We start from the raw sequence: 41,076 nt of genomic DNA, 5'->3' as shown, positions 1-41,076 counted from the left end.
CGCTGACGCTACCCTCCCGCGGAGCGAAGGACGGCACGGTTCACCACCTGGAGCTCCGGCACGCAGAAAATTCGCACGGGTCATGACGGTCACGGTGACAACTCTCATGTCGCCAAGCGGGCGCGGTGGCCAGCAGGCCGGCGGGTCTGGCTGGTGGCGGCTACCGGGGCGGTGCCGCGGGTCGGCGGGCGAACAGGATGGCGCCCGGCTTGGTCTGGTCGGGATTGAGCAGGTGCTGTGCTTCGATGGTGAAGCCCGCCTCGCGGAGCCAGTCGGCCACGCGGGATGGCTGGCGGTGGTACACGTACACCTGCGTCGACTGGTCGCCGTCACCGGTCGTCTCGAGTATCGACTCGTCACCTACGTGGAATCCCACGGCCAGGACCCCGCCCGGGCCGCAGCACCCGGTGGAACTGCCTGAGCACGCCCGGTACCGCCTCGTCGGGAATGTAGATCAGCGACCACCACGCGAGCACACCGGCAACAGAGTCGTCGGCGAGCTCCAAGTCGGTCATCGACCCGACCTCGAACCGCGCGCCGGGGTGTTCGCGGCGGGCGATCTCGATCATCGCGGGCGACAGATCGATGCCGAACGCGTCCACGCCCAGCTCCCGCAGCAGGGCGGTGGTGTGCCCCGGCCCGCAGCCCACGTCGGCGACGGACCCGCCGCCGATCGCGCGGACCAGGTCGGCGAACAGCACCACCCCCGCGCGAACGTGAAGCAACCTGTCGAGCAGGTCACGGGTCTCCTCGGCGTAGCCGGCCGCGATGGCGTCGTAGGCGTTCCGGGCATCGGTCAACCACGTCATCCAAGGACCGTAGCCCTTCGACGATCTGAGTCGTAGGTGCTGCCGCTGAGTGAACCCGCACCCTGTCCGCTCCTGTCGTGGGCTTCATGAATGGCCGGGGCCTGTCGGGTCCGTATAGCGGATCATTGATCCGGTATCGTTGAGGTATGGGTCGACGCAAGGTCCGCACCGAGGGGTTGCGCCGCGAGTTGCTGACGGTCGCGACAGGTCTGCTGGACGCGGGTGGCAGCACCGCGGTGACGACCCGCGCGGTCGCAGCGGGAGCCGGCTCGTCTTTGGCGGCGGTCAACGAACTGTTCGGCGGCAAAGCCGGGCTGGTACGCGCGATCTTCGCTGAGGGGTTCGCCCGGCTGGCGCAGGAGCTGGCCGCCCTGGAGACCGGTGACGATCCCGAGGCCGACGTCCTGGCGCTGGCGCTGACCGTCCGTTCGTTCGCCCACCGCCATTCACACCTGTACGAGGTGATGTTCTCGCGCCCCTTCGCCGAGTTCCGGCCGGACGCACACGACACCCGGGCAGCGGAGGCGATCTACCAGGTCACCCTCGCGCGGGTGACCGCCGTGGTGGGCCCCGGGCCGGCGCGTGACGCAGCGATCGGGCTGTTCGCCACCGTCCAAGGGCTGATCGGCCTGGAATCGTCCGGTCTGCTGGGCAGCACCCCCCGATCGGCCGATCAGCGCTTCCGCTCCACGGTGACCGCGACACTGCACGGATTCGCCGGGAGGCGACATGAGTAATGAGGACTTCATTCCCTGGCGCCGGCCCAGCCCCGTGCTGACCGCACTCGGCGGATTCCAACGCCACCCCACCGACCCGCTGCGGGCCGGCTTCACCGTCGAAGGCCCCAAAATGAACGCGCGAGGCCTCCTGCACGGGGGCGTGATCGCCGCGATCGGCGACGTGGTGATCGGGCACGCCCTCGCCGTTCAATCCGATCCGCCGACGCCGCTGGTCACCGTCAACCTCTCCTGCGACATCCTCGGCACCGCCCGCGAGGGCGAATGGGTCGAGGTCGCCATCTCCCCGACCCGTCTCGGCCGCAGGCTCGCGGCCGGAACGGCGACGTTCTCCACAACCCGCGTCGTCGCCGCCGTCACAGCGCTCTTCATGCCGGCCAGCGAACCGACACCAGCGAAGTAGCCGGCAGCCACACCCGACCAACGAACCCGAAAGCACAACGGGTCGTCTCCTGGTCGCTCAGGCTTCACACCGGCATCCTCATGCCGCCGACCTGGCGTTCTGGATCATCGCGGGCAATGTGGACGTAAGGTGGCATGGCCTCAGGGCGTTTGACGGTCGCCACTGGCGCGTCCAGGCCGCTGGGCTCAGTGATTTCGATGCCTCGGACAGCCGTAGGCCTTTCAGTGACCGAACGGTCGAGCTGCCTCACTTCTCGTGCGGGTCAGTCCACCAGGCCTCGTTGGACGGCAACTACTCCGAGTTGGAATCGAGTCTTCAATCCCAGGTCCTCCCTGAGGTTCTTGATGTGCCGACGCACAGTGCTGAGTGTGTCAACTGACTAGCCGAAGTTCCGTCTGCAGCCGTCGCCGCCGACAGGTCGCACATTCTTTGGTATCCGCACAGGAGCCGTTGATAGTCGGCCAGTGCCTGTTGCGCGAGGCCGACGAGGGTGTGTTGCAGTACCACGTCCATCGGTACGGGTGTCAGGCAGGAAGGTCGACCGTCTCCCGATTCACCGGTTTGAACCATACCGGCCCGGAGTAGGCCATCTAGTTCTTCGTGAGGGATTTCTTCTTCGCTCGGATGATTGCTTGTGGCGAGGAGTCGTATGTATGAGCGAAGAGTTTCTGTTTCCACGATCCCGCCGAGCAGTCGCACGGCCTTCTCTTCAAGAGTATGCATACGGGACCCCTGGTTCCATCATTTACAGCAATGATGATCTTTTCATAGTTCTCTAGAGCCGATTTGATGACTCCCCACGACAGCCCCTTCAGCGTCGAACTGTGTGAGGGGTATTCTTCTTTCGCTTAGTCGGATGGTGGCTAGGGTGAGAAGTGTCGCGATCACTGCTGTCACTCCTGTCCAGAACGCGAGTGCCTCGGAGCCGAACAGGGCGGCCAAGGGTCCTGATGCCAGCATGATGAAGGGCATGAGGGCGTAACAAGTGACCATGTTCCAACTGTTGACGCGAACGAGTACCGCCGATTCCAATCGGTTCTGTAGTGCGGTGGTCCATAGGACGTAGTACACGGCTTGGAGCACGCCGGGGATCAGCGCTGCAACGGCGATCGGCTGCCAAGGTGCTCCGGCGCCCATCAGCAGCATTGGTGCGGCCACCGACATGGGCAGCAACGCGGCTACCGAGATGCTTCGCGCTGGCCGCCAGCGAGCGCCCAGCAACGCGCCCATCATTGCCCCGAGGGGTTCGCAGGCATTGATGACTCCCCACGCCCAGGCGTCCCCGTGCCCGTTGGCGGTGTAGAGCGGACCTGCGATCTTGGTGTAGCAGACCACCGCGGTGGTGATCGCCGTGCTCTGCAGGGTCATGATCCACAGCCAGTGGCGCGCTGCGAACTCATGCCATCCGTCCAGCAGCTCGCGCAGTGGTCGCGTGCCCCTGCCGGCGCCGGTGGGACGTGAGGTGATCAGCCGGCTGAGCAGCACGGTGCTCAGCCCGCACAGGCCGCCTCGTACGGAAGCAGCCCAGGCCGGACCAAGTGCTGTGACCATGGCTCCGGACGAGACCAGGCCGACGAGCAGGCCGACCGACTGAGTCTGAGTGACCAGTGCGTTCCCAGCCGGCCGATGCGCCGGATCGAGGAGATCGGCGATGATGTCGCGGAGGGTGGGCAAAAACATCGCGGTGGCGACGCCGCCGACGGCACCCAAGACGCACAGGAGCGCCAGTGGCGCCTTTCCGGTGAACAGGGCGGCACCGATGGCGAGCCAGGAGATGCACGCCAGCGTCTCGGCTCCCATGAGCACATGGTGTCGGCGGAAGCAATCCCCGGCGACACCGCCGCAGATCATCAGCAACGCGGGAAAGGCGTTGCAGGCCATGACCAGCGACAGCCCCTGGGCGCCATAACCCAAGTCCAGGACGCCCCAGGCCAGGGCGAGTTGCCCGAACCCGACGCTTGCACTGGAGACGACGCGGGAGAGGAACAAGGGGGCCGCGGCCGGGTTCCGGAGCAAGAGCAGCGGCGACAGGTAGCCGGGCATGGGGTTCCTACTCCCCCGTCAGGTGCGCGAGAAGGAACTGCGCGATGTCTCCGTAGGCTTTGATCTCGTTGGCGCGGTTGGTGAAGCCGTGGCCTTCGTCGGAGTAAATGTCGTAGCGCACGTCGATGCCGCGGGTGCGGAGCTTGGCGACGATCTGGTCGGATTCGTCCTTGGGGACACGCGGGTCATGGGCGCCCTGGATGACCAGCAGTGGCGTGGTGATGGTGTCGGCGTAGGTGATCGGAGAGCGCCGGGTGAGGTGCTCGGCGTCGGCGTCGGGGTTGCCCAGGACGGCGTCGACGGTGGGTCGCCAGGTGGGCGGGCATGCCTGGGCGAGGGTGACCAGGTTGGACGGGCCGCAGAACGACACCCCCGCTGCCCATCGGTAGGGCAGTCGGGACAGGCAGGACAGGGCGGCGAACCCTCCGTAGGAGCCGCCCATGACGGCGAGGCGGTTGACGTCGATGCCCGGGAGCGTGTGCAGGTGGCGGATCGCGTGGTCGAGGTCGTCGAGGTCGATCCCGCCCCAGTCGCGGTAGATCAGCTTTTGGTGGGTGAGTCCGTAGCCGGTGGAGCCGGCGATGTTGGGCGCCAGCACGGCGATGCCTCGATGCAGGAGGTACTGGTAGAGGCCGGCGTAGGCGTATTCGGGGCGTTCTTGTGCTTCTGGGCCGCCGTGGACCGACAGCACCACCGGGTGGGGGCCTGGAGCGTGCGGCCGGTAGAGCAGCGCGTGGACGCGGCGACCATTGGAGGCCGGGTAGGTGATCAGGTCGGGTTCGACGGGGTCGATCACCTGAAGGGCCGGTGGGCGGACGTCGGTGAGGTACCGGAAGCCGGTTGCCAGGTCGAGGACGCCGATCTCGCTGGGCCGGGTCGCGGTGTCGATCTCCAGCACGATGCGGTGGCCGTCCGGGCTGAGCGCGATCGCATCGATCACTCCCTGCGGGACGTCTGGGAGTTCGACGTCGGTGCCCTTTCGCCTCGCGCGCAGCACCGAATGCCCGCCGTGGTTGACCGACCAGACGAACAAGTCACCGGCGGCTTCGATGTGCTCGACGTCCCAGTCGTCTTGGGTGATCCGCGTCATGCAGGCCGGGTTCACGGTGTAGCGGCCGATCGAGGTGAACTCGCCCCAAGCGTCGGTGCACAGATGAAAGGCGGCGGAGTCTTGCGTCCATGGCCCGGGCACGAAGTAGCCGCTGCCATATTCGCTGGTGACGCAGGTGGCCTTGAGGTCGGCGTCGGTGAGGTCGATGAGGTAGAGGGCGATGTCGGTGTTGGACCGGAAGCCGGCGGCCAGCAGCCACCGTCCGTCGGGTGAGGTGCGGGCGGGAGTGTAGTTGATTTCGTCGGGCGGGATGACCCGGCGTTCGGTCCCGTCGGTGAGGTGCCGGATGAGGATGTCTTGCACCGTGCGGTCGCGGTCGTTGGCCGCGTAGAGCAGGTGATGGCCTCCAGGGGAGAACGGATCGTCCGCCAGGATCCGCTGGCAGTCCGGGCCGGTGCTGAGCTCGGTGAGGTTGTGGCCGTCGGCGTCGATGCGGTAGATGCGGTACTGCTCGTCGCCGTTGCGGTCGGCGGTGAAGACCAGGCTTTCCCCGTCCGGCCACCATGCGATCTGACGTACCGCTTGGCCTTGCAGGCAGGTCAGCCGACGCGGTGGCCCGCCGACGACCGGGATCGTCCACAGGTCGAAGGTCCCGGCGGCGTTACTGCTGTAGGCGACGGTCTCGGCGTCCGGCGACAGAGCGATCTGCGCTCGCAACCGCTCGGTGGGCACCAGGTCCAGATAGTCGGGCATCACTGCTGCTCTCTTTAGAGAAAGTCGGAATCAGTCGAGCCAGCCGCGGCGGGCGGCCGCGGCGCCCATCGCGATGCGGCTGGTGGTGCCGAGGTGTCTGCTGATCTGGCCGATGTGCCGTCCCACGCTGCCGGGCTTGCGGCCGATCCGCCGAGAGATCCCCTCGTCGGTCATTCCCTGCGCCAGCAAGCGCAGGATCTGCATCTGCACCGGTTTGAGCGGCATCTCGGCCTCGCCGCCGCCGAGCGGGACCGCGCGCTGCCACAGCAGCTCGAAGTACTCCCGCAACCCGGCGACGATCACCGGAGATTTGATCAGGAGCGCACCGGACAACCCGGTCGGAGTCAGCGGCAGCAGCGCCACCGCCTCATCGGCCAGCTTCATCTTCATGCCGATCCTGGGCAGGACCCGGGCCTGCTCACCGGCGCCGGTGTGCATCTCGATGATCTTGATGCCGACGGGATGTTCGGTGCAGGACGCCTGATAGATGGTCCGGCTGGCGACATCGCCCTCGAACGTGGGCAGAGGCGGCATCCCCGCCAGTTCCTCCAGCGGGCGCTCCATGGCGAAGTTCTCCAGCGTCAGCCAGTGGCGCCGGGCCGTTCCCAGCAGCGAGCGCGAGGTGTCGGTGATCTCGGTGCGGTCGGTGAGGATCCGCACCATCTGGTCGGCCTGGCCTTCCATGACTCCGGGAAAGGGATGCATCTCGACCATGCGGCGCTGACCGTCCAGCAGCCGTTGCTGGTCGGCGACCAGCTTGCGGGACAGGGCCGCGAGCGCCCCCTGCAGGGCCAGGTCTGGAGCGGTGGCGACCAGGCGCGGGGCGACCGCCACTCCCAGCGGCATGACGTAGGCCAGCCCGGTCTCCTTCAACGCCTCGACGATTCCTGGCCCGCCGAGGACGTCGGCCGCCTCGGACGCCGGACAGCCGGCCGATGCCAGCAACTGGATGTAGGGAACGAGCAACTCGTCGGCGACGATCCCTTGCAGCAGTCTGGTCGCTGCTTGTTCGACTTCCGCACTCACCGCCACCTCCCGTGACAGAGAGTACCGATGCGAGTGGTGACGGTGACGAGAGTCGGATGAGTGTTTGGCCTCAACGAACAAAGTCGCCACCGGCAGCCGCCGACCTCCCGCGCTCCGGTCTCCGAGACGGCTGACACGGGCACCGTCAGAGGTTGCGGCGTCGCGGAGCACGAGATCGGCCTGATCACTTACCGCCATCAGGCGTTTCGATCATGATCTTGACCCGGCACGACCCGATTTGATCGGGGCATCCCCACCACCGATCGACCGGGAGCGGACATGACTCGACTCTTCAAGACCACGCCCGCATCTGTGGCCCGCCGGTTCACCAACCTCGCCGTCCACCGACGCCTAACGCACCCATGCAATGAGCCAGATCTCAAGCCGCTTCTGGCTCGCTCCTATGGCCATGCGCAGGGAACTGGTGTCATCGGCCCTGGTGCCCAGCGGCTGCTTCGCACGATGCTGGTCAACGCCCTTACTCCCAGTACGGAGCGATGCGATGTCGTCGTCACGCGCTTCTATCTGGAACGCCTTCTCGGCGCCGAATCCGCACGGCTCTCACCGCGCTTCGCTCCCACCCTCGGAGTCACCGAGACCTTCGAGGACGCGATCGAGCACCTTGAGCGCAGGCCTTCATACGGCACTACGAACGGAAGATTCAATCAGAGGCCGGTCCTTTGGCTGGCGACGCCGGGAGCCGATGCCGACGTCGTCACGCAGGCGCTGGAGAACCGATCCGCGATCGACCTCATCGCGCTCTTCAACGGGCCATGGCCCTACGGCCCCACCCAGTTCATCGATCACGACGGCCCTCGACGCCTGCCCGAACACACCATGCGCCTGCTCACGCGCGACCAAGCGGTCGCCAAACTGCATTGCTTGAGCCCATCACTGAGGCGCGCTCCCTCGGAACGGATGCGCTGACGTCGACCGCTGGTCTCGGGGCTCGGATCAAGTGATCGGCCCACGCCTATGCGGTAACGGATGGATCAGTCATTCGTGAGTGAAGGCCCAATATCACGCCCTCCGCGTCCAGGGCGCGACCCTACAGTGTGGTTCGACCTGCCTCTTTCCAGACGCCTTCGCGCAGGGTTAGCATCTTGTGCTCACGACGCGGACCGTGATGGTTGGGACACAGGTTGCCATGATGGGCTATTCCTCGGACTGGGCTCTGGTAGACGTCGAGACCTCTGGATTCCGGCCCTCCGAACACCGGGTCCTTTCCATCGCCCTTCTGGCGATCAACGCGGACGGCCAGGTGGCCGGGCAGTTCTCATCCCTGCTGAATCCCGGATGCGACCCCGGCCCCGTCCACATCCACGGACTCAGCAGGGAACGCCTGACCGGCTCGCCTAGATTCGACCAGGTGGCCCCTCAGCTCGCCGCCCTGCTGCGCGGACGCGTGATGATCGCCCACAACGCACGGTTCGACTACGACTTTTTTTGGCGCACGAGTTCACCCTCGCCGGACTGCACCTGCCGGTCGACCAGCGGCTCTGCACCCTGACCCTCAACCGTCGGCTGTCTCCTCCCACACCGAACATGCGGCTGGGAACCTTGGCCACCCATTACGGCGTCGTCCAACGCAATGCCCACGACGCGGCCGACGATGTCCGAGTCCTTGCCGGAGTGCTGCACGGCTCGCTGACGGCGGCCGCCCGGCTCGGCCTCAGCCTGCCGCTGGTGCCCTGTCCTCCCCGCCAGAGCCCGCCGCGAACCAGGTATCCGGCACGCGTCCCCAAGATCGCCTGCGGCTACCGCAATCCAGGACGCCTCACAGCCGGTGGACCGCTCGTGCAGGGCATGAAGGTCGCGATCACCGGCGACACCCGCACAGCCCGCGCCGAGCTGGCGGCCAAGGCGGCCGCGGCCGGACTCAACATGATGTCCAGCGTCAGCCGCCACACCAGCGCACTGGTGACCAACACTCCCCACTCCGCCAGCACCAAGCTCGAACGCGCCGTCGCCAATGGCGTGCCCATCATCGACGAGCGCACGTTCCTGCGCCTCCTCCACGACGTGCGCCCCGGCACCGCGCACGAGGCGGCAACGCCTCTGACACCCCCAAGTGCTCCCGCCCCCGCAGCCGCAAACCAAGCCACATCGTCGACACGCCAGTCATCGCCCGCATCACAGCCCGCCAAGGCTTTGACCGGACGGCGCGTCCTCGTCGTGGGCGGCTCGCACGACCACGCCGCGAAAACACGGACGCGCGTCACCGAACTCGGCGGCGCCGCCGCTGTCAACCTCTCCGGCAGCGTCACCGACGTCATCGCACTCCCGGGCGGCGATCGTGACCGCCGCATGGCCCGTATCCGATCCCTCGGACTGCCCGTACACGACGACAAGTGGCTCCACGCGCTGGACCAGTCGCCGACCGCCCAGGGCCGCACGACGGAACCGGAGCGGCCCACGGCCCTCGTCCTGTCACGCGGCGGCGCCATCGACCTGCCCATCACCCCGCACACCACCATCTGGACCGTGGCCGCGACCTGGGCCCAGCAAACGACCTGCGAGATCGACGTCGTCGCGTTCGCCGTGGACGTCGACGAGCAGGTGTCCTGCGACGAGGACTTCGTCTTCTACGGAGCCACCGAAACGCCCGACGGGGCCATCACGCTTTCCGCCGACGGTCCCACCGAACAATCGGTCACCATTGACACCGCACACCTGGCACCGGCCGTGCACAAGATCGTCATCGCCGCCGCCATCGACGGCACCGCCACGTTCGGCACCATCGGCGCCATCGAGATCACCGCCGCGCCCGGCAGCGGCGAGGCCCCACTGGCACAGGCGACCCTCGACGCCGCCACCACCGAACGCACCATGCTCCTGGCCGAGGTCTACCGGCGCGGACCGTCCTGGCGCCTGCGCGCCATCGGCCAGGGCTATGACCACGGCCTCGACGAACTCGCCCGCGGTTACGGCGTCGACATCGACGACTGAACAGGCCACCGTAGTCCCGGCGCGACTGGCGGGTGCAGCTCGTGTTCCGGGCTACAAGACCCCGCCCTCCTCAGTTCGAGCCCAACGGTATTCCGTGGGTTCTCGCCGCTTTCAGCCAGGCGGGGAACTCGGAGAGGATGCGCTCGTAGAGTTGTGCGTCGGTGATGCGGGCGATGTCGTCCACGGCAAAGAAACCGGCATTGTCGATGAGCCGCCCGTCGAGCGTGTCGAGCTTTTCGAGAATGCCGTACCGTCCTTGCCCCAAGCCGATGAACTGCCAGAAGACCGGACGGTTCGACGCCTCGCGCAGGAGGCGGGAGATCTGCGCATCCTTGGCCACTCCACCGTCGGAGAAGAACAGCACGAAGACCGGGTCGCCCGGCCTGGCCTCGTAGTACGCGAGGATGTCCTGGATCACCTGGGGTTCGTTGTTGCGGCCACCGAGACTGACCCGGCTCCCGTCGGCGGCGACGGCCTCATGCATGCGGACGTTGTCGCGCGTCCACGCCTCGATCTCGTCGACCCGCAGCGGCGGCAGCCGCGCGAACTCCGTGGCGAAGATCCACGCATCCAGCGCGCCGTCGTCGTCCACCTGGAGCGCGATCGCCGCCATCCGCTCCACTATCTCGGCGACCACGCCCTCCTTGTACAGCCTGCGCATCGAACCGGAGGCGTCCAGCGCGACGGCCACCCGCGCCCGCACACCGCCGATGCCCTTCTTCTCCAGCGAGACGCGGACGGCCTCCTTACGCAGTGAGATCCGCTTCCGCAGGTCAACCGCAGGCAGGTCGGTCTCGACGGGCCGCTCCTCGGTCACGTCCACACCGAAGTCGGTGGCCAAGCCAGCCAGCCCGCTCGCCCATCCCTGCCCCACCGCCCGGATCTTCCACGCCCCCGCGCGCCGGTACACCTCGACGACGACCACCACCGTCTCCCCCGCCGCCATCGCCGGGACCTCGAACCCGGGCCCGCCGCGCACATCGGCGCGCACATGGACACCGTCGAACGTCCCCGGCCCGTCCACACTGGCGACGACCGCGATGGTCGCGACCTCAGCAGACACGGTTTCCAGGTCGATGACGATCTGGTCGCCCTCCAGCGCCACCCCGTCCTGCGCGGGGTGATTGAAGAAGACGAGGTCATCGTCTGACCGCACCCGCCGGTCATCGCCAAGCAGCACTGCCGACACATCGATCGCCCGCCCGACAGCGGTCACAGCAACCGTGACACGCCCACCCTCCAGCGTGGCGTTCTCTCCCTTGCGCAGCATCGACCGCCTCCATCCCGGATGTCAGGCTCCGAACCCTACGACCTCTCCCCCACAACGCCACGGCCCTGCAGCCGGTTGGGGCAGCGCAATTGTCGATTCTCGGAGTCCGCTGCACTGATTCCCGAAGTCGTCATCACTGGCCCCGACGCTCGACGAGTACGTCGCTGGTCCCAACCCGGTGCCGTCGCATCGCGCTACGTAGGTTCCCGGGCGGATGAGAAGGCGCGCAGTTCGCCGGCGGCCTGTTGTGCCGTTGAGCAGCTCGATCGGCCGAGGAGGAAATTCTTGGGCGCCGGCCGCCGCTACGAGATGCGTAGGGCCATGAGCTTAGGCACCCCAGACCAAGGCGGTCGCCTGCGGGCTGCGCCGGTGCCGGAGGACCTGATGGACGGCGTCCGCTTGCTGGAAGGCCAGCCAGCCTGGACTCGCTCACCCCCTATCCTGGCGCGAAAGCGCTCGCCGACCGGGACACGCTGGCGCAGGCCCTCATCGGCGTACCGGCTGAGGGGTGGAGAAGGCGGACGCCGGACCGGCTGTGCGTGCCGGGGCACCTGCACTTCGCGGCCACCGCTTCCATGAGGAACCCTGCCGGCGCTGCCCATGGCGGCGCACCTTGCGGTGCCTTTCCGCCCAGGTCTTTTGCTCCTCCGCAGCCACCTCCTACGACCAGGCCGTCCGACGCTTCGGCTGTCACGCCAGCGACCGCACCGTCCCGACCGCCTGCCCCGGGTTCCCGCTCAACGGAGCGGGCGACGACCTGCAGCCCCGAGAGATAGGGACCACCCTCCGAGCCGCGCGCCCGTCGCCGAGTGGACTGTGAGGAATCCGGCCGTTACCCCACCAAATCCCGAGTCGGGCAGCTCCTTCTGATTGATCGTGACGCCGACGAGATACTCGGACGGGCTGAGGCGACACCCTCCACACGCCTGGCGTCGGTGATGACGGGACTGGTGCTGGCGGCGGCGGCAGGGGCCGCAACGGGGGCCGCAGGGCGGCGAGATCGGTACCGGAGAGCGGCATGGCCTCGGTCATGATCACCCCACTCGCTCGCCGACCTCGACGCCCTGGCCACCGAATGACAATGGTGGCCGCCAGTAACCGGGAGGTCCTCACCCGTGTCTACACCGGCTCCGTTCACGGGAGTGGGCGGGCACCCACGCGGCTGCCGCACCGGAGGCCGCAGCTGGAACCGCCGGGTGCCCGGCATGAACCCGACGCTCGTGTTCGACGATGCCGACCTCGACCTCGCCGTCCCGACACTGGGCAGCCGTGTCTCCTTCGATGTCGATTCGACTGGGCCGTAATCGTCAGGTGGGTGGCCGTGAGGTGATCGTAAGGTTCGGCGTGGCGGAACTGGTAGATGGGACCGATCACGCGTAGAAGGCTGAAGCGGTGGCAGTCGTCCACGAACGACATCAGTCGATGCGGCAGAAGGCTGGCCCAGGCCAGCTTCCAAGTAGCGATCAGATATGCCGATCAAGCGTGATGCTCTCCGGCCGCGAGCCGAGCGCAGGACCGCCCCGTGAGCCCGCCCGTGAGCCCGAACGTAACCGCATCCGGGACAACGACACGCCCCATCTCAAGACCGAAGCGCTCCCGCGCCACCACATGGGACGAACACGCGGCCGCCAGCGGCAATCGCCCTCTCGAAATGATGAACGGCCAACGGCGCGCCGACGCCAGGATGGAAGTCCTCAACCGAGATCCCGCCTTCAGTCGAGCAGGTGGCCGCCCAGCTCGATCTTCTTGCCGCCGAGACCCACGGCCGCAGCGCCGATGTGCTTGACGCCCTTGACGGTCGGCCCTGCGGCGGTGCCGGGGAAGATATACAGGTTTCCCTCGCCATCATGCTCGCCCGGCGCGCCGACGATCAGTTCGATTCGGCCGTTGCGGTCGGTGTCGGTTAAGGAGAAGGCGGTGCCGAATCGATGGTGCGGCTCATTTGCCTTGAGTGCGTCCTTGGGGTCCTCGCGGAACGTCCGGCGGCCCTTGGCAGTGATGCCGGTCCTGCTCCCGAACAGGACCGTAACGGCTCCCGGCTGCTCGGCTCTGGACCGGTCATCGGACGAGATGTCGGTATTGACGAGGAGGTCGGCACGGCCATCGACATTGACATCGCCGACCCGCAGGATGCTCGCGTGTTCGAGCATGCCGAGCGAGGCATCGTGATATCTGCGAGCCTTGCCGAAACCTCGCCCGGTGAACGGCAGCGACACCAAGTCGGCGCCGTCCTCCGGCGGGACGTCACCGTCGAAACTCGTCAGCAGGTCCATGCGGCCGTCGCCGTCGAAGTCGCCCGCGACGGCATCGGCAGCGTCGATCTCCCCTGCCCGGGCGTCGGGCAGGACCCTGGCCGGTCCGAGCCCTCCGGCAGTACCGGGGCGCAACTCGAACCACGAGTCGCGCATCAGGCCGTCGACCCAGTTGGAGGCGCCGATCAGCAGGTCGGTGCAGTGGTCGCCGGTGAAGTCGCCTACCAGTAACGTCCGCGGCACCTGATAGTCCCCTCTTTTGGCGACGCTGGAGACGATTGGCTTTCCTGGTTCGGCTCCGGGATTGGCGTAGACGACGACGGTGTCGAGGTCGTAGACACCCTTGTCGGCCCACGAGAGCTTTCCGAGGGCGGCCACGTCGGGTGCGCCGTTGCCGTCGAAGTCGCCGATGACGAATTGCCCGGTGGCCTCAGGTAGTACCGCGGTCCGAGAAGTCAATCCTCTCGGGCCGCCGTAGACGATAGTCGTCGGGGTGTCAGTACGGTGGGTGAGTAGGTCGGCGTAGCCATCGGTGTCGAAGTCAGCCGACTCCAGCTGCCAGCCACGCGCGGCGCGGGAGGCGTCCGGGTGGGCTACCACCTGGCGACGGGCCGGGTCGGCGCCCCCGGGACCGCCGTAGATGACGGTGACGAAGCCTTCGGTGCCGCTGTTGCCGTTGGGGCCGGCGGCGGCGATGTCGGGGTAGCCGTCGCCGTTGAGGTCGCCGGGTGCGGCCGGCTTTGTGACCGCCGTGGAGATCGGGCCGCGGGGCAGGGTGCTCGCGATCTCGCGGTGGGAGGCCGCGTCGCGCCTGCTCTCCTCATGGGGCTCGCCGCTGCGGCCATCGCCGCCCTGAGCGACCGCCACGGCCGCGGCGGCACCGAAGGCCAGCACGACAGCGGCTGCCGCGGCGGAAAGAACCCGGATGCGCATGGACGTCCCCTCGTCGACTCCGCACCCTTCGCAAGACGCCTGCGGTCATCGATGACCGCATACCCTTGACGGTGAGGCTCAGGAATTCACTTTGATGAACAGATCCCACTGACCGGAAATCACCGTGCTCGGCTTGCAGTTCCACACCTGCCCTGAGGACTTCCCCTCGTGGACGCATTGAGTGAGGGTCGGGTAAGTGCCCACGCGGGCCCAGCTTTCCCTAACCGTCCACCCGCCCGCCGCGACCGCTGACGGTACGCTCGTCCGCCCGGCCGCAGCACTGGCCGGTGCCACGACAGCCGCACTCGCCGCCGCCACCGCAATGGCGGCCGTCGCTGAGCCCAGGAGGCGTCTACCCGCAGACATACTTCCCTCTTTCCATCCCATGGGGCTGCTCGGTGCGTGCCTGTGAACGTTGCTGTTCTCTCGGGCCTTCGTGCTTCCGATGGGGCTCATTCGATGAACCTGATAAACAGGTCCCACCAGTCCGTGATGAGAACGCTCGGCTTGCAGTTCCACGGCTGCGCCGAAGACCGCCCCTCGTCCTTGCACTGTTTGTAGGTGGGGTAGGTGTCGACGAGAATCCAGGTGTCGGGGACTCCCGTAACGCTTCTGGGAGCCGCCGGTTGCGTAGGGTTCGCCCGCTGCACGCCGGCCTGCTGGGTCGAAGCGCCCGCTGGCGCCGCGACGGCCAGACCCGTGGACACGATCGCGATCGCCGCCATCGCCGAAGCCAGGAGGTTTTTACCTGAAGGCATTTTCCTCTCCCTTGCCGGTCGCCGGGAACTGCTGTCGATCAAGATGTTAAGAACCGCGAACCGGATGTGCATCAGTCACCCGACCGGTGACCTCTCCTGGAGAACCCGAGCGCTTTCAGCAGACGCTGCCCTCCCTCGTCCGCACACCAATGGCCAGGTATCCGTCATGCCGCCGAATGACGGAGCCCGCTGATCAGCCGAAACACGATGTTCGCGATTGCCTTCACCACCACCGTCCTGCAGCACTTCCTCACCGCCGCGGGCGTCACCGACCTCGTCGTCTGCGGCATCCAGACCGGCAGTGCTGCGAGACCACCGCAACCTTCCCCATCGCGCACCTCGACGCCCTACGCCACCGGCCTACTCGCCGTGTGACGCAGGTGCACCAGCACCAGCAGCGCCTGGCGGCGCGGGCTCAGCACCCGCCACCGGGTGCCGATCGTCCGGCGGTGCTCACGTAGCAGTCGGGTCACGAAGGTCAGGGTCGGACGCGACGAATCCCAGCGCGGCACGGTACAACAGCACGTGAGGCTCCTGCGCGGACAAGGTTGATCTTGGTCGACAGCCTCATCTAGCAGGAGCTTCGCTATTTGAGGGCGGCTATCACTCGTCCGTAATCGGCCTGTGACCTGCAGACTCAGGTTGGGATCACCTCACTGCAGTCGAGCTGTCTCCAAAGGAGAACGTCGCGCATCAGGGCGATGCGACTAGGTCAGCGAGGGTCCATTCCACGCCACCCATGTCATGATCAGTCAGTGACTATGCTGCCAGTGACCGCAGTTCTGGGCTGCCACGATTCCGAGGGGTGGGAACCGGTGAACAGGCTCGCACGGCGCGGACGCGCAGGCACTTTCGAGATGACGCTTCTCTTACTTGCCAGCTCCGCCTGTTCCACCCACTCCGCCTCCCCGGCCAGCCCCCGCGTCACCTCGCCTTCCGCCGCTCCCCGGGTGACGGCTTCTCTTTCTACCGCTTCCCCTCAGATATGCTGGCGCGTTGCCACAGAGTTCGCCAAGGGATCCTCGTTCGTCGACATGACCGCGATCAGCGCCAGCGACGTCTGGGCGCTCGGCCGTCAAGGCGACGAGGAAACTCTTCCGGACGCAGACCTGAGTCATTGGAACGGCCGGAATTGGGTCCCGGTCAGCCTTCCCGGGGCTGGCAAGTCCGTCTCCCTGCGAACCCTCAGCGCGTCGTCGCCCACCAACGTGTGGGTTGTCGGATCCGTTGGCGGCAAACAGATCTGGTGGCACTGGAACGGTGAACACTGGAGCACCCACAGGGACGCCATGACGTCGGAGTTCGAGGGCAGTGGCACGACTGCGACGCCATACGCGGTCGGCACCGACAACGCGTGGTGGTTCGCCCCGTTCGACAATATCCCCTCCCCTCCTTCTCCGGACGTGCGGCTCTTCAACGGCCGCAGCTGGCGCAAGATCACGACGCCGGGCTGGATCACGTCGATGAGCGCCTCGTCGAATCGCGATGTCTGGGCCGTGGGCGACATCGGGAACGAAGTGCCGCCCAAGAGGCCGTTCCTGGCGCGCTGGAACGGCACGGCTTGGACGAACCAACCGCTGCCGAAGATCGCCAAGGGTCTCGAGATCATGGTGCGCACTACCCGGGATGTGTGGCTCCTGGGCGAGGACCTCTCCGGCAAGCAGAGCCTGGATCACTGGGACGGCCGGAAGTGGAACCGGGTCGCGCTACCCGATCACTGGGCCATGGACGAGCTCACCGACGACGGCGCGGGCGGCCTGTGGCTTGCCACTCGGGACCGTCAACTCCGCTACCTCTACCACTACGAATCAGGAAAGTGGACGGCGATGCAGTTCCCGATCCGGCGTAAGACGCGCACCATCGTCTACCGGTTGGCGCACATTCCGGGAACCTCCTCGGTGTGGGCGGCCACCAGCGTCGGCCACACCGAAAAGGCCAGCAGCCACGCCGAACTGCTCAAATGCGTTAATTAACCTATGCCACTGACGGCGGTCGGCCCTAGGGAATTCTTGCGTAGTAGTCACGTTCAACGTCAACCTTTCTGGTCTGCGTGCCTTGTCTTTGTTGAAGTCCTGGCCGGTTAATGATGAGTCGACTGCGACGCACAGAATCCTGCCGGATCACCAGGGGTGCCCGGTCGAACCCGGTTACAGTAGCCGCCGCTCGTGGGGGACCGGTGCCGGTGCCGCTGCGGTCGGGCTACGGTTGTCGGTGTCCGCCTCAGAGGACGGTGCTGGTCCAGCCGAGGACCTGTGGCGTGTTCCACCGGGGCCTAGCGGCAAGCCCCAGATCAGCGAGACGGCGGCCCTGCACGAATGCCTCCCGCTGCGTCGGCTCGGTCTCCAGCACCCGCCGGATCAGGGACCGGGCCTGCTCGCGTTCGCCGCGCGTGACCAGGAACTCGACAAGGTCGGGAGCGAAAGCGAAGGGTCCAAGCAGCGCTTGCGGCACAGATGCCGCGAGCTGTCGCGGGTCCCTGGTGCCGGCGAACCAGGGCACAACGATCTGCCTGATCTGGTCGCACAGCGCGGCCATCTAAGCCACGCGCTCGTCCGGGCGGGTCAGGCGCACAGTGTTGTCGAACCCGACCCGCGCCATGTCATAGCAGCTGGTGGCGCACAGGCAATCGAGCACCTCATCCGGGCGGGCCACCGTCAGGTCGTGGTGGGCCGTGCGCCAGTCCCCCAAAGCAACCTGGAGTTCGGGATCTGGTTTCGAGAACCCGAACTCCTTCGCAGGGCGAACAAATTCCTCGGGTGGGTGCTGAGCCACTCGGAGACCATAGACCCCGACGCCATGCTGCCGGACCTTGTCCAACCAAATTACGACGACGATGCGTTCTATGAGTACATGGCCCGCTTCGCCGATGAACGGGACGGGCAACCGTGATAGATCGCTGAAGGGTGTTGCTCGAATGCAGTGACTTGCACGATCAGGCGGCGAGGGGGCGTTCCCTCTGGTCATGCGTGGAGAGAATGCGGTGGTGCTCGCGGTCGAGGTGGTAGGTCCAGTAGCTGGATCACCCCCGATGATGGGATCCTTTCTGACACTGGGCACCGCTGTTGACCAGCCTCACCAAAGATCGAGGCTAGACCGGCGATTTGAGGGCGGTCTTTGCCACCGTCGCAGGCCACCCGAAAACAGCGCTGTGCATGATACCTGGCCAATTCTTCGCACGGACGCGCCATTGCATGACACGATTTCTGCGTGTGCAGTACGTCCGATGAGAGGGTATGCCGATGGATCCGCTCGGGCCGGACGCCCCCCGTAAGATCGGCAGGTACCTGCTGTCGGCCCGGCTGGGGGCGGGTGGGATGGGCGAGGTCTTCTTCGGCCGCTCGCCCGGCGGCCGTCCGGTCGCGGTCAAGCTGATCCGTTCGGGGTACGCCGCCGACGCCGAGTTCCGCCGGCGTTTCCGCCGCGAGGTCGAGGCGGCCCGCAAGGTCGGCGGGTTCCATACCGCCCAGGTGGTCGACGCCGACCCCGATCCCGGCACCGGCCCGCCGTGGATGGTCACCGCCTATGTCCCCGGCCCGTCCCTCGCGCGGGTGCTCGCCGAGCACGGCCCCTTGCCCACCCGGACGCTGCGGGTGCTGGGCGCCGGGCTGGCCGAGGCGCTGGAGGCCATCCATGCCGCCGGGCTGATCCACCGGGACCTGAAACCCTCCAACATCCTGCTGGCCGATGACGGACCCCGCGTCATCGACTTCGGCATTTCCCGCGCCGCCGACGCCTCCGGCTGCACCGGCCGGGTCGGCACCCCAGGGTTCATGTCGCCCGAACTGCTCACCGGCGAGCCCCTCACGATGGCCTGCGACGTCTTCTCCTTCGGGCTCGTGCTGGCCCACGCGGCCGGGGTCCGCCCGTTCGGCGAGGGACCAGAGCAGGCGCTCAACTTCCGGATCGTCCATCAGGAACCGGACCTGACCGGCATTGACGGGGAACTGGCCGGCCTCGCCGGCTCCTGCCTGGCCAAGAATCCCGCCGACCGTCCCACCCCGGCCCAGATCATCGACGTCCTCGCCGACCACGCCCCCACCGGGGACTGGCTTCCGTTCCCGGTTCAAACCATGATCGCCCAAAGGGCGGCTCCGCCTGCCGAGAGGACGCCGTCCGGCGCGAGCCCTCCGGGCGCGGAACACCACCCGGTCCCCACCACGACATATGCCGCCGCCGACCATACGCCCCCCATCGCTCGCAGGCGTTCGGCGCTGCTCCCCCTCGCGCTGAGCGGAGTGCTCGTCCTCGGCGTGGCATCCGGCCTGTATCTGCTGGAACGACGGCCTTGGTCATCCGGTACGCGGACCCCGTCGCCATCCGGTGGCCAGGCAGCGCTGGCGGCCTACTCCGCCCGTCGGCCCGGCTGCGACGACAACGTTTCGGCCGTTTCTTGGAGGAGGGTGGGCATCTCCTCTTTCTGGTGCGTGGCCGGCGGCACCAGGATGAGCAAGCTCCAGTCCTGGAACGGCCGCATTGCCGAGAACAACGCCGAGCTCCGGTTCACCCCGACCGACCGGACGTTCCCGTCCCGGTACCGGCTTTCAGTCGACGTCACCGCGCTCAACGACACCGATCCCACCGCCCAGGGGGCCTGCGCCGGCTTCGCCACTCACACCAACGAAGCGGGATCGACCTTCGAAGAGCTGTCGGTGTGCTCCTCCGGCAAGTCCGCCCTGATCAAGGTCAGCAACGGCGTAGAGATCTCCCGCGACGAGGAGCCTCTCCTGCCCGCCGGAGAAGGCCCGTTCACCCTCAGAGCCGAGGTGACACCCGACAAGACCACCTTCACCGTACGAGCTGCCGACGGCGACTCCAGCTCTCTGGAGACAACCGCAGTGGCCTCCACCACCAGCCACATCGGCCTGACCATCTTCTGGAAAAGCAACGACGCCAGCGCCACCTTCTCAAACTTCAACTACCAACCCCAGTAGGGCGTGACCCAGGTGGCCTTACGGCGTTGACAGCGGCGGACAACACCGTCGTCAGAGCATCCGCCGACATCATCCAGCCCCCAGGCCCACGAGGCTGCTGCGCACGGGCTCATCGACCCGATGACCGCCGAGACGGTGGAGCAACTGGTCATGGCGATGGAAGTCTTCCACATCCTTCAGAGCCATGGACCGGCACAGATGAGCGTTCACCACAGACACCGAAACAGCGGACAACGCGCCGTCGGCAGCGGCACCGTCAACGGCATGACGAACACGAGGACGCACGCCAAGACGGGAACGGCCGCGTCGACAGCGAGCACCAGGCCGTGGACGGCGCGCAGGACCAACGGCCCCGAGCTGGCGCTCCCGGCCGCCGCGCTCGCCGCTTTGCCTGGCCCTCGACAGGCGTCCCGGCGGCCCGGCCCGCTCGGAACCGGTCTGCCAATGCCGCCGTCGGCGGTGTCCCTGATCGCGGCGTCGGTGCCGGTCCCACGGCTGTTCGAACGGCGGGGCGCGCAAGCCTGCGGCCTGCCGGTGTCGGCTGCACCGCGCTCGCCATGATCACCATCGCGGTGGGTCGCGCGGCTGGCCCCGGCGGGCGCGGCCCAGGGCCCCGGGTTGACCTGAAGTTCGGTTGATGTTCGAGGGTAGGTGGCATGGCTGAGAACAAGCACGCGCGGAGCCGCGTGGCAGTGGTCGGGACGGGAGCGATCGGGACCGCGGTGGCGCGGCGGTTGCTCGGCGGTGGGCACGAGGTGGTGGTGTGGAACCGGACGGCAAACCGGACGTCCGGCGCGGTGGACGCGGGCGCGTCGGCGGCCGGGTCGGTCGCGGAGGCGGCGTCGTCCAGCGACCTGATCCTGCTCACCCTCACCGATCACGCGGCGGTGCGGGACTGCCTCGACCGGCTGGACGCGGAGGTGTCCGGACGGACGATCGTCGCGCTGGCCACCGGGACCGCCGACGACGCCCGGGAGGCCGCCCGGCGGGTCACCGCGCTCGGCGCGCATTACCTGGACGCCGGCCTGCAGACCTCACCCGAGATGATCGGCACCGACGCGGCGACGATCCTGTACAGCGGCTCGCGTACCGCGTTCGAGGAGCACCGCGCGACGCTCGGGCTGCTGAGCGAGCCCCGGTTCGTCGGGGACGCGCCGGATGCCGCCGCGATCTGGGACCTCGCCCTCTTCGGCGTCTGGTACGACGCCCAGCTCGGCCTGTTGCGGGCGCTCGACACCGTCCAGGCCGCGGGCATCGACGTCGCCGGGTTCTCCTCCACGGCGGCGGGCCAGCTCGGTCATGTGGTCTCGGCGGTTCCGGACACGGTGTCGGAGGTGGAGCGGGCCGACTATCCGAGGGGCCCGGCGAACCTCGCCGAGCACCTGGTGGTGCTGCGCCACCTCATCGAGTTGCGGGCCGGGCGGCCGCTCGGCGACGGCGGGCTGGCGCCGGTGGCGGACAGGATCCAGCGGCTCATCGCGGACGGGCGAGAGGCCGAGGGCCTGACCGCGACGATCGGCTAGCGCCTGATCTGTCGGCAAGGCGTACTCGTCTCGGGCGGTCCGCGAGCATCTGCGCCGCCGCAGGATCGCCTGCACCACCCCCACCCCGGCTGACCCGGCCGCACACCGGCAGCGGCGAGGCGGCGGCGGCCGTCCACCCGCCTTCGACCCGGGTCGGCCACCGCGCCGCCACGCCGTCGAGTGCGGCACCGACCGCCTCAAGCACCACCGCGCGGTGGCCACCCGGTTCGACGAGCTAGCCGTCCGTTACCAATCCACACGCCATCAACGAATGACTCCACCTACTTCGAGACACGCCCTAGGTGAGCCGGACGGTGGAGGACTGGATGCCGGTGCTGGCCCGCCAGCAGTCCATGGCGCACCGCCGCTACGACCAGCTTTTCGGCCCGCACGCGGTCGACCTGCTCACCGCCGCCGAACGCGGCGAGCCCGAGGCCGCCCGGATGCTGGGCATCCTGCTGCTGTGCCACGACCTGCCGCACGAGGCCAGAGCGTGGCTGACCTCAGCCGCCGACGCCGGCGACGAACCCGCCGCGATCCTGGTCAGCGCCTTCCCCCACCAGCGGCGGCGGATGGCCGCCGAACTGGCCTACGAGTTCACCCTTCCCCATTACGACCAGGACCGCGCCGACGGCGCCCACCCCACCGGCGCCGAGATCTACTACCGCGCCGCCGCAGCCGCCGGCCACATGGGCGCCACCATCCGCATGGGCCTGATCTACGAGGCCCGCGGCGAGATCACCGCCGCCCTGCACACCTTCGCCCAGGCCGCCGCCCACGCCCATCCCGACGCCCTGGACCACTTCGAACGCCTCAACAACCAACTCGCCCGCACCCAGGTAGGCGGTACCTGACCTCCGGGTCGATCTCGACGTCGATCCCTGCGCGGTCGGCTTCGGTTCGAGGCGGTGCCGCCGGTTCGGCTGGGTGAGTGGATGCAGGTCGGCTCCACGCCGTGTGACGTCCGGGTGGAGCTGCCCTGGTTGATCGACCAGGCGACCAAGACGATTCCGGTGGTTGGAGGGTGGCTTTGGTTCGCGATTGCTGACCCGCATCCCGGCCCAGCGGCGCTTGGTCATAATTGGTCGTTCGCGGCGATCCTGGTCGGGATGGCGGTGCGGGGGGTGCGGGGTCCTCTGGAGGGGACGGATCGGTCGCATTGGACCGTCATCCCGTTCGTGCACGTGGGGCCGCTGCGGTTCGGCATGGCTCACGACGACGTCGTCGCGGCTCTGGGTGGCGTGGAAGGCCACGTGGGGGCGGAAGACGTCGGATTGGTCATGCGTGCGCAGCGGACCGCAGACATGCTGCTCACCCGTCCAGTCTTCGTCGCCCGTGAGTGAGCTTGCGGCGTTGCGGACGCGCAATTGGGTTTCGTTCCCCCGGACGAGTGGGCGGTGCAGCGGCTGTCGCTGGACTCGGCGGCAGAGTCCAGCGACAGGACCTCGCCCCGTACATAACGGTGGCCGATCCAGAGTCACGCGCTGCCCGGCGACGCGATGGCTGCACGGGGCCGCCTGGAACACCCCGTGCGCCGCCCGCGAGATCCACCGCCCCGCCACCGGCATCCGCTGGGAGCCTCCCGCGGCGTCGGGGTGCGGCTGGTCGCCCGCCCCGCACTGGCGGGCCGTGGAGCCCCAGCGGCTCGCCGAGGTCCTCACCGCGTGAATCGCCGCCCTGGACCACCTCGGACAGGGGGAGCGCTTCCACACCGTGGACCAGCGGCTCATCAGCACGCTGACCGCATCGCCGCGGTATCGCAGCTCACAGGCCGATCGCGGACTTGGGACCCATGTAGTTCCCGGCACCCGGCCAGCCACCCCGGGCCAGATCCACGAACGCCTGGCTGAAGCCCAGGTCGGCAAGCCTGGTCAGCGAGACGAACTCCACCCCCGCGAATCGGCCGGGTATCGGCGCCGGGCTCGACGTCACCGACCGTCCCGCCGACGCGGCGAGCCTGGAAGGTCATGTGGACCACGTGGGTGTCCCCGCCGGGCAGGTGATCGCAGACATACAGCAGCCGACCGGGCTCGACGTGGACGCCGGTCTCCTCACGCACCTCCCGCACCAGCGCGGCAGCCAGGGTCTCCCCATGCTCGACCTTCCCGCCGGGCAGCGACCAGGCCCGGCCGGTGCCGGTGTCTTGATCGAGCAGAAGGATCTGCTCGTCATCGACGACAACGGCGGTGACGCGCACAGCGATCGCAGAGCCCATGGCGGCACGGTAGCCGGGGAGATGCCGCGGTGACCGGCGAACCGCGCGCACCGATCGTGATTGCCGCCGGCGGTCTGGGCACCAGAGTCGCCGGATGGTCACGCTACCTGCCCAAGGAATACCAGCCGGTCGACGGCCGGCCCCGGCATCGTCCACCTCCTGGAAGAGGCCGCCGAGCTCGGACCCGCGCACGCGGTGATCCTGTACCACCCTTACTACGAGCCTTTCGCGGCATGAGCGCGGGCGCGCACTGCGTCCGGGCGGCCTGGCCCGCTACCAGGCCGCCGCGCAGCGTCCCATCGCCGGCCCGCCGGCTCTGGAGCACGTGCGCGTCGACCTCATCCGCCAGCGCGGCCCCTACGCCGACCTGACCTCCGTCCTCAACGGGGCCCGCCACCTGCAACCAACCCGCCAGGGGCTGTATGTGGCGTTTTCCGACAACCTCTATCCGGGCGGGGCGGCGCTGGCTGCGCTCGGCGGCCGAGCATCCCGAACCGCCGTCCTGGCCCGCCCCTACCGCCGCGAACTGGCCACCAGCCGGGGAGTCATCGTCGCCGACGCCGGCCGCATGACCCCGCTGATGGAAGAACCCGGTCCCGATCTGGCACGGGATTTCGACCAGCGCCACGGGCCCGCCAACCTGCTGATGCTCGAAGAGCGTGCCCGCCTGTCCAGCGACTTCCTCACCTTCGCCAGCAGGCACTACCGCCCACCGGCCGGCAGCGAGCTGAAGCTTTCGCTGTGCTTGGCCCAGTACGCACATGGCGCGCCCGTGGACACCCTGGTGTACGACGGCCGGGTGATCGACCTCGGCGCTCCAGCCGAGCACAGCCCGGCGGGCGCGCCTGGTGCCTGAGCGCAGCGCCTGGAACGCGGCTGACGGTGCCGTCGAGGCCCTCAGCGTCCGCGAGCGCTCGCGAACCGTTCGCACGGTCCTGCGATGGTCTCATCGACCTGGGCGCCTCCACCCCGATCATGGTTGTCACTGCACCCCACCAGGCGCGCAGTCCCGGCCGACCGCCCACAGATTCGCCGCGCGGGCGCCGTAGCCGGTTTGCAGGTGCCGGCAACGGTACGGTCTGGCCGCCCTGCCGGTACCGACCCTGACAGTCCCCCAGGGCGTGTCCCGTGACCATGGTTTTGGTGTGAGCGGCAGGCGAAGGCTCGTTTGTGTGCGGGCGATGCATCTGCCACGGTGCTCGAGTGGCGGGGCTTTTGGGTGACAAGCATCGGTTCGCCGTTGAGGTCGGGAGCTGGGACGGCTCGGCGCTGCGCCGGGTGGACCTGTGGGTCGCTGATCAGTGGGTGACCTGCGAGGACAACATGGTCTTCGTCCAGCAGTTCCGCCACGATGTGGCACGCACCGCTGCTGGAGTCCGCTCCGGAGATATTCCGGGCCCGCCGTTCATCGGCTTGTCTCCGGCCGCCGCTCATTGGCGGCTTCTAGCTGAGATCCGGGACGGCGAGCAGGAGTGCGAGCGGTTCCGGTTCTTTGGCCGTTGGGGCTGGGGGCCCACGACCGACAACGTGACGTCCTTCCTGTGGCGGGATGACGACCGCCTGGTGATCACGTTGGAGTTCTGGAGGGAGGGTCACCTGTGCACACATCCCGAGCATGCGGGAATGGTGTTCATAGCTGAGGTCCTGGCTACCGAGTTCGCTGGGGTGCTAGAGGAGGCGGTCACCGTCCTCAGCGATATTCCAGGGCTCGGTCACATGACGGGGTAGCGGAGCCGGATGCGGATCGAGGCGACGCCGATGGTGCCCTGGTAGATGCGGTCTCTCTTGTCGTAGCGAGTGGCGACGGCGCGGTGCTGGCGGAGTTTGTTGACGCAGTGTTCGACGGCCGCCCTCGATGCCGCAGGCGCCACCGCGGTGGATCAGCACGCCGCTGTTTCAACCTGGGCCGTGCCGTCGGTGACGCACCCCAGATCAGCGACCAGCTAGATACGCGGAAGCGCACGTGCCTGGCTGCCCGCACTGCCGCATCGCGCTGGACCTTCACTCTAGGCAGCACTCACAGCGGCGCTGGGAACACGGCTGTCCCTCGCCTGAGCCAAAGCGGCTCCATCAGCAGCGCTAGGCGTAGAAGGAGAGTTTCTACAGGTGAGTCGCTGCCTAGTCGAGCCGCTCGATGAGCATGCGGCTGATGCGCTGCAGGTCTTCGTCGGTGTCGATGCCGCGGTATCTGCCGCGGCGTTGGAGGTAGCGCAGCTCGGCGCGCAACTGAGGCAGCGCGGGTCGTGCGGCCGGGCCCATGCGGTCCAGGCAGGCGACGACGTGGTTGGCAGTCGACGGGTTCTGTCCCCAGGCTTGCAGGAGGACCTCCGGCACGGTCGGCGCCTCGCTGTCGCCGCCGATTTCCCACAGAGCGGCCGCGCAGTGCACCCGGACCCGTTCATAGTCATGAGTCATCAGATCCCGCAGGCGCGGCAGCCAATCGATCGATGAGGGAACAGGTCGTGACGGCGCAGACGAAGAACGCGGCGGCGGCCCACAGCAGGCGGGCTTCCGCGTAACGGGCCGGTAGCAGGATGCTCGCGGTCATACCGCCCAGACCGGCGGTCACGGTCGCGGCCATCTGCAGGATCCACGTCGTGAGTCGTCCAGGGATCCGGGTGAGCGTCTCGCGGACGCCGAGGCCGGTGGCCACCGCGGCGAGTGCCAGGCTCGCCAGGGCGGACAGCGGTGCCGTGCCGAAGTTCAGGCCGTAACGGATCGGCAGGGCGGGGACGAAGAACAACACCAGCAGGTGGCCGAAGGAACGCGTGATCGAGTCGATGCCTCTGCTCGCGCGTGCGTCGGTGACGCACCGTGCCGCGACTCGTGCGCAGGCGAGCACGGCCAGCGCGCCCGCGATCACCGGCAGCCTCGCGTTCAGATGACCGAGGTTGTACAGCAGCGCCGTGTCGTACACGACCAGGACGAGAACACCGAGCGCGACCGCGGACAGGGCGAACACCAGCAACCCGGGCAGGTTGTGCACGCGTCCGGGCGCATCACCGCTCATCTGCGCGGCCCACAGCGGCACCGCGATCGCGGCGATCACGCGGATCAGGATGTCGTGCATCGTGTACGGGTTGCGCAGCGACCATTCGATCAAGCAGAACGTTGCCGTGTACGACAGCGATACGGGCCAGACGAGCCGCAGGGCCGCCCGGTAGGCCGTCGCGGAGAACCACCGGCAGACCGTCAGGTACCCGAAGACGACGAACGGTAGTTCGAGGAAGGCCTGCACGCGCAGCACGCTCGGCGCCAGAAGGCCGGGAAACGGGAAATAACCGGCCAGCGCGTCGAGGGTGTGACTATGGGCCAGCGCGAACCAACCCGCGGGGAGGTAACGGGCGATGAACGACGGGTCTCCGCCATGGCACCGCAGCACGTAGACGGTGAACAGTACCTGGTTGAGGTAGACCGTCGCGGTCACCACGGCGAGCGCCACCGGCGGGGACGCCAGGGGCCTGATGTTCTTCCCGCTCCGGGCGCCTTCGGAGCCGTCAGTCGTCGTGGCGCGGCGAGCGTGCAGCAATCCCGCCATGAGCGCGAGGAGGATGATCACGCTCAGCGTCACGGATGTGGCCATCCCACCTCTCGCCTTCCTCGATCACGCATACCGCCGGAACGCCGGTATGAAGCGACACATCACCCTCGGCGCTCGCCGACACGGCCGGCTCCCCGTAGACCCTGTGCCTCCATCGCGGACCTGATCTGGATGATCTTCGCATCCTTCCGGAGTCATGCACGCGATCTCGTAACCGTCGACAAGATCGGGCGCACCGCCGCGTATCGAGCTCAACACCGCCACGGCAGAGCATTCCTCGCCAGAAGGTCTACCTACTTGCCGATACGACTCGCCAGATCATTCCGAACTTTGCCACAGGCTCGCCAGTTCGACGCGGAACTCGCCACATCAACGCGGACGGGACAATGAGCTGATTCCAACCTCATCCGGCCTGGTTGCGGAGGGTGAGGACAGCCTGAACAACAGCAGTTAGCCGGCTGGGTGAGCACCGAGCCTTACGCAGGATGTGCCATTGTTTGAGCGCGGCTGCGCCTCGCTTGCCCAAGGGAAGGGCCTTGGCGTGAGACCGGTTGAAGAGCTTCTTGCGTTTCCCCAGCTTGCGGCGCAGCTGGATCCCGGCGGCCTGCAGACCAGCCCTTGGAACTAGGGGGCTGGATGGTGCGTCCCATGGCTGGGAGGCACAGTGAGGCGCAATCCGGTCAGTCAGATGTTCCTGGATCGTATGGTCGGCTTCGGCTGGGTCACCGTGGTCGTCGGCGTCCTGATCACCATTTTGGGGGTCGTGGTCCCGAGCTGGGCAGTGGTGGGTTTTGGCCTGGTCTTCATCCTGGTGGGGGCGGGGTATGTCTGGTTCGTCGGACGGTGGGGGGAATGGATGTCACGGCGCGACTTCGAAGATCGTTGGCGTCGTTGATCCGGCGTCGACGGCCACCCGGTGACGCCGCCGAGAACGCCCGCTCGCTGGGACCTGACCGCGATCGTGCGGCCATCCTCACCCTCCACCATCAGGCCGAATGAGGTTGGGATCACCTCTTCTGTCCACGTTTTGGCTCGTGATAACTCTCTGACCGGTGCCCTACCGTGCTCGACTGTGTCGTATTCGTCAGGTGGTTGGTTGGTAGGTGGCGGTGAGGTGGTCGTGGAGTTCGGCGTGGCAAAACTGGTAGATGAGGCCGACCACGCGAAGCAGCCCGAGGCGGTGACAGTCGTCCAGGAACAGCATTAGCTGACGCGGCAGAAGGCCAGCGTGGCCCTGCCGCCAGGCGGCGATCAGAAATGCCAGCCAGGCCCAGCGCTTCCCGAGCGTGAGCCCGATCTCAAGTCCGACAGCGAGCCTGCCCGCGAGCCCAACCGTAAGCCGACGGCGAGCTCGACTGTGAGATCGCGTCTAAGTTCGGCCGAGCGTTGGCGGATACTGAGGTCCGCGTAGCCGGGTGAGTCCCGCACTCACGATGTTCCGGTGAGGCCGAACGCGAGTCCGGCTGTGGGCCTGTCCGTGGGCCCGTGGCTCTGTCATCGAGAGCGAGCACCGGGTGTCGGTGGCGTCGGACATCAGTCATTGATCGACAAGGCGAAGATGTCGATGAGATCTAGCACCACCGTGGCCCTGGGCGCGAGGCCTTGGGTGGTGGGGGTCGGTGTCGCTCGCCGTGGGACCCGAGGCATCGCCGTCGAAGCTGAGGCATCCGCAGACCTTGGTCGGCGAGCTTGCGGCTCTGATCGGATGGTGTCGCCACGGTCGGGTGACTTCACCACGGACTGCTGGGGAGTCGCTGGCTGTGGCGCCCGGGGGCCCGAGATCTCCCATCACTCTGATCATGGAGTTATGCTTGCCGGTAGCGGGGTGCTGCGTCGGAACGCCCTGTCGGCCGATCCGGGTCTGTGTGGCGCGTAGTCACTACGTGCATGGGAGCCGGTCGTGGCACATCTCGATCACCAGCCCACCCTGGTCATGGGAGCTCGCGGCAGGGTCGGCAAGCTCGTCCTTGAGCAGCTTCTGGCCGAAGGCATCCCCCTCCGCGCGTCCGCGCGGCGTCCTGAGCCCGGTCAGTTCCCGGACGGCGTCGAAGTGTTCGCCGCAGACCTGACCGACCCGATGAGTCTTCGTCCCGCGTTCGAGGGCGCCGGGCAGGTGTTCCTGTATGCCCACCATGAGGGCGTCGACGGTGTCATCGAGACGGCCCGCGCCGCCGGGGTGGGGCGCATGGTGCTGTTGTCCTCGGGGAGCGTGATCCATCCCACCTCGGCGGGCAACGCCATCACCGAGAGGCATCGTGAGGTCGAGGCCGCGTTCGCTGCCGCCTCGGGCGTGCCCGTGGTGCCGATCCGTCCGCTCGTGCTCGCCGCCAACGCCCTGGGCTGGGCCTACCAGATCCGCGCCACCGCAAGCCTGGCGCTGTATCGGCCGGACGCGCTGACCGCGCCGATCCACGAGCGGGACGTCGCCGCCGTCGCCTGCGCGGCGCTCACCGGCACCCCCATACCGGTCATCAGCGGACTGCTCACCGGTCCGGCGCAGATCTCCCAGCGTGACCAGGCCGCTGCGATCGGCCGTGCCGCAGGCAAGCAGATCCCGGTGAAGGAACTGTCCCGCGATGCCGCGATGCGACGGTTCTCGCGGTTCATGCCGGCCGGGGAAGCCGAAGCGGTGCTGCAGTTCCTCGACGACGCAGCCGCCGGGAACTCGCCGGCAACCTCCACCGTCGAGAGAGTCCTGGGTCGCCCTGCAATCAGCTTCGATGCATGGGCAGTCGACCACGCAGCCGACTTCCGGTGAGACGACCCGACATCCCAGAGCTGCCCGAACCGAGTCGACTCCGACAGCACCGAGTCCGCCGATCTGATGAGATGCCGCAGATTCGATGGCAGAACACAGACTGCCGATCTTGCCATTCCCCGGCGCCCGTGCGTCTGCGTTCCTGGACGTCGTCGTCGACCGCTCCTCCAGGTACGTCCACTGGTCGGGGCGGGGCGCCTCGGCGGGCCTGGCTTCGGCCGCGCGGGCCGCGCGGTCCAGCACCTGCGCGGCATGCTCTAAGCAGGGAAGGACCAGAGCGCGAGGCCGTCGCCTCCGGCAACCAGCAGGCGCCCGTCTGGACTGATCGCCAGCGAGGAAGCGCTGATGTCGTCCGGCAGCAGAAGGGGGCGCAGGGTCGGGCTACCGGTCCGGGAGTTGTAGAACTCGATCCCCATACCTTGATTAGGTCAGGGCAGGTTGCTCGCGATGTTCCTGGGCCGCCCGGGTGTCCGCGACCAGCGCCACCCCGCGTAGGCCGCGCCCAGGGAGGCCAGGGTCATGATCCAGAGAAGCAGTAGGAACGCAGCCCTGAGAAAGGCCCCCCGCCGTGCGTCAACGGCGGTCCCGCCCGGATGTGAGATCGCGTAGCGTACCCGGACGCTGTCCCCCGTCTTCGGCAACCGTCGCCAGTCACCCCGACTGATCTTGGCGTGAACGCGCTGGCCCGCCGAGGTGGTGAACTCCACTTCGGCGTAGGTGCGCCTGTTCACTGTCGCCACCTTGACAACGATGCCGGACGCCGTCTCGCCCTCCCTCACGCGCTGGATCTCCTGGAGCGTCTGCCAGACGGCCAGGAAGGAAAGCAGCGCCGCGAACGCAGCGATGACCAGGGCGGACCGCTTCTTGATCCGCATCAGCGGCGGCCGTGGCTCGCCCGGGGGCGGCTCGGGCAGCGGATCCGCGTCATCACCGAACCGGGCCCGATGCCGCCGATCGAGCGCCGCCATCCTGTTCTGCCACCACCGCATCAGACCCTCCCCGTCCTCTCATGTGACGCACAGGGTCCAGCCGTGGATCTACGACCTGGATGTCCGCATCCGGCCGCCCAGACGCGGATAGCGCAACAAGCGCGAAGGAGGACCTCACGGCGCCTAGTGGCCGGTCGGCAGGACACCGAGGCCGCGCAGGCCGCTCCAGCCGTGGGGGCCGTCGCCGGTGACGCCGATGACGACCTCGCCGATCGCGGCGGCGTCGGCGTCGGTGGCGACGACCAGGCGGGCGGTGAGCGCGCCGGCGCCGACGAGGTCCTCGCTGACCTCCAGCGCCAAGACGCCGACGCCTGGTACCGGCACATCACCCTGACCATGCTCGCCGCCGCCTACCTGGCGGCGACCGCGGCCACCGCCCCAAAAGCCCCCGCTCCGCGCCGCTCACCCCAGCCGAGATCCGCCGTCTGCTGGCACACCTGATCGCTCCGCAACCGCTGGAACACGCCCTGGCCCGGTCACGCCACCGCCGAATCCACCAGGCCCGTGCACGCGCCTGCCACCACCAGCGACAACGCCTCAAACCCAACAAAGTGCCACTGGAGTACTAGTCAGCAGCTGGCGTACTCACACGCAGACCTGCGACGGAACCATCGGGTGTCCCGGCGGGTGGCTGCGTAAGCCAACGACCTCGCTGATGGTTCCACGCACATAGTCACTCAGGTGATAATCAAAGGGACCTTCGCGTGACCCCATTCGGAGTGGGAGGGAAACGATCTCCCAGATCCCTCCCACCAGAGGCAAAGCTCGCCCACAACGGCGGCGAGACGACCTGGATCGCGACAGGTGCACGCCTGTCAACGAGACTGCCACCAGGACAATGCGGACGGATCGGGACGCCGTCAGCTCGCCGGGGCGGGCTGATGAGTGCGTGACCTCTTCGGCAGTTCAGTGCAGCCTCAAGAGGCCACTACCCGATGGATAGCGGCCTCTGACCTGCGGAAACGGCGGGCGATACTGGGTTCGAACCAGCGGCCTCTTCGGTGTGAACACCGACGATCATGCCCTAACGCTAGAGCTTCTTGCAATCACCGCAGGCCAGACGGGTGATTTCAGCGCAGCACGAAGCACCTTGAGGAAGATCAAGTTCGTTGTGATCTCCCACTATCGACACCTTGTTGGCTTAGCAGAGACATAGCGCTCAGTAGTTGCACGTACGACCGATCTACGCTTTCCGGCTCCACAGCAAGCCATCGCCATGGCAGCCGATGCACGCTTGCTCGACACCCATCCCGCTGAGACACACCAATCGCAGGGGCGCCGAGTCCCCACCTCCTCTACCTTCGCCACGCTCGCGGCGAGACGAGGGTAACCGTCCGAGTCACAAACTCACGGCGTGATCCGCCGCTGGTCAGCGGGGTTTCGTGGTGCCTGGTGTAAGTAGTCAACCGGAAACGTCTTCAGTTCGCGGTGCAGCGACGGAAGAGTGGCCGATACTCGGCCGTCGCTGGAAAGGAGAGCACCGTGCACTCACATCTCTGTGTCGGACTGAGCGTCGGTGGCGGGTCCGAACCCCGTGTTCCGGCCGCTCGCTGCACGTCTGCAAGCCGAAACGCGGTTTTCGCAGCGATCAAGGAATGGTGATGGGCATCCTGGACTCATGGCAGAGAACAACGTCGAGTTCGGTGCCGAGTTGCGGCGCAGGCGGGAGACTGCAGGACTCTCGCAAGTGGTGCTCGCGCGGCACGTTCATTGCGGCAAGAGTTGGATCAGCAGACTCGAGAAGGGGAGGGGCATGGCCTCGCCCGATCTCGTTCAGCGGCTCGATGAGGTGCTCGAAGCGGGGGGAGCTCTGATGGCACTCGCTCCCGAGGAAAGGCCGCGTAGCACCTTCATCGGTTTGCCTGCGGTAACCGACCGTCTCGTGGGACGTGGAGGGGAACTGGCGAAGATCGGCGTGTTCGTGCAGGGCGAGGGCAACCCCAATGTATGCGTGCTGACCGGGCCGGCAGGAGCGGGAAAGACCTCACTCGCGGTTCGTGCGGCGTCGGACGCCGCTGCCCTATTCCCGGACGGTTGCCTGTACATCGACTTCCGCGCCTGTACACCCGGAGCGACCTGGCTGGCCGGTCATCACGCGCTGCGGAGTCTCCTTACAGCCCTCAAGGTGCCCGATGAGGAGATCCCACCCGGCGACGCGGGTCTCGCGGGCGTCTATCAGAACGCTCTGCGGGGACGACGGGTGCTGTTCGTCTTCGACAATGTGGGGGCTTCCGATCAGATCGAGGCACTGCTGCCAGCGGAGCGAGCATGCCGAGCGCTGGTCACCAGCCGGAATCGACTGAACGCCCTGGATCGCGCCGTGGCCGTCCAGGTCGGCGCGCTGAACGACGTCGACGCGGCCACCCTGTTCCGCTCATCAGGGGGCGAACGCGCCACGGGTGCCGGTGCGGCGGTCGAGCAGATCGCCGTGCACTGCGCACGGCTGCCGCTGGCGATAACGATCGCAGCGGCGCGATTCCGGGCCGACCCGATCTGGAGCATCGAGGAATTCGCGGCTGAACTGTCCGATGAGCAGGCGCGACTGGAACTACTGGACGACGGGGAGCGCAGCGTCGAGGCGGCGTTCGCGCTGTCCTGCAACGCGATAGACGATGCTGAGCGGCGAATGTTCGGCCTGCTCGCGTTGCATCCCGCCCGGCGGATTCGGGTCGACGGCGCTGCCGCGCTCGCGGGCGTCTCTGTGGCTCGGGCGCGCCGTCTGCTCGGCAGGCTGGCGGACGCCCACCTGGTGGCTTACGAGACCACCGACGGTGTCGTGATGCATGACCTGCTGAGGGAGTTCGCAGGGGATCGGATCCTGCCAGAGACAGCCCCCGGTGAACGAGACGCAGCGATGTTGCGGTTGCTCGACCATGAGTTGCGGCTGGCCGAATCCTGCGGGCGGCACCTCGATCCGCGGCGGCACCGGGTGTCTATGATCGCCGACGTTCCCATGGATGGATTCGCCGACCGCGACAACGCCTTGGAATGGATCCGGTCGGAATGGCCCGTCCTGGTGGACCTTTGTCATGAAGCCGCTGCGCGAGGTCGGTACAGCGAGTGCTGGCAGTTGTCGTTCGCGCTGCGCGACTACTTCTTTCTGGCGAAGTTGTGGGATCCCTGGATCAGCACCCATCGTATCGCGGTGGAGTGCGCACGTGCGGCCGGCGCTGAGCGGGAGGCGGCAATCGCCCTCAACAGTCTGGGAATCGCGCACGCAGACCGAGGCGATCTCTCGGCTGCGGAGGCACAGTTCCACCAGGCTCTGAGGCTGTTCCGCGCCATAGGAGACGAGCATGGGAGGACCAGTGCGCTGTCCAACATCGCCTGGACGGCGCTCTATCTAGGACGGTCCCAGCAGGCGCTGCGGGATCTGCGCACCGTACGGCAGGCGTATCAGCGGCTCGGGAACGGCCGGAACGCCGCCATCACACTGCGCGCGATCGCGCTGGCCGAAACGGAGCTCGGCGCCCACCCGGATGCGGTGGAGCACGCACTCCAGGCCCGCCGCGAATCCGAGATGTTGGACCTGTCGCTCGACGTGGCGATGTCAGTGAACTGCAGCGCGTGGGCGCGTTTTCAGAGCGGTGATCTCGATGCCGCAGCCGCCGATTACGAGACCGCTTCGAGCCTCGCGGAGCGCTGCGGAAGCAGGTACGAGGCCGCGCGGGCGGCCACCGGTCTCGGGAATGTCCTGGCGGTCACCGGCCGGATCACCGAGGCGGCGGAGCAGTGGGCTCGCGCCGACACGCTTCATCGGTCGCTGGAGCCGGCCGTGATCGGCGAGGCGCGTATCCGTTCCACAATCTGGCTGGGAGACGAAGCGCCCGGGATGTCCAATGGACGCCGAGACTGACCTGCTTGGCGAGCTTAAGGCGCTGCGTAAAGGCTTCGGTCTCGACGACCCGAACGCACTGTCACGCATCGGACCGCGGCTAAGGCTCGCGGCCGGAGTGACCGACGTCGACGACGATGCCGCGACGCGCGCTAAAGTCAATATCTTCCTCATGAATGCGGCGGCGACGCTGCCAGCGGCGGAGGCCAGGGCCATCAGAGCCGGATTCGCGGTGAATGGCAGCCGGGAGGTACGGCTTGAGGCCCGTCTCAGGCAGTTGGGTGAGGAGATCGGGTGCGATCTGCGCACCGTGAAACGCCGTCTGGACGCGGCGCTCCGGAAAGTGGCGGGAGAGACTCGCGCTTCGACGGCGCCTGAGGCCGTGATCCCCACGGCGGCGCCGTGGCATCTCGAGCGTCTTGACGCCGACGTCCGACTCGGCCCGGCTTCCACCGAGGTGCAGGAGGTGCGGAACATCATCAGCCACCGGGACGGCCTGCGCGAGCTCGCCTTCTCCTACTCGGCTGCGGCCCCTGTCGGCATGTCCATCGACGTGTTGCGGGGCGGTATCCGGACGGTGAGCGAGCGATGCTCCACCACCCGAACGCGCGTACGAATGGAACTACCGCGCCCGCTCAGGAGGGCAGAGACCTACGGGGTGACCCTCAAGGTCATCACGTCCGCGGCCGTGCCGTTCTACGTCTGCACACCACGCTCCACATGCGCACGGTTCAATCTCGCGGTCAGCTTCCGGGGCAGGTCCGCCCCGGGCCGCGTCTGGCTCGTCCAGGACGAGCTTCCGCTGGAGGCGGGCGACCCCGTACGCGCCCGCGTCCCCGTTCCCATCGACGCCACCGGACGCGCCACCGCGTCCTTTACGCGCCTCGTTTCCAACCGCTCTTACGGCCTGGCCTGGTCGTCAATCTAGTCGATCAGTCCGTCGAGGCCGCCGTCCCCTTCTTCGCCAGCGGCCTCAACGGCCGCTTCGGCCGCCTTCTGGACGGCCGCGAACACCGTGGCGTCGCCGCTTACGCACCTGAGCAGAGTCTCGTCGTCGGCGTCCAGAATCGCGGCGGCATCCGTGAGGCCCGCGTCGGCAAGATTCAGAAGCGCGTGCCGCTCCACCGAACCGTTCGTATACCGGGCGACGCGGGCCAGTCCGGCCCGTACGCCGAACTCCAACTGCAACGGCAACTCCAGCAGTTCGCCTACGTCGACGAAGTCCGGTTGGACCTCCAGGGCGATCCTCAGCGCCGCCTCCACTACCTCGGCCGCACGCCGCGCCGCCTGGCGCACCGGCCCGGGATCAGCGGATCGCACCGGCGTCCGGGGAGAGACCGCCCTCTCGATTCGTGCCAGCCGGCTCCCCCTGCTCCACAGGTAGCAGGCCACGGCACGCCGGGCTCGGGAGAGGAACGCGTCCTCGCCTCCGTCGTCGGCCGACATGCGGATGAGAAGGGAGCCGGGAGTTCCGTTCTCTCTCAGTACACGCCTCAGGTTCACCCGCGCTCTCAATCCGTCTCCGGAACCACCGGGAAAGCGGATATCGCCGAGCTCGGTGGTGAGCTGAACCGCACAGATCATGGTCATCGGGTTCAGGTCGGCCGGCGACACTTCTGACAGTGCGTGGACGAGAGTGGTGACCGACTCGATGGACAGCCCGCTCCGCAGGGCGATCGTACCGAGGCCGGTCAGCCTGTACCTTGTCTCCTCACGCTGCAGCAGCCGTGCCTCGCACAGCGACTCGAGTGCGGAGTCGACCTCGTCCGGCGGGAAGGGCCGGAACCCCTCGGGCTCGTTCCGGTACTGGTAAGACGCGAAGGTCAGCGCCAGAAGTCCCTTCACATCGACGCGCAGGGAGCCGCGTTCTCCGGAGTCCGCGAAAAGGGGCAGGATCGTGGCGCGCAGGTCGTCGGGCGTGGCGGGGAAAGCCGTCCGCAGTGGCTGTGGTCTGGCCTGGACGTAGTGGTGCCATTTCTGCTCCGCGTCAATCTCATTGTCCGCGACGATGAATGCACGGCCCTCCTTCACGTGCCCCATCCGGCCCGCGCGCCCCGCCATGTTCTTGTACTCAGAGACTGTGTAGCGGACGTCCTCCGGCTGCGACGGGTGCTCAAGCCCGTAGACGACCACGCAATCGGCGGGCAGGTTCACGCCCTGCGCGAGCGTCGTCGTGGCGACGACCACCCGGATCTCGCTGGACTTCCGCTTGAAGAAGCCCTCCACCGTGCTGCGCTCGGCATCACTCAGATCGGCGATGTGGAAGGCGACGCCATGGTCGAGGCAGGCGCGCAGCCTCTCGGTGACGCGTCCGTCGTCACCGTCGGGCAGCGCCCGGAGCGCGCCTTCGGCGGCCGGCAAGCCGAGAACGTCGGCGAGGTCCTCCGCGAATGTCCACGCTTGTTGCCGCTGCGGTCTAAACACGATGACCTGCTGGTCCTCTCCGACGAGCCGCCGGACGAGATCGCGTGCCGTCGTTAGAGGGTCGCTCGCGTGCGAGAGACCGCTCAGGGTTTCAGTCCGTTCCGCGCCGTCGCCCTCCCGAAGGCGGATCCGCCCGTCGGATGAGACGACGCCTTCCTGGAGCGGTACCGGCCGTTCGCGCCCCGTCATCGGCGTCAGCATGGCCCACTCGGCGAACATCCGGCCGGTGTCCGGCGCACTCGACAACCCGATAACCTGCGGAACCGTTTGGCCCGCCCGCCTGCGAGCGCGGATGCGAGTCAGCAGCAGTTCCAGCTTCGGGCCGCGGACCGGGAGCCCGATCGTCTGGATCTCATCGATGACGAGAACACCGATCCTGGACAGTAATCCGGGCCGTCGATGCAGCACGCCGACGAACTTCTCGTACGTACAGACCGCTAGCTGGAACCGGCCCGACAGCAGATCGAGCGTATTCTCGCGTCGGCCTCCGGTGGCGCGGATCACCCTCATGCCGAGCTTCGCGTAGTCGGCGGTGAAGAGGCCGTAGAGCTCGTCCGCGAGAGCCCGCGTCGGTACCAGGAACACGGCTGGGCGATCCGCCGCGACCGATTTCAGCGCCGCGATCTCGCCGATCAGCGTCTTCCCGGTCGATGTGGGAGCGCCGACGAGCAGGCTCTCACCGGCCAGCAGCCTGCCGCGGTCGATCACCCCGAGCTGGAAGTCGGTCAGCTTCCCGACCCGTCGGCTCCATAGCGCGCACACCTGGTCGGGAATCCCGTGGGGCGCCAGGCTCGAGAATGCCCGCGAGACTTCTCGCCACTCGGCATCCCTCGCGATGCTCTTGTACTTCTCACCCTTTCTGAAGATCTTGACGCTCATCCCGGTCGTCACCGCTGCGAGCGCAGGATACTGCCGACCTCTCCGGATCGTCCCGGGATTGCGTTGCACCTGCTGCATGACGTGCTCGAAGAGCGCGAGAAGCGAGATCCTGCCATCCGACACGTCGAGGCCGCGGCCGAGCAGCCCCTGGATGAGGTGATGAGTGAGCACTCCGTGCCGGAGCCACTTGTCCTCATACGCCAACTGCCCTTCACCTGCAGCCGTGAGCACCATCCATCCGTCGCCGCGGATCTTGCTGAGAATGTGTGACGGGGACGGGCGGCCGTTCCGGGCGTGCTCGCTCAGGGGCAGGCCGGCCGTCTTGGCCGCGTACAGAGCCGGGCCTCCAAGCACATGTCCTCCGACGAAACAGCAGTCGAGCACGATGATGAGTTGACGGGAACGAATCCGCTGCACAGCGGTCACCAGCTCGTCCAGCGACAGTCCCGTCTCGCGCAGATTGTCCGGCTCTGAGTCATACATCACCAGTTCGCCGTCAAAAGTACCGTGTCCCGAGAAAAAGATCAGTGCGAGATCATCGGCCGCACATCTGTCCGCGACCTGTCCGATTTCTGTCAGGAATTTCCTCTTGGTCACCTCGCGATCAAGCGATAGATTCGTCTCGCCGCCTGGGAGGTTGTCCTCGAACAGCGCCTGGAGTGCACTCGCATCTCTGCCAGCGAAGCTCAACTCCCTGAAAGCGTCTCCGCACTGGTATACGTCCACGCCCGCGAAGAACCCGTGAAGTTTCACTTCCCGCTTCCCCCACTCGACCATCGTCCAAAGAGCTACAACGGCAATGGAAAGTAGCACAGACTACGTCACGCGACAGATTCTCTCCTGACGGGAAAGGAGTGGCCACATGCTCGATACGCCTCTGCGCCTCTCGCCGTCCGCGGTGACACGGTCCGGCGGGTGTCCCCGCTATCGGGCACTGAAGGCGCGCCCCGCCCAGGGCAGGGCGAACGGCGGCCGCAGCGGCGAGACGTTCCGGGAGACCTTCGGGCTCGGGCCGCTCGGCAAGGTGCTCGATCTGGTCGAATTCGACGGACTCGACGCCGAGGCGGCACTCGCGCGGTGGCGCGGGGACCCGAGCCGCGATCACCACCCGGCGCTGGTCCGATGGACGGAGCACGCCGTCCGGCAGTACCTCGATGCCCAGACGAACGGGATAAGAACGGAGCCCGTGCTCCAGCCGGTCTCACGCACGTGGGCGAGACGCCTTGACCGGCCGCTCGACGGTTTGCCCGAGCCGCACGAAGAGATCGTGCACGGCCGCCGCTACGCAGGCGGCGGCGTGCGCGAGCTGCGTCTCACCCGGTACCAGGGAGTCGAGGACCGCCCGCGGGACGAGGCCGAGATCGCACTGGCCGCCGCCGTCGTGGCCGCCGGAGGCCCGGTGCTCGGCAACCGGTGGGGCACCGGGCCACTGCTGATCGGACGGCACGAGCGGCCGGAGCGCGTTCGGGTCGTCGAGGTCGGTTGCTTGGACGCGTCCAGCAACGTCCTGTTCGATGACACCGCCGAAGCCGCGTTCGCGGCGTATGAGGAGCACGCCTCGGGACGGGTGCTGGAGGTGGCGACGGGCGAGGCATTGCGGCCGGGGACCGACTGCGGACGCTGTCCGATCATCGCCTCCTGCCCTGCTGTCCCCTCCGTGCCGGGACTGCTCAACATCGATGCCTGCACAGGTCCCCGGCGCATATGGTCGGTGACCACGTCGCGGCAGTACCACACCTGCGCCCCCATCCCCTACTTCCACGACCTCAACCTTCCGCGGGACGCCGCCAGGGAAGAGAGCGGGTCCACCATCCGTGGGCGCCTCGTGCACGCCGAGATCGAGGCTCGGCATGCCCGGGTGCCGCCGCGGGCATGCGCGGCCGACGACCCTCTGGCCGGGTCCGCCGAAGCCACCGTGGACGAGCCGACAGCGAAGAACATCGCCGATGACTTGGAGACGAGGCTGCGCCACCAGATGCTCGGCGACCACTCCTTCGTCTGCCCCATGCGGCACGCCGGGACTACCACGGGCGTGGAGATCGTGCCGGAGCACCAAGTCGTCACCTACGATCCATCCGCCAACGTCGCAGTCATCGCCAAGATTGACTTGCTCTACCGGATCGGCGGGAACTGGCGGCTCCGCGAGATCAAGACGAGCCGGCACCTGTACGAGGGTGATCTGCTCCAGAAGTACGAGCAGATTGCGCTGGCGGTACTGCTCTCGGCCGAGGGCGCGCTTCCCGGCGGGCGGGGAGGCTGCCGGGTCGAGCTCGAACGGCTGACCGCGACCGGCCCCGTCCTGACGGAGTTCGACGCAACGGATCCCGAACTGGTCCGGGCAGCGCGCGAGGTCGTCCAGTCGGCGGTAGCACGCTGGCATTCCGACGAGACTCTCGCCACAAGCCCCGGCAAGGCGTGCCGGGACTGCGGGTTCATCCGCTGGTGCCCTGACGCCAGAACTGATGCCAAGAGGGACCCCAGGGTCGGGGTCGGCACGTGAGCGGGCTGGTCGCGCCACCGTCCGACGATATGAGCGAGCGGCGCCGCCGGGCAGTGACGGCGATGCTCCGGGCCGCGTACGCGTGGTCGGCACGGCAGGCGCGTCCGGAGGCGATGCGCGAGGTCGCGCGAATGACCGGTTTCGTGATGGAGGCGCACGGGCCGGGAAGTGGGCCGGTCACGCCGCTCGCCTTGGTGGATGCGCTGCGCCGACCGCTGGGCGAACTGCCGATTCTCGGAAGTACGGACAGCAGCGACGACGGTTTACGCGACGCGGTCCTGCTGGAGCCCGATGGGGTCGGCGGCGACCGGCTGTCCGCACCGGCCCTCGATCTGTTGTGCGAGCACGTCGTCCCGTTGGACGCCGAGGCGGACGGGCAGGGCTGGCTGCCGTCGTGGACGCGGATGACCGCCGACCGAATCAGGGCGCGGGCGTTCGCGGCGATGGCTGGACCAAAGGACCAGCGTCTCTATGAGACGTCCCGCAAGTTCCTGATC

The 41,076-nt window shown here is 67.7% G+C and carries 39 protein-coding genes and 2 pseudogenes (1 of these 41 cut by a window edge); 21 read left to right on the top strand and 20 right to left on the bottom strand.

Features of this window, described 5'->3' with window-relative positions; genetic code table 11:
* Positions 1 to 160: 160 nt before the first annotated feature.
* Entirely contained in the window at positions 161 to 376 is a 216-nt protein-coding gene (locus tag E1300_RS51375) for a hypothetical protein (RefSeq protein ID WP_207399553.1), read from the bottom strand.
* Positions 357 to 809, bottom strand: a complete 453-nt coding sequence (locus E1300_RS07990) for a class I SAM-dependent methyltransferase (RefSeq protein WP_207399552.1) — start codon at positions 807 to 809, stop codon at positions 357 to 359. The genes E1300_RS51375 and E1300_RS07990 overlap by 20 nt, the downstream gene beginning before the upstream one ends.
* Positions 810 to 955: 146 nt before the next feature.
* Between E1300_RS07990 and E1300_RS07985 the strand changes: the two genes are divergently transcribed.
* Both E1300_RS07985 and E1300_RS07980 read left to right on the top strand, forming a co-directional pair.
* Positions 956 to 1,546, top strand: coding sequence for a TetR/AcrR family transcriptional regulator (locus E1300_RS07985; RefSeq protein ID WP_131756221.1), 591 nt, complete (start codon positions 956 to 958; stop codon positions 1,544 to 1,546).
* Positions 1,539 to 1,949: a PaaI family thioesterase gene (locus E1300_RS07980; RefSeq protein WP_131756220.1), complete on the top strand. Its 411-nt coding sequence runs from the start codon at positions 1,539 to 1,541 to the stop codon at positions 1,947 to 1,949. Before E1300_RS07985 ends, E1300_RS07980 begins: the two co-directional genes overlap by 8 nt.
* Before the next feature lie 765 nt (positions 1,950 to 2,714).
* On the opposite strand, the gene E1300_RS07975 is transcribed toward E1300_RS07980, so the two are convergent.
* Genes E1300_RS07975 through E1300_RS07965 form a run of 3 tightly spaced genes read right to left on the bottom strand, consistent with a single transcriptional unit; the run spans position 2,715 to position 6,822 of the window.
* The gene (locus E1300_RS07975; RefSeq protein ID WP_131756219.1) at positions 2,715 to 3,992 is read right to left on the bottom strand and encodes an MFS transporter; all 1,278 of its coding nucleotides are present in this window, start codon (positions 3,990 to 3,992) and stop codon (positions 2,715 to 2,717) included.
* A 7-nt stretch (positions 3,993 to 3,999) separates the two neighbouring features.
* Positions 4,000 to 5,796 carry a S9 family peptidase gene (locus tag E1300_RS07970; protein WP_131756218.1) on the bottom strand — a complete coding sequence of 599 codons (1,797 nt, stop codon included), beginning with the start codon at positions 5,794 to 5,796 and terminating at the stop codon, positions 4,000 to 4,002.
* A 30-nt stretch (positions 5,797 to 5,826) separates the two neighbouring features.
* The gene (locus E1300_RS07965; protein ID WP_131756217.1) at positions 5,827 to 6,822 is read right to left on the bottom strand and encodes a LuxR C-terminal-related transcriptional regulator; all 996 of its coding nucleotides are present in this window, start codon (positions 6,820 to 6,822) and stop codon (positions 5,827 to 5,829) included.
* A gap of 279 nt (positions 6,823 to 7,101) precedes the next feature.
* Between E1300_RS07965 and E1300_RS07960 the strand changes: the two genes are divergently transcribed.
* The 3 genes from E1300_RS07960 to E1300_RS07955 all read left to right on the top strand — a co-directional run bounded on the left by E1300_RS07960 (position 7,102) and on the right by E1300_RS07955 (position 9,771).
* Positions 7,102 to 7,749: a hypothetical protein gene (locus tag E1300_RS07960; protein ID WP_131756216.1), complete on the top strand. Its 648-nt coding sequence runs from the start codon at positions 7,102 to 7,104 to the stop codon at positions 7,747 to 7,749.
* A gap of 220 nt (positions 7,750 to 7,969) precedes the next feature.
* On the top strand, positions 7,970 to 8,332 hold the full coding sequence (locus E1300_RS51370) for an exonuclease domain-containing protein (protein WP_207399551.1): 363 nt from the start codon (positions 7,970 to 7,972) through the stop codon (positions 8,330 to 8,332).
* Positions 8,269 to 9,771, top strand: coding sequence for a TerD family protein (locus E1300_RS07955; RefSeq protein ID WP_207399550.1), 1,503 nt, complete (start codon positions 8,269 to 8,271; stop codon positions 9,769 to 9,771). Before E1300_RS51370 ends, E1300_RS07955 begins: the two co-directional genes overlap by 64 nt.
* Before the next feature lie 70 nt (positions 9,772 to 9,841).
* On the opposite strand, the gene E1300_RS07950 is transcribed toward E1300_RS07955, so the two are convergent.
* A complete protein-coding gene (locus E1300_RS07950) occupies positions 9,842 to 11,041 on the bottom strand; it encodes a VWA domain-containing protein (RefSeq protein ID WP_131756215.1) in 1,200 nt (399 codons plus the stop codon).
* Positions 11,042 to 11,549: 508 nt separating this feature from the next.
* Here E1300_RS07950 and E1300_RS53875 point away from each other — a divergent pair.
* Complete coding sequence (locus E1300_RS53875) at positions 11,550 to 11,861, top strand: DUF6283 family protein (RefSeq protein ID WP_370784516.1); 312 nt, start codon at positions 11,550 to 11,552, stop codon at positions 11,859 to 11,861.
* 892 nt (positions 11,862 to 12,753) lie between these two features.
* Here the strand turns inward: E1300_RS53875 and E1300_RS07945 are convergent.
* Both E1300_RS07945 and E1300_RS07940 read right to left on the bottom strand, forming a co-directional pair.
* Positions 12,754 to 14,226, bottom strand: a complete 1,473-nt coding sequence (locus tag E1300_RS07945) for an FG-GAP repeat domain-containing protein (protein WP_131756214.1) — start codon at positions 14,224 to 14,226, stop codon at positions 12,754 to 12,756.
* A 452-nt stretch (positions 14,227 to 14,678) separates the two neighbouring features.
* Positions 14,679 to 14,984 carry a hypothetical protein gene (locus E1300_RS07940; protein WP_165502729.1) on the bottom strand — a complete coding sequence of 102 codons (306 nt, stop codon included), beginning with the start codon at positions 14,982 to 14,984 and terminating at the stop codon, positions 14,679 to 14,681.
* Between the two features lie 207 nt (positions 14,985 to 15,191).
* On the opposite strand from E1300_RS07940, the gene E1300_RS49880 reads away from it, so the two are divergent.
* Positions 15,192 to 15,359, top strand: a complete 168-nt coding sequence (locus E1300_RS49880; protein ID WP_165502728.1) for a hypothetical protein — start codon at positions 15,192 to 15,194, stop codon at positions 15,357 to 15,359.
* Here the strand turns inward: E1300_RS49880 and E1300_RS52280 are convergent.
* Positions 15,359 to 15,457: pseudogene (locus tag E1300_RS52280) on the bottom strand (IS5/IS1182 family transposase); the annotation flags it as partial. The gene E1300_RS49880 and the pseudogene E1300_RS52280 overlap by 1 nt on opposite strands.
* 561 nt (positions 15,458 to 16,018) lie before the next feature.
* Here E1300_RS52280 and E1300_RS07930 point away from each other — a divergent pair.
* Positions 16,019 to 16,957: a hypothetical protein gene (locus tag E1300_RS07930; RefSeq protein WP_131756212.1), complete on the top strand. Its 939-nt coding sequence runs from the start codon at positions 16,019 to 16,021 to the stop codon at positions 16,955 to 16,957.
* A 247-nt stretch (positions 16,958 to 17,204) separates the two neighbouring features.
* Here E1300_RS07930 and E1300_RS07925 read toward each other — a convergent pair whose 3' ends face one another.
* Both E1300_RS07925 and E1300_RS07920 read right to left on the bottom strand, forming a co-directional pair.
* On the bottom strand, positions 17,205 to 17,519 hold the full coding sequence (locus E1300_RS07925) for a hypothetical protein (protein WP_131756211.1): 315 nt from the start codon (positions 17,517 to 17,519) through the stop codon (positions 17,205 to 17,207).
* Positions 17,520 to 17,948, bottom strand: coding sequence for a hypothetical protein (locus E1300_RS07920; RefSeq protein WP_131756210.1), 429 nt, complete (start codon positions 17,946 to 17,948; stop codon positions 17,520 to 17,522). It abuts the gene before it with no gap.
* A 269-nt stretch (positions 17,949 to 18,217) separates the two neighbouring features.
* Between E1300_RS07920 and E1300_RS07915 the strand changes: the two genes are divergently transcribed.
* From E1300_RS07915 to E1300_RS07890, 5 genes are all read left to right on the top strand, one after another.
* Entirely contained in the window at positions 18,218 to 19,915 is a 1,698-nt protein-coding gene (locus E1300_RS07915; protein WP_131756209.1) for a serine/threonine-protein kinase, read from the top strand.
* Positions 19,916 to 20,035: 120 nt separating this feature from the next.
* A complete protein-coding gene (locus tag E1300_RS07910) occupies positions 20,036 to 20,476 on the top strand; it encodes a hypothetical protein (protein WP_131756208.1) in 441 nt (146 codons plus the stop codon).
* 95 nt (positions 20,477 to 20,571) lie between these two features.
* Positions 20,572 to 21,438, top strand: a complete 867-nt coding sequence (locus E1300_RS07905) for an NAD(P)-binding domain-containing protein (protein WP_131756207.1) — start codon at positions 20,572 to 20,574, stop codon at positions 21,436 to 21,438.
* Between the two features lie 302 nt (positions 21,439 to 21,740).
* Positions 21,741 to 22,292, top strand: coding sequence for a sel1 repeat family protein (locus E1300_RS52275; protein ID WP_131756206.1), 552 nt, complete (start codon positions 21,741 to 21,743; stop codon positions 22,290 to 22,292).
* Between the two features lie 81 nt (positions 22,293 to 22,373).
* Positions 22,374 to 22,781, top strand: a complete 408-nt coding sequence (locus E1300_RS07890; RefSeq protein ID WP_165502716.1) for a hypothetical protein — start codon at positions 22,374 to 22,376, stop codon at positions 22,779 to 22,781.
* 421 nt (positions 22,782 to 23,202) lie between these two features.
* Here the strand turns inward: E1300_RS07890 and E1300_RS53340 are convergent, their stop codons facing one another.
* Both E1300_RS53340 and E1300_RS52270 read right to left on the bottom strand, forming a co-directional pair.
* Positions 23,203 to 23,328 (bottom strand): hypothetical protein, encoded by a 126-nt coding sequence (locus E1300_RS53340; protein ID WP_278045348.1) that lies wholly within the window; start codon positions 23,326 to 23,328, stop codon positions 23,203 to 23,205.
* 106 nt (positions 23,329 to 23,434) lie between these two features.
* A pseudogene (locus tag E1300_RS52270) lies at positions 23,435 to 23,653 on the bottom strand (NUDIX domain-containing protein); the annotation flags it as partial.
* 325 nt (positions 23,654 to 23,978) lie between these two features.
* On the opposite strand from E1300_RS52270, the gene E1300_RS07880 reads away from it, so the two are divergent.
* Positions 23,979 to 24,509 carry a transcriptional regulator gene (locus tag E1300_RS07880; protein WP_131756204.1) on the top strand — a complete coding sequence of 177 codons (531 nt, stop codon included), beginning with the start codon at positions 23,979 to 23,981 and terminating at the stop codon, positions 24,507 to 24,509.
* A gap of 347 nt (positions 24,510 to 24,856) precedes the next feature.
* Positions 24,857 to 25,381, top strand: a complete 525-nt coding sequence (locus tag E1300_RS07875; protein WP_131756203.1) for a hypothetical protein — start codon at positions 24,857 to 24,859, stop codon at positions 25,379 to 25,381.
* Here E1300_RS07875 and E1300_RS49875 read toward each other — a convergent pair.
* From E1300_RS49875 to E1300_RS07865, 3 genes are all read right to left on the bottom strand, one after another.
* Positions 25,366 to 25,524, bottom strand: a complete 159-nt coding sequence (locus E1300_RS49875; RefSeq protein ID WP_165502726.1) for a hypothetical protein — start codon at positions 25,522 to 25,524, stop codon at positions 25,366 to 25,368. The two genes, E1300_RS07875 and E1300_RS49875, sit on opposite strands and share 16 nt — an antisense overlap.
* A gap of 247 nt (positions 25,525 to 25,771) precedes the next feature.
* A complete protein-coding gene (locus E1300_RS07870) occupies positions 25,772 to 26,068 on the bottom strand; it encodes a hypothetical protein (protein ID WP_131756202.1) in 297 nt (98 codons plus the stop codon).
* Positions 26,058 to 27,224 (bottom strand): hypothetical protein, encoded by a 1,167-nt coding sequence (locus tag E1300_RS07865; protein ID WP_131756201.1) that lies wholly within the window; start codon positions 27,222 to 27,224, stop codon positions 26,058 to 26,060. The genes E1300_RS07870 and E1300_RS07865 overlap by 11 nt, the downstream gene beginning before the upstream one ends.
* Positions 27,225 to 27,858: 634 nt before the next feature.
* On the opposite strand from E1300_RS07865, the gene E1300_RS07860 reads away from it, so the two are divergent.
* Both E1300_RS07860 and E1300_RS07855 read left to right on the top strand, forming a co-directional pair.
* On the top strand, positions 27,859 to 28,089 hold the full coding sequence (locus E1300_RS07860; RefSeq protein WP_131756200.1) for a hypothetical protein: 231 nt from the start codon (positions 27,859 to 27,861) through the stop codon (positions 28,087 to 28,089).
* Positions 28,090 to 29,094: 1,005 nt separating this feature from the next.
* Entirely contained in the window at positions 29,095 to 29,952 is an 858-nt protein-coding gene (locus E1300_RS07855; RefSeq protein ID WP_131756199.1) for an NAD(P)H-binding protein, read from the top strand.
* A 257-nt stretch (positions 29,953 to 30,209) separates the two neighbouring features.
* Here the strand turns inward: E1300_RS07855 and E1300_RS49870 are convergent, their stop codons facing one another.
* The 3 genes from E1300_RS49870 to E1300_RS49865 form a co-directional block, all read right to left on the bottom strand.
* Positions 30,210 to 30,368, bottom strand: coding sequence for a hypothetical protein (locus E1300_RS49870; protein ID WP_165502725.1), 159 nt, complete (start codon positions 30,366 to 30,368; stop codon positions 30,210 to 30,212).
* Between the two features lie 12 nt (positions 30,369 to 30,380).
* A complete protein-coding gene (locus E1300_RS07850; RefSeq protein WP_131756198.1) occupies positions 30,381 to 30,941 on the bottom strand; it encodes a DUF3592 domain-containing protein in 561 nt (186 codons plus the stop codon).
* 123 nt (positions 30,942 to 31,064) lie between these two features.
* On the bottom strand, positions 31,065 to 31,265 hold the full coding sequence (locus E1300_RS49865; protein ID WP_165502724.1) for a hypothetical protein: 201 nt from the start codon (positions 31,263 to 31,265) through the stop codon (positions 31,065 to 31,067).
* Positions 31,266 to 32,559: 1,294 nt separating this feature from the next.
* On the opposite strand from E1300_RS49865, the gene E1300_RS07840 reads away from it, so the two are divergent.
* Both E1300_RS07840 and E1300_RS07835 read left to right on the top strand, forming a co-directional pair.
* Entirely contained in the window at positions 32,560 to 34,797 is a 2,238-nt protein-coding gene (locus E1300_RS07840) for an XRE family transcriptional regulator (protein ID WP_165502723.1), read from the top strand.
* Positions 34,781 to 35,704 (top strand): hypothetical protein, encoded by a 924-nt coding sequence (locus E1300_RS07835; protein WP_131756197.1) that lies wholly within the window; start codon positions 34,781 to 34,783, stop codon positions 35,702 to 35,704. The genes E1300_RS07840 and E1300_RS07835 overlap by 17 nt, the downstream gene beginning before the upstream one ends.
* Here E1300_RS07835 and E1300_RS07830 read toward each other — a convergent pair.
* On the bottom strand, positions 35,701 to 38,856 hold the full coding sequence (locus E1300_RS07830) for a DEAD/DEAH box helicase (protein WP_131756196.1): 3,156 nt from the start codon (positions 38,854 to 38,856) through the stop codon (positions 35,701 to 35,703). The genes E1300_RS07835 and E1300_RS07830 overlap by 4 nt on opposite strands.
* An 85-nt stretch (positions 38,857 to 38,941) precedes the next feature.
* Between E1300_RS07830 and E1300_RS07825 the strand changes: the two genes are divergently transcribed.
* Complete coding sequence (locus tag E1300_RS07825; RefSeq protein ID WP_131756195.1) at positions 38,942 to 40,579, top strand: PD-(D/E)XK nuclease family protein; 1,638 nt, start codon at positions 38,942 to 38,944, stop codon at positions 40,577 to 40,579.
* Positions 40,576 to 41,076 carry the 5' end (the start) of a restriction endonuclease-related protein gene (locus E1300_RS07820; RefSeq protein ID WP_207399548.1) on the top strand. It continues 699 nt past the right edge of the window, so 501 of the gene's 1,200 nt are visible here — the first part of the coding sequence; it begins with the start codon at positions 40,576 to 40,578; its stop codon lies beyond the right edge, outside the window. The genes E1300_RS07825 and E1300_RS07820 overlap by 4 nt, the downstream gene beginning before the upstream one ends.

The sequence above is a fragment of the Actinomadura fibrosa genome (genome assembly GCF_900659615.1).
Taxonomy (GTDB): domain Bacteria; phylum Actinomycetota; class Actinomycetes; order Streptosporangiales; family Streptosporangiaceae; genus Spirillospora; species Spirillospora fibrosa.
Note: the sequence above shows the minus strand (reverse complement) of the source record. Positions and strands in the feature narration are given on the sequence as shown.

Excerpts from the sequence above, each read along its gene's own strand:
- E1300_RS07910 (WP_131756208.1), top strand. The coding sequence starts at position 20,036 with ATGACCGCCGAGACGGTGGAGCAACTGGTCATGGCGATGGAAGTCTTC.
- E1300_RS07930 (WP_131756212.1), top strand. The coding sequence starts at position 16,019 with ATGACCGCGATCAGCGCCAGCGACGTCTGGGCGCTCGGCCGTCAAGGC.
- E1300_RS07950 (WP_131756215.1), bottom strand. The coding sequence starts at position 11,041 with ATGCTGCGCAAGGGAGAGAACGCCACGCTGGAGGGTGGGCGTGTCACG.
- E1300_RS07925 (WP_131756211.1), bottom strand. The coding sequence starts at position 17,519 with ATGGCCGCGCTGTGCGACCAGATCAGGCAGATCGTTGTGCCCTGGTTC.
- E1300_RS07970 (WP_131756218.1), bottom strand. The coding sequence starts at position 5,796 with ATGCCCGACTATCTGGACCTGGTGCCCACCGAGCGGTTGCGAGCGCAG.
- E1300_RS07825 (WP_131756195.1), top strand. The coding sequence starts at position 38,942 with ATGCTCGATACGCCTCTGCGCCTCTCGCCGTCCGCGGTGACACGGTCC.
- E1300_RS07870 (WP_131756202.1), bottom strand. The coding sequence starts at position 26,068 with ATGACTCATGACTATGAACGGGTCCGGGTGCACTGCGCGGCCGCTCTG.
- E1300_RS51370 (WP_207399551.1), top strand. The coding sequence starts at position 7,970 with ATGATGGGCTATTCCTCGGACTGGGCTCTGGTAGACGTCGAGACCTCT.
- E1300_RS07830 (WP_131756196.1), bottom strand. The coding sequence starts at position 38,856 with ATGGTCGAGTGGGGGAAGCGGGAAGTGAAACTTCACGGGTTCTTCGCG.
- E1300_RS07960 (WP_131756216.1), top strand. The coding sequence starts at position 7,102 with ATGACTCGACTCTTCAAGACCACGCCCGCATCTGTGGCCCGCCGGTTC.
- E1300_RS07840 (WP_165502723.1), top strand. The coding sequence starts at position 32,560 with ATGGCAGAGAACAACGTCGAGTTCGGTGCCGAGTTGCGGCGCAGGCGG.
- E1300_RS49870 (WP_165502725.1), bottom strand. The coding sequence starts at position 30,368 with ATGGGGATCGAGTTCTACAACTCCCGGACCGGTAGCCCGACCCTGCGC.
- E1300_RS07920 (WP_131756210.1), bottom strand. The coding sequence starts at position 17,948 with ATGACCAGAGGGAACGCCCCCTCGCCGCCTGATCGTGCAAGTCACTGC.
- E1300_RS07980 (WP_131756220.1), top strand. The coding sequence starts at position 1,539 with ATGAGTAATGAGGACTTCATTCCCTGGCGCCGGCCCAGCCCCGTGCTG.
- E1300_RS07905 (WP_131756207.1), top strand. The coding sequence starts at position 20,572 with ATGGCTGAGAACAAGCACGCGCGGAGCCGCGTGGCAGTGGTCGGGACG.
- E1300_RS49880 (WP_165502728.1), top strand. The coding sequence starts at position 15,192 with ATGTTCGCGATTGCCTTCACCACCACCGTCCTGCAGCACTTCCTCACC.
- E1300_RS07850 (WP_131756198.1), bottom strand. The coding sequence starts at position 30,941 with ATGCGGTGGTGGCAGAACAGGATGGCGGCGCTCGATCGGCGGCATCGG.
- E1300_RS07835 (WP_131756197.1), top strand. The coding sequence starts at position 34,781 with ATGGACGCCGAGACTGACCTGCTTGGCGAGCTTAAGGCGCTGCGTAAA.
- E1300_RS07990 (WP_207399552.1), bottom strand. The coding sequence starts at position 809 with ATGACGTGGTTGACCGATGCCCGGAACGCCTACGACGCCATCGCGGCC.
- E1300_RS07915 (WP_131756209.1), top strand. The coding sequence starts at position 18,218 with ATGCCGATGGATCCGCTCGGGCCGGACGCCCCCCGTAAGATCGGCAGG.
- E1300_RS07890 (WP_165502716.1), top strand. The coding sequence starts at position 22,374 with ATGCAGGTCGGCTCCACGCCGTGTGACGTCCGGGTGGAGCTGCCCTGG.
- E1300_RS07945 (WP_131756214.1), bottom strand. The coding sequence starts at position 14,226 with ATGCGCATCCGGGTTCTTTCCGCCGCGGCAGCCGCTGTCGTGCTGGCC.
- E1300_RS07940 (WP_165502729.1), bottom strand. The coding sequence starts at position 14,984 with ATGCCTTCAGGTAAAAACCTCCTGGCTTCGGCGATGGCGGCGATCGCG.
- E1300_RS07975 (WP_131756219.1), bottom strand. The coding sequence starts at position 3,992 with ATGCCCGGCTACCTGTCGCCGCTGCTCTTGCTCCGGAACCCGGCCGCG.
- E1300_RS07985 (WP_131756221.1), top strand. The coding sequence starts at position 956 with ATGGGTCGACGCAAGGTCCGCACCGAGGGGTTGCGCCGCGAGTTGCTG.